This is a genomic window from Pseudomonas cyclaminis (genome assembly GCF_015163715.1).
Taxonomy (GTDB): Bacteria; Pseudomonadota; Gammaproteobacteria; order Pseudomonadales; family Pseudomonadaceae; genus Aquipseudomonas; species Aquipseudomonas cyclaminis.
Map to the genome: position 1 here is coordinate 1 of NZ_JADDUM010000186.1, position 47,344 is coordinate 47,344.

Annotated in this window: 44 protein-coding genes and 8 pseudogenes; 29 read left to right on the forward strand and 23 right to left on the reverse strand. The window is 61.9% G+C overall.

The features are described 5' to 3' along the window. Nucleotides 1-464: 464 nt before the first annotated feature. The 7 genes and pseudogenes from IQK56_RS31820 to IQK56_RS21580 all read left to right on the forward strand — a co-directional run. Nucleotides 465-707, forward strand: a pseudogene (locus IQK56_RS31820) (PAS domain-containing protein); the annotation flags it as partial. Nucleotides 708-746: 39 nt separating this feature from the next. Next, nucleotides 747-1,004: pseudogene (locus IQK56_RS31825) on the forward strand (methyl-accepting chemotaxis protein); the annotation flags it as partial. 252 nt (nucleotides 1,005-1,256) lie between these two features. Beyond that, a complete protein-coding gene (locus IQK56_RS21565; protein ID WP_193863640.1) occupies nucleotides 1,257-2,756 on the forward strand; it encodes an APC family permease in 1,500 nt (499 codons plus the stop codon). After that, the gene (locus tag IQK56_RS31915; protein ID WP_482827675.1) at nucleotides 2,701-2,907 is read left to right on the forward strand and encodes a hypothetical protein; all 207 of its coding nucleotides are present in this window, start codon (nucleotides 2,701-2,703) and stop codon (nucleotides 2,905-2,907) included. The genes IQK56_RS21565 and IQK56_RS31915 overlap by 56 nt, the downstream gene beginning before the upstream one ends. Beyond that, nucleotides 2,868-3,319: pseudogene (locus IQK56_RS21570) on the forward strand (DUF3156 family protein). Before IQK56_RS31915 ends, IQK56_RS21570 begins: the two are co-directional and overlap by 40 nt. Nucleotides 3,320-3,437: 118 nt before the next feature. Beyond that, on the forward strand, nucleotides 3,438-4,400 hold the full coding sequence (gene feaR, locus IQK56_RS21575; RefSeq protein WP_150761259.1) for a transcriptional regulator FeaR: 963 nt from the start codon (nucleotides 3,438-3,440) through the stop codon (nucleotides 4,398-4,400). Between the two features lie 15 nt (nucleotides 4,401-4,415). Then, on the forward strand, nucleotides 4,416-5,033 hold the full coding sequence (locus tag IQK56_RS21580; RefSeq protein ID WP_150676229.1) for a TetR/AcrR family transcriptional regulator: 618 nt from the start codon (nucleotides 4,416-4,418) through the stop codon (nucleotides 5,031-5,033). 50 nt (nucleotides 5,034-5,083) lie between these two features. Here the strand turns inward: IQK56_RS21580 and IQK56_RS21585 are convergent, their stop codons facing one another. The 6 genes and pseudogenes from IQK56_RS21585 to IQK56_RS21610 all read right to left on the reverse strand — a co-directional run bounded on the left by IQK56_RS21585 (nucleotide 5,084) and on the right by IQK56_RS21610 (nucleotide 9,958). After that, nucleotides 5,084-5,854: an SDR family oxidoreductase gene (locus IQK56_RS21585; protein WP_193863639.1), complete on the reverse strand. Its 771-nt coding sequence runs from the start codon at nucleotides 5,852-5,854 to the stop codon at nucleotides 5,084-5,086. Further along, complete coding sequence (locus IQK56_RS21590; RefSeq protein ID WP_193863638.1) at nucleotides 5,847-6,647, reverse strand: SDR family NAD(P)-dependent oxidoreductase; 801 nt, start codon at nucleotides 6,645-6,647, stop codon at nucleotides 5,847-5,849. Before IQK56_RS21590 ends, IQK56_RS21585 begins: the two co-directional genes overlap by 8 nt. Then, nucleotides 6,640-7,461 carry a molybdenum cofactor biosynthesis F family protein gene (locus IQK56_RS21595; protein WP_150761255.1) on the reverse strand — a complete coding sequence of 274 codons (822 nt, stop codon included), beginning with the start codon at nucleotides 7,459-7,461 and terminating at the stop codon, nucleotides 6,640-6,642. The genes IQK56_RS21590 and IQK56_RS21595 overlap by 8 nt, the downstream gene beginning before the upstream one ends. Nucleotides 7,462-7,545: 84 nt before the next feature. Continuing rightward, nucleotides 7,546-8,206 (reverse strand): annotated as a pseudogene (locus IQK56_RS21600) (response regulator transcription factor). A gap of 56 nt (nucleotides 8,207-8,262) precedes the next feature. Next, nucleotides 8,263-8,628, reverse strand: a complete 366-nt coding sequence (locus tag IQK56_RS21605; protein WP_150676224.1) for a cupin domain-containing protein — start codon at nucleotides 8,626-8,628, stop codon at nucleotides 8,263-8,265. A gap of 31 nt (nucleotides 8,629-8,659) precedes the next feature. Beyond that, nucleotides 8,660-9,958, reverse strand: a complete 1,299-nt coding sequence (locus IQK56_RS21610; protein ID WP_193863637.1) for an NAD(P)/FAD-dependent oxidoreductase — start codon at nucleotides 9,956-9,958, stop codon at nucleotides 8,660-8,662. A gap of 238 nt (nucleotides 9,959-10,196) precedes the next feature. Between IQK56_RS21610 and hpaR (IQK56_RS21615) the strand changes: the two genes are divergently transcribed. After that, complete coding sequence (hpaR, locus tag IQK56_RS21615) at nucleotides 10,197-10,619, forward strand: homoprotocatechuate degradation operon regulator HpaR (protein WP_099584498.1); 423 nt, start codon at nucleotides 10,197-10,199, stop codon at nucleotides 10,617-10,619. 203 nt (nucleotides 10,620-10,822) lie between these two features. Here hpaR (IQK56_RS21615) and hpaI read toward each other — a convergent pair whose 3' ends face one another. The 8 genes and pseudogenes from hpaI to IQK56_RS21655 form a co-directional block, all read right to left on the reverse strand. Further along, nucleotides 10,823-11,626: a 4-hydroxy-2-oxoheptanedioate aldolase gene (gene hpaI, locus IQK56_RS21620; RefSeq protein ID WP_150676222.1), complete on the reverse strand. Its 804-nt coding sequence runs from the start codon at nucleotides 11,624-11,626 to the stop codon at nucleotides 10,823-10,825. A gap of 14 nt (nucleotides 11,627-11,640) precedes the next feature. Continuing rightward, entirely contained in the window at nucleotides 11,641-12,444 is an 804-nt protein-coding gene (hpaH, locus tag IQK56_RS21625) for a 2-oxo-hept-4-ene-1,7-dioate hydratase (protein WP_112194652.1), read from the reverse strand. Nucleotides 12,445-12,456: 12 nt separating this feature from the next. Next, nucleotides 12,457-13,761 (reverse strand): MFS transporter, encoded by a 1,305-nt coding sequence (locus IQK56_RS21630; RefSeq protein WP_150761252.1) that lies wholly within the window; start codon nucleotides 13,759-13,761, stop codon nucleotides 12,457-12,459. A 52-nt stretch (nucleotides 13,762-13,813) separates the two neighbouring features. Further along, nucleotides 13,814-14,205 (reverse strand): annotated as a pseudogene (locus tag IQK56_RS21635) (tautomerase family protein). Between the two features lie 99 nt (nucleotides 14,206-14,304). After that, nucleotides 14,305-15,162 (reverse strand): 3,4-dihydroxyphenylacetate 2,3-dioxygenase, encoded by an 858-nt coding sequence (hpaD, locus tag IQK56_RS21640; RefSeq protein WP_150676221.1) that lies wholly within the window; start codon nucleotides 15,160-15,162, stop codon nucleotides 14,305-14,307. Nucleotides 15,163-15,209: 47 nt separating this feature from the next. Further along, complete coding sequence (hpaE, locus tag IQK56_RS21645) at nucleotides 15,210-16,670, reverse strand: 5-carboxymethyl-2-hydroxymuconate semialdehyde dehydrogenase (protein ID WP_122308259.1); 1,461 nt, start codon at nucleotides 16,668-16,670, stop codon at nucleotides 15,210-15,212. Nucleotides 16,671-16,675: 5 nt separating this feature from the next. Continuing rightward, nucleotides 16,676-17,446, reverse strand: a complete 771-nt coding sequence (locus tag IQK56_RS21650; protein ID WP_193863636.1) for a fumarylacetoacetate hydrolase family protein — start codon at nucleotides 17,444-17,446, stop codon at nucleotides 16,676-16,678. Between the two features lie 12 nt (nucleotides 17,447-17,458). Beyond that, nucleotides 17,459-18,118 (reverse strand): fumarylacetoacetate hydrolase family protein, encoded by a 660-nt coding sequence (locus IQK56_RS21655; RefSeq protein ID WP_193863635.1) that lies wholly within the window; start codon nucleotides 18,116-18,118, stop codon nucleotides 17,459-17,461. A gap of 178 nt (nucleotides 18,119-18,296) precedes the next feature. Between IQK56_RS21655 and hpaA the strand changes: the two genes are divergently transcribed. Together hpaA and hpaR (IQK56_RS21665) are read left to right on the forward strand one after the other, a co-directional pair. Continuing rightward, entirely contained in the window at nucleotides 18,297-19,202 is a 906-nt protein-coding gene (gene hpaA / locus IQK56_RS21660; protein ID WP_122308262.1) for a 4-hydroxyphenylacetate catabolism regulatory protein HpaA, read from the forward strand. A 172-nt stretch (nucleotides 19,203-19,374) separates the two neighbouring features. Beyond that, entirely contained in the window at nucleotides 19,375-19,797 is a 423-nt protein-coding gene (hpaR, locus tag IQK56_RS21665) for a homoprotocatechuate degradation operon regulator HpaR (protein ID WP_122308263.1), read from the forward strand. Here the strand turns inward: hpaR (IQK56_RS21665) and IQK56_RS21670 are convergent. Then, complete coding sequence (locus IQK56_RS21670; protein WP_122308274.1) at nucleotides 19,787-20,353, reverse strand: TetR/AcrR family transcriptional regulator; 567 nt, start codon at nucleotides 20,351-20,353, stop codon at nucleotides 19,787-19,789. The two genes, hpaR (IQK56_RS21665) and IQK56_RS21670, sit on opposite strands and share 11 nt — an antisense overlap. 145 nt (nucleotides 20,354-20,498) lie before the next feature. Between IQK56_RS21670 and IQK56_RS21675 the strand changes: the two genes are divergently transcribed. From IQK56_RS21675 to IQK56_RS21685, 3 genes are read left to right on the forward strand one after another with little or no spacing between them, the layout of a single operon-like run. After that, nucleotides 20,499-21,284, forward strand: a complete 786-nt coding sequence (locus IQK56_RS21675; protein ID WP_099584509.1) for an SDR family NAD(P)-dependent oxidoreductase — start codon at nucleotides 20,499-20,501, stop codon at nucleotides 21,282-21,284. A gap of 45 nt (nucleotides 21,285-21,329) precedes the next feature. Beyond that, nucleotides 21,330-22,331 (forward strand): NADP-dependent oxidoreductase, encoded by a 1,002-nt coding sequence (locus IQK56_RS21680; RefSeq protein WP_122308265.1) that lies wholly within the window; start codon nucleotides 21,330-21,332, stop codon nucleotides 22,329-22,331. A 36-nt stretch (nucleotides 22,332-22,367) separates the two neighbouring features. Then, complete coding sequence (locus tag IQK56_RS21685; protein ID WP_122308266.1) at nucleotides 22,368-23,147, forward strand: FadR/GntR family transcriptional regulator; 780 nt, start codon at nucleotides 22,368-22,370, stop codon at nucleotides 23,145-23,147. Here the strand turns inward: IQK56_RS21685 and IQK56_RS21690 are convergent. Then, nucleotides 23,087-23,920, reverse strand: a complete 834-nt coding sequence (locus IQK56_RS21690) for an NAD-dependent epimerase/dehydratase family protein (protein WP_193863634.1) — start codon at nucleotides 23,918-23,920, stop codon at nucleotides 23,087-23,089. The two genes, IQK56_RS21685 and IQK56_RS21690, sit on opposite strands and share 61 nt — an antisense overlap. 84 nt (nucleotides 23,921-24,004) lie before the next feature. Beyond that, nucleotides 24,005-24,730 carry an oligogalacturonate-specific porin KdgM family protein gene (locus IQK56_RS21695; RefSeq protein ID WP_122308267.1) on the reverse strand — a complete coding sequence of 242 codons (726 nt, stop codon included), beginning with the start codon at nucleotides 24,728-24,730 and terminating at the stop codon, nucleotides 24,005-24,007. 360 nt (nucleotides 24,731-25,090) lie between these two features. Here IQK56_RS21695 and IQK56_RS21700 point away from each other — a divergent pair, with 360 nt between their 5' ends. The 16 genes and pseudogenes from IQK56_RS21700 to IQK56_RS21775 all read left to right on the forward strand — a co-directional run bounded on the left by IQK56_RS21700 (nucleotide 25,091) and on the right by IQK56_RS21775 (nucleotide 41,991). Then, a complete protein-coding gene (locus IQK56_RS21700; protein WP_122308268.1) occupies nucleotides 25,091-26,245 on the forward strand; it encodes a mandelate racemase family protein in 1,155 nt (384 codons plus the stop codon). Between the two features lie 72 nt (nucleotides 26,246-26,317). Beyond that, nucleotides 26,318-27,928 carry an ABC transporter substrate-binding protein gene (locus IQK56_RS21705; protein ID WP_122308269.1) on the forward strand — a complete coding sequence of 537 codons (1,611 nt, stop codon included), beginning with the start codon at nucleotides 26,318-26,320 and terminating at the stop codon, nucleotides 27,926-27,928. A gap of 45 nt (nucleotides 27,929-27,973) precedes the next feature. Continuing rightward, a complete protein-coding gene (locus IQK56_RS21710; protein ID WP_371929521.1) occupies nucleotides 27,974-28,987 on the forward strand; it encodes an ABC transporter permease in 1,014 nt (337 codons plus the stop codon). A gap of 45 nt (nucleotides 28,988-29,032) precedes the next feature. Then, the gene (locus IQK56_RS21715) at nucleotides 29,033-30,637 is read left to right on the forward strand and encodes an ABC transporter substrate-binding protein (RefSeq protein WP_150761245.1); all 1,605 of its coding nucleotides are present in this window, start codon (nucleotides 29,033-29,035) and stop codon (nucleotides 30,635-30,637) included. A gap of 32 nt (nucleotides 30,638-30,669) precedes the next feature. Next, entirely contained in the window at nucleotides 30,670-31,587 is a 918-nt protein-coding gene (locus IQK56_RS21720) for an ABC transporter permease (RefSeq protein WP_191629752.1), read from the forward strand. A 15-nt stretch (nucleotides 31,588-31,602) separates the two neighbouring features. Beyond that, nucleotides 31,603-32,442 carry an ABC transporter ATP-binding protein gene (locus tag IQK56_RS21725; RefSeq protein WP_122308271.1) on the forward strand — a complete coding sequence of 280 codons (840 nt, stop codon included), beginning with the start codon at nucleotides 31,603-31,605 and terminating at the stop codon, nucleotides 32,440-32,442. Between the two features lie 11 nt (nucleotides 32,443-32,453). Further along, the gene (locus IQK56_RS21730) at nucleotides 32,454-33,230 is read left to right on the forward strand and encodes an ABC transporter ATP-binding protein (RefSeq protein ID WP_122308272.1); all 777 of its coding nucleotides are present in this window, start codon (nucleotides 32,454-32,456) and stop codon (nucleotides 33,228-33,230) included. A gap of 190 nt (nucleotides 33,231-33,420) precedes the next feature. Continuing rightward, on the forward strand, nucleotides 33,421-34,332 hold the full coding sequence (kdgD, locus tag IQK56_RS21735; protein WP_099584520.1) for a 5-dehydro-4-deoxyglucarate dehydratase: 912 nt from the start codon (nucleotides 33,421-33,423) through the stop codon (nucleotides 34,330-34,332). A gap of 124 nt (nucleotides 34,333-34,456) precedes the next feature. Then, a pseudogene (locus IQK56_RS21740) lies at nucleotides 34,457-36,243 on the forward strand (glycosyl hydrolase family 28 protein). A gap of 195 nt (nucleotides 36,244-36,438) precedes the next feature. Beyond that, the gene (locus IQK56_RS21745; protein ID WP_425274614.1) at nucleotides 36,439-36,726 is read left to right on the forward strand and encodes a YdcA family protein; all 288 of its coding nucleotides are present in this window, start codon (nucleotides 36,439-36,441) and stop codon (nucleotides 36,724-36,726) included. A gap of 124 nt (nucleotides 36,727-36,850) precedes the next feature. After that, nucleotides 36,851-37,879, forward strand: coding sequence for a phosphate ABC transporter substrate-binding protein PstS (pstS, locus tag IQK56_RS21750; RefSeq protein ID WP_122306785.1), 1,029 nt, complete (start codon nucleotides 36,851-36,853; stop codon nucleotides 37,877-37,879). A gap of 77 nt (nucleotides 37,880-37,956) precedes the next feature. After that, nucleotides 37,957-38,922: a phosphate ABC transporter permease subunit PstC gene (gene pstC, locus IQK56_RS21755; RefSeq protein ID WP_099584523.1), complete on the forward strand. Its 966-nt coding sequence runs from the start codon at nucleotides 37,957-37,959 to the stop codon at nucleotides 38,920-38,922. Then, nucleotides 38,922-39,833 carry a phosphate ABC transporter permease PstA gene (gene pstA / locus IQK56_RS21760; RefSeq protein WP_193864339.1) on the forward strand — a complete coding sequence of 304 codons (912 nt, stop codon included), beginning with the start codon at nucleotides 38,922-38,924 and terminating at the stop codon, nucleotides 39,831-39,833. The genes pstC and pstA overlap by 1 nt, the downstream gene beginning before the upstream one ends. Nucleotides 39,834-39,909: 76 nt before the next feature. Beyond that, complete coding sequence (gene pstB / locus IQK56_RS21765) at nucleotides 39,910-40,671, forward strand: phosphate ABC transporter ATP-binding protein PstB (RefSeq protein WP_217284518.1); 762 nt, start codon at nucleotides 39,910-39,912, stop codon at nucleotides 40,669-40,671. Continuing rightward, nucleotides 40,671-41,369, forward strand: a complete 699-nt coding sequence (locus IQK56_RS21770) for a hypothetical protein (protein ID WP_193864338.1) — start codon at nucleotides 40,671-40,673, stop codon at nucleotides 41,367-41,369. The genes pstB and IQK56_RS21770 overlap by 1 nt, the downstream gene beginning before the upstream one ends. After that, nucleotides 41,369-41,991: pseudogene (locus IQK56_RS21775) on the forward strand (hypothetical protein). The gene IQK56_RS21770 and the pseudogene IQK56_RS21775 overlap by 1 nt, the downstream one beginning before the upstream one ends. Before the next feature lie 40 nt (nucleotides 41,992-42,031). Here IQK56_RS21775 and IQK56_RS21780 read toward each other — a convergent pair. From IQK56_RS21780 to IQK56_RS30910, 6 genes and pseudogenes are all read right to left on the reverse strand, one after another. Next, the gene (locus IQK56_RS21780; RefSeq protein ID WP_099584528.1) at nucleotides 42,032-42,379 is read right to left on the reverse strand and encodes a BrnA antitoxin family protein; all 348 of its coding nucleotides are present in this window, start codon (nucleotides 42,377-42,379) and stop codon (nucleotides 42,032-42,034) included. A 3-nt stretch (nucleotides 42,380-42,382) separates the two neighbouring features. Further along, the gene (locus IQK56_RS21785; RefSeq protein ID WP_150761241.1) at nucleotides 42,383-42,664 is read right to left on the reverse strand and encodes a BrnT family toxin; all 282 of its coding nucleotides are present in this window, start codon (nucleotides 42,662-42,664) and stop codon (nucleotides 42,383-42,385) included. A 334-nt stretch (nucleotides 42,665-42,998) separates the two neighbouring features. Then, a complete protein-coding gene (locus IQK56_RS21790; RefSeq protein ID WP_193864335.1) occupies nucleotides 42,999-44,339 on the reverse strand; it encodes a cytochrome c in 1,341 nt (446 codons plus the stop codon). 16 nt (nucleotides 44,340-44,355) lie between these two features. Beyond that, nucleotides 44,356-46,580: pseudogene (locus tag IQK56_RS21795) on the reverse strand (xanthine dehydrogenase family protein molybdopterin-binding subunit). Beyond that, nucleotides 46,552-47,037: a (2Fe-2S)-binding protein gene (locus tag IQK56_RS21800; RefSeq protein ID WP_193864333.1), complete on the reverse strand. Its 486-nt coding sequence runs from the start codon at nucleotides 47,035-47,037 to the stop codon at nucleotides 46,552-46,554. The pseudogene IQK56_RS21795 and the gene IQK56_RS21800 overlap by 29 nt, the downstream one beginning before the upstream one ends. A gap of 126 nt (nucleotides 47,038-47,163) precedes the next feature. After that, a partial coding sequence (locus IQK56_RS30910) for a hypothetical protein (protein ID WP_206691921.1) occupies nucleotides 47,164-47,344 on the reverse strand: 181 nt, incomplete at its 5' end.

A 47,344-nucleotide genomic window follows, 5' to 3' on the forward strand; every position in this document is an offset into this window, starting at 1 on the left:
CCGCATCGTGTGTGGCAGCCAGGCGCAAGTCCCCTTGCAGGCTCGTACAAGCAATCACTGTCGGTTTGCGATCAGATCCAGGGTTTAGACTCGATGCGCAAAGGACAGACCGATGTTCTTCAAGAAAAAAAAAGCCGATGCAGGACCTGGCGGAGTCTCTCCGGCAACAGCTCGCTCAACAGCGTGCACAGGCAGACCACCAACGGCTGCTCGCCGAGGCCGCCGCCAGGGACCAGGCCGCCCGGCAGGCAATCAGCGAACAGGCCCTTCAAACCCTTCGACAACAACTGGAGCAGGCCCGCCAGCGTGAGGGGGCATTGGACGCCGAGGTGCAGCAATACCGGCGGCTTTGCGATCAGCATCAACAGGAAACGCAGATCTGGGAGCTGCTGCTCTCCACCATGACTGAAGGCTGCTGGGACATCACCGTGGTCAACGGTGACGTGCAGAACCCCGGCAGCCAGATGCGGATTTTCAGTCAGTTTCGCCTGCTGCTGGGCTATGCTCCCCATGAGCTGCCCGATGGCTGGGACGCTCAGGTGAGCGTCACCCATCCCGATGATTTACCCAAGATCATGGCGATCTTCGACCGGGAAATCCTCGCGTCCCATGGCAGCGGCGAGTATGTATTCGAATACCGGATGCGCCACAAGAGCCGTGGCTACATCTGGTGTCGCGAGCGCGGGCGGGCGGTGCGTGATGCCCAGGGACAGTTGACGCGGGTAATCGGCGCGGTGCGCGACATCAGTGATGAACAGTCGGCCAAGACCACCCATCAGCAGTTGCTGGAGCACAATCAGGCAACCTACGGCCAGATTGCCACCGTGGTGAGTGTGATCAAGGGCATCGCCGACCAGACCAACCTGCTGGCCTTGAACGCTGCCATTGAAGCGGCGCGGGCGGGTGAGGTCGGCCGTGGGTTTTCAGTGGTGGCCGATGAGGTGCGTAAGCTGGCGGAAAACACCCGCCAGGCGACCCATCAGATTCAGACGATGTTGCATCAGCACAAACACTAGAAAGCGGGCACGACCGTGAGGCTTTCCAGCAGGGTCGCCTTGAGGCAGCCCAGCCGCAGGCGCTGGCAGGCAGCAACAAAAGTGGCGGCAGACATGGGCAAGACGTTCGGCCCGTCCTGGGCGCACAGTGATTTTGCTCGATGCCGTTTCGATCAGGGACTGGCTGGGGAGGGCGTTATCGCCAGCTCCTTGTACGGCTCGATGCATCCACTGAGAAATCCGCTTTCGAGGATCCGCACCATGTCGATCAATGACCGGCTCACACAGCATTTGAAACGAGGCAGCGTCGGCTTTCCGACCGCGCTGGCCAGCACCATTGGCCTGATCATGGCCAGCCCGGTGATTCTTACCGCAACCATGGGTTTCGGGATCGGCGGCAGCGCCTTTGCGGTGGCGATGTTGATCGCGGTGGTGATGATGCTGGCCCAGGCGACCACCTTTGCCGAGGCCGCCTCGATCCTGCCGACCACCGGTTCGGTCTACGACTACATCAATTGCGGCATGGGGCGTTTCTTTGCGATCACCGGCACCTTGTCCGCGTACCTGATCGTGCATGTGTTCGCCGGCACCGCCGAGACCATTCTGTCCGGGGTCATGGCCCTGGTGAACTTCGAGCACCTCAATACCCTGGCGGAATCGGCCGGCGGCTCCTGGTTGCTGGGAGTCGGGTTCGTCGTGGTGTTCGGCATCCTCAATGCCTTCGGGGTCAGCGCCTTTGGCCGGGCCGAGATCATCCTGACCTTCGGCATGTGGACCACGCTGATGGTGTTTGGCGTGATGAGCCTGATTGCGGCACCGGCGGTGCAACTGGAGGGCTGGTTCGGCGTGTCGCTGGTGGGCACTGACCTGATCACTATTTTGTCGCTGGTGGGCATGGCGATGTTCATGTTTGTCGGCTGTGAGTTCGTCACACCGTTGGCCCCGGACCTGCGCAACTCGGCCAAGGTGATGCCCAAGGCGATGATTCTGGGCTTGCTGAGCGTGGCCACCTGCATGTTCATCTATGGTGCGGCGATGAAGCGCCAAGTCGAAAACGTGCTGCTGGACGCCGCCTCGGGCGTGCACCTGCTCGACACGCCGATGGCGATTCCCCGGTTTGCCGAGCAGGTCATGGGGCAGGTCGGGCCGCTGTGGCTGGGGATCGGTTTTCTGTTTGCCGGTGCCGCCACCATCAACACACTGATGGCCGGCGTGCCGCGGATTCTCTACGGCATGGCCGTGGACGGTGCATTGCCCAAGGTGTTCACCTACCTGCACCCGCGCTTCAAGACACCGTTGGTGTGCATCCTGGTGGCGATGCTGATCCCGTGCCTGTATGCGCTGTGGCTGGGCGGCAATACCGACAACATCATGCACCTGGTGCTGGCGGCGGTGTGTGCGTGGAGTTTCTCTTACCTGCTGGTGACGCTGTCGGTGGTGATCCTGCGCGTTCGTCGTCCTGATCTGCCTCGGGCCTATCGTTCGCCGTTCTTCCCGTTGCCGCAGATCCTGTCCAGCGTCGGCATCTTGCTGGGCATGTGGTTCATCACCCCACCGGGCATGAATCCCGCCGACATCTATGTGCCGTTTGGCGTGATGCTCGGGATCACCGCGACCTATGCGCTGTTCTGGACATTGGTGGTGCAGAAGGTCAATCCATTCAAGCCGGCGTCGGTAGAAGACGTGCTGGCCAAGGAGTTTTCCCATGAGCCTGGCAACCCTCACCACGGGTATATCGAGCATGCTGCAAAAGCTGTCTGAGCTGTTCAGTGCCAACGCGCCCCGGCCGGGTATCGGCCCGGCGTCACGCTTGAGTGCCTGCGACGCAACCTTGGCCTGGCGGGTTTCACCTCGACGGGACCCACTGGCGCGGTGTTCGGCCTGGGTGATAGCGACCTGCAAGTGGCGGTAGGCGAGCGCACTGAATCGCAGTTGCTGATGCACCTGGTCATGACTGAATTCGTGATCAAGGTGCCCGCCTCAGAGCAGGGCAATGCACGTTTTGAGTTGCACCACCGCGGGTCGATTCGGCGCACGGGGCTGGGGTTTCGGCAACGGGCGGGCGCGCGACCTTGCTGCCTAGGCTGGAAGTTGCGTTGATGCAGGATCAGGCACTGCATCACGCATTGATGGTGCTGGATTTCAAGCGCCTGCGCATCGAACTGGACGGTCTGCTGTGGCAGGTACGGCTTGAACACATGGGAGGCAGCGAGGTGGTCAATCGGATGCCTGCGTTTCGTCGCTACATCGCCTTGAGCGGCGCGCAGCGAGGGGCTTTGTTCGATGTTCTGACGGGATTGAAGCGGGCGCTGGGCGCGTTCTGATTTTTGGTTACTTGGCATCATTACTGCTTCTACAGACGGCATTACGTAGTTGTTGCGCCTATATAGATAACATGTTAACTATTGGCCGACAAAAACAAGAAGCCACTGTGGAGTTGCCATGAGCACCTATCAATCTGCGCACCCTGGATTGGACACCTGGACTCAGGATTTGCGAGCGGCCTGCGGCCATTTCGACACTGAACTGGCCTTCAACCGTTCGCTGTTCATCGGCGAGGTGTCGACGCTCTCTCGGGGCTGCCTGTCACTGGCCTCCCTGCGCACCAATGCCGGCCTGATCAAGCGCGTACGGGCCAACCCCGATCACGACAACGACCAGCATTGCTTCCTCGTCAGCCAGCGCAGCGGCTATTGCCAGATCACCCAGAACGACGAAGTGATCCAGTTGGCTCCAGGTGACATGCTGCTGATGGATTCCACCGGCTCAATCGAGATCAGCCCGTTTGGCCTGATCGAACACGCGTCGCTGTCCCTCTCGCGCAACGAAGTCTGCAAGCAACTGGGCAACGCCTCGAAAACCTTCGGCAAGATCTCGTCGAGCAAGGCCTGTGGGCGGATGCTCCATGTGCTGATGGACCAATTGTGCCGGGAAGGGCTGGAGGGTCAGGATTCGATGGAAGAGGCCCAGGCATTGCAGGCGGCGTTTGTGTCCTTGCTGGGTTCGGCGTTTGACGTGGATAACACCCAGGGTGACAGCGCCGCTTCATTGCAAGGCAGCAACCTGCGCAGTTATGTGCAGAAAGTCATCGAGGAGTCCCTGACCCAACCGGGCTTGAGCCCGGTGGGCCTGGCGAATCGGCTGAACATCTCGGTACGACACTTGTATCGCCTGTTTGAAGAGCAGGACGACAGCGTCTGCCGCTACATCCAGCGGGCGCGGCTCAAGCGCAGCGCGGACGACCTGACCAACCCATTTCTCAAGAGCGAGTCGATCACCTCGATTGCCTACAAGTGGGGCTTCACCGATTCGGCGCACTTCAGTCGCTCGTTCAAGAAGCAATTCGAGCTGTCGCCCAAAGACTTTCGTTCGACCCACCTGCAACAAGCGGTCGGCGCGGCTTAGGTTATCGGTCGATCAATGAAAGCGCTCAGCCTGTCGGCCAGTAAAATTTGTGCGGTGGCGGTCGAACACTTCGCCGACCACGGCTATGACGCCTCGTCGCTGAGTGAAATCGCGGCCGGGGCGGGCATGCGCAAGGCCTCGTTGTATGCGCATTTTGTGAGCAAGGACGTCCTGTTCCAGACGGTCTTCCAGATTGCCCTGGACCATGAGCATCAGCACATCGCAGGCTGTTTCAAGGAGGAGGCGGGACACTCGGGGATGCCGGGGCACGTGCACCTTGAACGCTTGATCGCACGCTACGAAGGCTCGGCGCACCTGCGCTTTCTGTTGCGCACGGCGTACTTTCCGCCGGCGCAGATTCGCAGCGTCATCACCGCAGGGTTTGAGGGTTACCTGGCCTGCATACGCCAAGACTTTCAGGCGGCGGCGCAAGGTCGATACAGCACGCTACAGCCCGAGGCGCTCGAGGTGTTTGGCGACGCCTACCTGGGCATCGTCGACAGCCTGCATGTGGAGTTGATCTATTCGACGGCCGAGGGCTACGTCAGACGGCTGGCGGCGTTGTCGCGGGTGTTCGGTGATTCACTGTCGATGCTGGAAAGGGCCGGGCGCTATTCCACGGACACACCATGATCAAAATGTAGGAGGGAGCAAGCCCTCTCCCACAGTTGATCCGGCAGAGGTTATTTCACCTCGGGCAACGTCGATCCGCCATCCACCACGATGGTCTGCCCGGTGATGTAAGCCGCCAGGTCGGACGCCAGGAACAGCATCGCCCCGGCAATATCCTCAGCGGCACCGAGCCGTCCGAGCGGCACGCGGCTGGCGATGTCGGCGTTGACTTGGCCATCGCCCAGGTTGCCCATGGCCGGTGTGGCAATCATCCCAGGTTCTACGCCGTTGACCCGCACCCCGTCGCCGGCCAGTTCCAGCGCCGCGCTGCGGATAAACCCGTTGACCCCAGCTTTTGACGCCGCGTAGTGACTGAGGCCCGGATAGGCTACCCGTGGCCCGGTGACCGATGAGGTGACCAGCACGCAGCCGCCGCCTTGGCGCTGGAACATCGGCAAGGCGGCCTGGGTCAGCCAGAACAGCGCCGAGAGGTTGACCGCGAGTGTGCGTTCCAGCACGGCGGGGGTGATCTGGGCGAAGGGGGTCAAGGGGAAATAGCCGGCGTTGTGCACCAGGATATCCAGGCGCCCCCAGTCCTGGTCTATGGCCTTGACGGCGTCGAACACGGCGGTGGTACTCGCCAGATCAAGTTCCATGGCTTCGACCCGGCAGCCCCGCACGCACAAGTCTTCGGCCAGTGCCTGGGCTTGCGCCAGGCGAAGGTCGGCGATCATCACCCGCGCGCCGCGCCAGGCGAATGCCTCGACGATAGCCTGGCCGATGCCTTGGGCGCCGCCGGTGACCAGCACGGTTTTGCTGCTGAAATTCAAGTCTTCAGGCATGGGCGGTCTCCAGATGGGCATAGGCCAGCGTCGGTACGTCGACGATGCTCGAACCGCCGTCCGCAACCACGCTTGCGCCGGTGATGATTGAGGCGTCGGGGCTGGCGAGGAAGCGGCACACCTTGGCGATTTCGTCGGCGCTGGCAGGGCGGCGCAGCGGCACGTCGGCGCAGACGCGGGCATAGGCTTGCGGCAAGGTGTCACCGTAAAAGTCCATCAACGGCTGCATCTCCTGATCGGCCATCGGCGTGGTCACCCAACCTGGGCACACCACGTTCACCCGCACACCGCGTGGCCCGTAGTCCCGTGCCAGCGAGCGGTTAAGCCCGAGCAGCGCATGCTTGGCGGTCGTGTAGCCGCAGACTTCAGGCCCGGCGGCCAGGGCGGCGATGGAACCGAGCAGCACGATATTGCCGGCGCTTTCGATCAGCAGCGGCAGGCAGGCGCGGGCGCTGTAGAACGCGCTGTCCAGGTTGCTGCGCAAGGCGGCTTCCCAGGTGGACGGGCTGGTTTGGCTGGCGCTGCCGACGCCGTGCCCACCGGCACATGCCAGCAGCACGTCGAGTCGGCCATAGCGCGTGCGAATGTGTGCGATAAACCCTTCCCAGGTGTCGGGGCAGGCCGCGTCGCCGACCAGGACCAGGCCACCGGTTTCCCCGGCCACCTGCTCCAACGGCTCGCGACGCCGGCCGATCAGGACCAGGTTGGCCCCCTCGGCGGCGTACAACCGGGCGCAGGCGGCGCCGATGCCGGTGCCTGCGCCGGTGATGACGACAGTGCGTGGATCAGGCATCGGGATACTCCGTGCGGTTGAGCACTTGGCAATAGGAACTGACCGGAAAGTTCGACAGCTCAGCGAAGGACCCATCGGCATAACCGAAGATCTTGCCGTCGCTGCGGTGCTGTTGCAGGTCGATCAAGACCAGGCCCAGGGTCGGGATGATTTTTTCGCGCCAGACAAACAGGTACAGCTCGTCGGCGATTTTGTAGTAGTGGCAGCGGTCGGTATCGCACAGGCCTTGCTCAACGCCCTTGATGCATTGCCAGGCGTAGAACTGATCGTTCAAGTAGATGTGCTCGTAGACTTCGCTGGGGCTGTAGCGATACAGATTGCGCACACCGGTCAGTTCCTGGGTTGGCGTGTGAGGGCAGATTCCGGGCTGCCAGGGTTGATCCAGGCTGCCGTGCAGGAAGTCCACCTCCACCGAGGTCAACGCCTTGCCGGCCAGGGCGCGGCTGTAGAGGCCTTCTTCAGTCTGCTCGCGGCGCGGCATGCGGCCGATCACGGCGGTGAACGACGCCGTGGCGGTGTCCAGCACCAGGCTGATCGACCACGCCTGGCCGGCTTCGTGCTTGATGAAGTCGACCAGGTACAGCCCCGGTCGCACCGACGTGGCGCGGTAGGCGGCCGAACCGCTGGAATGTCCATCGGCGGCATGCCAGTGCAGCGCTTCGGTCTCGAAGCGGTGCTCGATCTGCCAGCCATTGGCGAAGTGCAGGGTGAACGTCTTGCCGTTGAGGTCGGCGAGGTTGGGCAGGATGAACGCGTCAGGGGCGAAACCGTCGGCGAGGGCGCCTACGGTGATCCAGTCGGATGGGGTAGTCATTGCATGGCTCCGGTGGGTTGGATGGACAACCCGGAGCATGGGGGGGAGCAGCGCGCCCGCCTATCAACCGAATGGTTGAGCCCGCTACAGAAACAGCGCTGCCACCAGTTCGGTGCGGTTGCTCACGCCCGCCTTGCGGAACAGATGGATCAGGTGGGTCTTGATGGTGGGCAGGCCGATGTCCAGCTCCAGCGCCAGTTGCTTGTTGCTTGCGCCTTGACGCAATAACCACGCGATCTGCCGCTGCTTTGGGGGTGAAGGCGGCCAATGCATCGTCACAGGGCTGCATGTTGGCCACCGCCATTTGCAGCAAGGCCTGCAAGGCATTCAGTTGCGCCAATTGGTCGGGGGTAAAGGCGCCTTGTGCGGCGGTGCGCAGTAACGAGATGGCGGCCTGAGGCTGGTCGGCGCGATGGGCGACAATTTCCACCACGTCGACCACTCCGTAACGCGCCAGAAAGTCCCAATAGCGGCGGCTGTCGCGCAGGGGTTGCCGGGCCATGGCCAGACCCAGCGGGACCACGGCCAGCCCGGTGGACAGGCAATTGCGCGGTTGCAACGGGTCGAACTGCCGGTAGTTGTCCAGGTAGTCGCGGTGCATCTCGCCACTCATGCCGTGCAACCGGAAGTCGCGGGCTTGGAGCTGGCGGTCGACACAATAGAACGCCGCCTGGCTGGCGGGCACGAGCTGGGTGAACGCCTGCAGGCAATGGCCGGCGACTTCCTGAGCTGGGATGGCGTGCATGGTCGGTCACCTGCGCCGGAGAAAACGCTGCCGACCGAAGCCGGCAGCCAGAACCATCAGACAACTGCGAAATAATGCTTCACAAAACTCTCGCTCACAACCTCCCACAGCACTGGCGTGCCCTTGGTCACGAACCAGCTGTCGCCAGCCTTGTAGCGGGTGCTCTGGCCGGTGCTTTCATCGGTCAACACCACTTCGCCGGTGACCACGGTGGCCTGTTCCGCGAACGGATAGACCATGCGGAACTTGCCTTGTGTGGTGCCGAAATAGGCACTGCTGACCGGGTCGGTCGGTGCGCCAAAGGTCATTTTGCCGAAGGCGTTGACTTCACCTTCAAGGATTTCGGAGCCGAGGTCGGCAACAGTGCCCCAGGCATCGAGGTCGGATAATTGGATGTCTTTCTTGAGCGTGGTAATGGGCATGGCAGTTCTCCTGAGAATAAAACGGTGGGCATCAACGACGACCGTTGAAGTAACCCGACAGTTGATGAAGGCTTTTGCCGGCGGTCAGCAGCAGCGGGCGGATATGGTCCTTGCCCAGGATCTGCGCATGTTTGACCGAGCTGATCAGGTCGTAGCGCGATGAGCCCTCGCTCATGCCTTCGGCCAAGACCTTGCAGATGATGTGGCTGGGCGTGACGCCAAAGCCGGCGTAACCCTGCACGTAGAAGGCGTTCGGGCGGCCGCTGAGGGTGCCGATCTGCGGAAACAGATTGGCCCCGGTGGCCATGGGGCCGCCCCAGGCCAGGTCGATCTTCACGTCCTTGAGGTACGGGAAAATCTTCAGCATCAGGTTGCGGTTCCAGGCCTTGAGGTCCAGTGGGATATGCTCGACAAACGGCGTGGCGGCACCAAACAGCAGGCGGTTTTCGTTGGTGACGCGGTAGTAGTCGATGACCGGGCGAATGTCGCTGTAGGCGCCGCGTATCGGGCTGATGCGCTGGATCATTTCGTCCGACAGCGGTTCGGTCATCAACTGGAAGGCATAGGTGTTGACGGTGGTCTTGTGCAGCTCGGGTTCGAGTTTGTTGAGGAAACTGTCACAGGCCCACAGCAATTTGGACGCCTTGACCGAGCCTCGCCCGGTGCGCACGGTGATGCGCTCGCCATAACTCACTTCCAGCGCCGGGCTGTGCTCGTAGATGCGCACGCCATGGCCGGCCAGCGCCTTGGCTTCGCCCAGCAGCAGGTTGAGCGAGTGCACATGCCCGCCGCCCATGTGCAGCAACGCACTGGTATAGGCGTCGGAACCAATGATTTGCTTGACCTCGGAGCCGGCCATAAAGCGGATTTCATCCTTGGTGTTGATCGACTTGAAGTCTTTCTCCCAGGCGCGCAGGTTTTTTTCCTGGCGGGCGTTGAAACCCATGTAGCCGTAGCCGTGGCAGAAGTCGGCGTCGATCGAGTACTTGGCGATGCGGTCCTTGATGATGCCGGCGCCCAGCTCGCTGATTTCAAAGATCTGGCGCAGGCCTTCGTCGCCCACTTGTTGCTTGATCTTTTCCAGGTCATGGCCGATCCCCGCCATGATCTGCCCGCCGTTGCGGCCCGTGCCGCCAAAGCCCAGGTAGCGCGCTTCGAGCACCACAATGTTGGTGATGCCTTTTTCAGCGAGTTCCAGGGCGGTGTTGATGCCGGAGAAACCGCCACCAATCACTACCACGTCGGCTTCCACGTCCTGTTCAAGGGTCGGGAAGCTGAGGTTGTATTTCTTGGTTGCCGAGTAGTAGGTCGGCGTTTCGATATTGATCATGGCGCAGCCTGGAAAAGTGAAGGGGAACTCACTGCAGAGCCGACAAACAGCTCTGTGCCTGTTGGGGTGTATTAACTGCCTTCCGAGCGGTAGGTGTCTTGATTCTGTGTGCCGTCGGTCTTGACCGTGGCTGCCAATGTCACCCATGGATCCTGCCCGGCGGTAAAGCTGCACACGGGGACTAATGGCCAATGCTAGAATGTTGTTAATCTGTTAACTAGTTGTGACGCCAGTGCCCATGCCCAAACCGCGCCAGTCCTTGACCCTTACTTTGCTCCATGCGCGTGAAGCCGCCATGGGTTTTTTTCGTCCTTCCCTTAACCAGCACGGTTTGACCGAGCAGCAATGGCGGGTCATTCGCATCCTGAGCCAGCACGATGAGCTGGAGATCAATCGCCTGGCAGAGTTGGCGTGCATCCTCAAGCCAAGCATGACCGGGGTGCTGGTGCGCATGGAGGCCGCCGGGATGGTGGAGCGGCGCAAGGCGCAGCAGGATCAGCGGCGGGTGCTGGTGCGGTTGGCGGAGAAGGGACAGGCCTGTTTCGCTTCGATGAGCCAATGTATGGAGGCCAATTATCAGCGTTTGCAGGCCGGGTTCGGCGAGGAGAAGTTGCAGACGCTGCTGACGTTGCTCAATGAGCTCAAAACCCTGAAGCGCTGAGTGCAGCAGACCCTCACCAGGCAAGCGCCCGTTTCGCATCGTAGATACCGTCTTGACGCTCACCGGGCAACCCCCAAGCTTTGGGTCGTAGCATCTGCCGAGCGCAAGCGAGGCTGCGTTGGGGGCGCTGGGGTGTGGTGCTGGATAAGACGGTATCTACGCACGGGGCGCATGGGATTTTTTGATCTCTATCCCAATAATCCTCAGTAGATTGCACCGGCTGCGCTGCTGGGTGCTGCCGAACCCTTGAACGCCGCCGCCAGGCTTTGCAGCCCACGCATCAGCACCGTGGTGTCCACGCCTACCGCCACAAACGCGGCACCCAACTCGATATAACGTCGCGCCAACGCCTGATCAGCGCTCAGAATCCCGGCGGCCTTGCCTGCCTTGCGGATACGGGCGATGGCGTCTTCAATCGCTGCCTGCACCTCGGGGTGCCCAGGGTTGCCGCGATAGCCCATGGATGCGCTGAGGTCCGCCGGCCCGATAAACACGCCATCCACGCCCTCTACCGCCGCAATCGCATCCAGGTTGGCCAGGCCTTCACGGCTTTCGATCTGCACCAGCAGGCACATCTGCGCATCGGCCTGGTCGAGGTAACCGGGGATGCTGTTCCAGCGCGAAGCCCGTGCCAGCGCGCTGCCGACGCCGCGCACGCCGTTGGGCGGGTAGTGGATCGCTTTGACCAGCTCCCGGGCCTGCGCGGCGCTTTCCACCATGGGCACCAGCAACGTCTGTACGCCGATGTCGAGCACTTGCTTGATCAGTGCGGTATCGCCGATGACCGGGCGAATCACCGGATGGCTGGGGTAGGGCGCCACGGCCTGAAGCTGGCCGAGCATGCCGCGCAGGTCGTTGGGGGCGTGTTCGCCGTCGATCAACAGCCAGTCGAAGCCGGCGTTGGCGGCCAGTTCCGCGCAGTAGGCATCGGACAATCCCAGCCACAGGCCAATCTGCGTTTCGCCGCTGTGCAGGCGTTGCTTGAAGGTGTTGACAGGCATATCCATCGAGCGATCTCCGGTTAAACGAAACGGCAGGCAATCGAGCCCAGCATGTCGTAGTCGACATGGAAGGTATCGCCAGGGTTGGCCGCCACCGGGCGGGTGAAGGAGCCGCCGAGGATGATTTGCCCAGGTTGCAGGGTCACGTCATAGGCGGCGAGTTTATTGGCGAGCCAGGCCACGCCTTTGGCGGGGTGATTGAGCACAGCGGCCGACACGCCGGATTCTTCGATCACGCCATTGCGGTAGAGCACTGCGGGCACCTTGCGCAGGTCGATTTCGGTGGGGCGCACGGCGCGTCCGCCCATGACCACGCCAGCGTTGGCGGCGTTGTCGGAGATGGTGTCGAACACCTTGCGCGTGGCGTTGGTATGCGGGTCGATCTGCTGGATGCGGGCGTCGATGATTTCCAGCGCCGGGATCACCCACTCGGTGGCGTCCAGTACATCAAACACCGTCACGTTCGGCCCTTTGAGCGGTTTGCCCAGGATGAACGCCAACTCCACTTCGACCCGCGGCACGATAAAGCGCTCGAAGGGAATATCGGTGCCCTCATCGAAGAACATGTCGTCGAGCAGCGCGCCGTAATCCGGCTCGGTGATGTTGGACGACACCTGCATGGCGCGGGAAGTCAGGCCGATCTTGTGGCCGACCAGCTTGCGCCCGTCCTTGATCTTCTGGGCGACCCAGGCGCGCTGGATGGCATAGGCGTCTTCGATGGTGATCGCCGGGTGCTCCAGGGAAAACTGGCGCACCTGTTCCCGTGACCGTTCGGCCTGGTCGAGGCGGGCGGCGGCTTGCTGGATAAGCTGTTGATCAAGCATGACAAGGGTCTCTTAGTGAGGGTTGACGATGGCGGCCTGGGTGCGCAGCACCAGCAAACCGCCGAGTGCAATCAGCAGCGCCAGGGCGTAAAGGGCCAGGCTGGCGCTGTGGGTGGTGTCGCGCATCCAGCCGATCAGGTAGGGCGCGAAAAAGGACGCGATGCTGCCGAAGGAACTGATCAAGGCAATACCGGCGGCCTGGGTGGTGTTGGACAGGAACGCCGGCGGCAACTGCCAGAACATCGGCAACGCCGCGCTGGCACCCATGCCGGCGAGGATCAGGCCACCCAGCACCAGGACCGGATTGGCAGGGGCGAGCCCGGCAATGGCAATGCCGGCGGCCGCCATCAGCAAGGGCACGCACAGGTGCCAGCGGCGTTCACGCTGGCGATCCGACGAACGCCCGCAGCCGATCATGAAAAAGCACCCCGCCAGGTAGGGCACCGCGCTGAGCAGCCCGACCTTGCCGTCGCTGCCGACGCCGGCGCCGTGGATCAGCGTCGGCATCCAGAACGCCAGGGTGTTGACCGCCAGCATCACTGCGAAATACACCGCCACCAGCAGCCACACTTGCGGGTTACGCAGAATCGCGGAGAACGAGGTGATGGATTTGCGTTGTTCTTCCTTCGTCAGTTGTTCGTGCAGTTGCTGCTTTTGCGCAGGCGTCAGCCAGGTGACGGTTTCGAAACTGTCCGGCAGGCACTTGAGTACCACCAGCCCGAGCAGGATGACCGGCGCGCCCTCGATGACAAACATCCACTGCCAGCCGCGCAGGCCGCCCAGGTCATGGAAATGCTCAAGGATGCCGCCAGAAAGCGGCCCGCCAATCACCCCGGCCATGGGCACCGCAATTGCAAACAAAGCGGTGACTTGCGCACGTCGACCGGCGGGGTACCAGCGGTTCAAGAACACCAGAATGCCAGGGAAGAAACCCGCCTCGGCCACCCCGAGCAAGAAGCGCAGCACATAGAAGCCCGTGGCGCTGTCGACCATGAACATGCAGGTTGACAATGCGCCCCACACCACCATCAGTGTGGCGATCCAGCGCCTGGGACCGACACGGTCCAAGGCCATGTTGCTTGGCACGCCGAACAGCGCATAGGCGACGAAAAACAGACCGGCGCCGAAGCCGTAGACCGTGTCGCTGAAATTCAGGTCGGCGCTCATCTGCATCTTGGCGAAGCCGATATTGATGCGGTCGAGGTGGGCGAAGAGGTAGCAGATCAACAACAGCGGCATCAGCCGCCAGGTGATGGTGCCGTGGGTGCGGTCGCGGGCGACGCTGCCGAGGGTCTCGGCGGTATTGGCTGTGCTCATGGTTTTATACTTTTTGTCTGAGAAGGCCGATGAGGTGAACGGGCGGGGCGTGCTAACCCACCTGCGCCTTGAGGAAGGCGTGCACATTGTTTTGCTTGAAGTTGAGCTGCTCGTGCAGTTCGATCATTTCAAACGACAAGGCCAGCAGGCGTTGGGCCTGAAGCGCGGCAAAGTGTCCGGTGATCACCTCGAAGAGGTGTTCGGCGACCTTCTGCCGGGTTGCCAGGTCGCGACCATGGCGACCTTGAGCGTCATGTGCACGAAGGCGTAGTCGTGCTTGCCGTCGGCCATGCGCCAGGTGTCCAGGCGCACGCCACGGCTGCGGATGCCGCCCAGCGGGAACACGCCGCTGTCGCCGAGGGCGGCGTGGACTTTTTCAAACAGGCCGGGCAAGTCCGCCTGCTGTTCGATGTTGTCGGTGTATTCAGCGATGAAGTGGGGCATGGAACCTCCTGCGTCGGTAGCTTTTAGCGGCAAGCTTCAAGCGGCAAGTGAGCGTGATCGGCTTGTAGCTTGCGGCTTGAAGCTAGTGGCTGTTCTTGTTCAAACCGGGAAAACAGCGTTGATCTGCCCGGTGCCGGAGCTGCCGAACGGCGCGGTGATGATCTCTGCAGGTTTGTCATAATCCGGCCCGCCAAGCAGCCCGAGGAGCATCGCGGTGTCATGCATCTTGCCTTCGCCAAAGCAGTGCTCGGCATAGTCCGGCAGCATGGCGCAGAACTCTTTCCAGCGGCCCTGGCGCCACAGTTCCACCACATGCAGGTCGACCTGCTTGTCGAATTCCCGCGTCCAGTTATGGATATTGGCTTCGGCGTTGCGGTCGTCGGAGAACCGGTGCGACAGCGAGCCCGAAGCCAGCACCACGACTTTGCGGTCGCTTTTTTCGATGGCCCGGCGCACGGCGGCGCCAAAGGTGAAGCTGTCTTGCAGGCGATGCCAGGCGCACCAGGCGGCGATCGAGACGACGTTGAATTTCTGATCGTCCGGCACGCCCATGTGCATGTAGCGCATCGGCACCAGCGTGCCGTATTCCAGCTCCAGGCTGGGGATGTTGTGGGCCAGGGTGCGCACGTCGGCGGCGTTGGCTTCGGCGGCGATCAGCTCGCCCAGTTCCGGGCAGCCTGGGTATTCGTAGTCCATGTTTTTGATGAAGTGCGGCAGCTCGTTACTGGTGTAGGTGCCCTTGAAGTGCTCGCCGCTGTTGACGTGATAGGCGCTATTGACCAGCCAGTGCACATCGAACACCACGGCGGTATCGGCGCCCAGTTCGCGGGCGCGGCGCCCGATTTCCTTGTGGCCGGCAATCGCCGCTTCACGGCAGCCGTGGTGCTTGCCGGGCAGTTCCGACAAATACATCGAGGGAACGTGGCAGATTTTCGCAGCCAGGACGACTTCGCCCATGATGATTCTCCTGAAATTATTGTTGTATCAGGGCGCTCTGGTGTAGCTCAGACGCCCCAGCGTGGAATGTGATGGCTGCCCATCGAGATGCACACGTTCTTGATCTCGGCGAACACCTCGAAGCTGTATTGGCCGCCTTCACGGCCGGTGCCGGAGCCTTTCACGCCACCGAACGGCTGGCGCAGGTCGCGTACGTTCTGGCTGTTGATGAACACCATGCCGGCTTCGATGCCATAGGCCAGACGATGCGCCTTGCCGATGTCCTGGGTCCAGATGTACGACGCCAGGCCATACTCGGTTTCGTTGGCCAGCCTGAGGGCTTCGGCTTCGTCCTTGAAGGGGATCAGGCACACCACCGGGCCGAAGATTTCTTCCTGGGCAATGCGCATGGTGTTGTTCACGTCAGCGAACACCGTCGGCTGGATAAACTGGCCTTTGCTCACGTGCGCCGGCAAGTTGGCCGGGCGTTCCAGGCCGCCGGCGAGGAGGGTGGCGCCTTCTTCAAGGCCGATCTTGATGTAGCCGGTGACCTTGTCGTAGTGGGCTTGGGTGATCATCGAGCCGACCTGGGTTTTCGGGTCTTGCGGGTCGCCGACGATCAAGCGTTTGGCGCGGGCGGCAAACTCGGCGACGAACTGCGGGTACACGCTTTCCTGGATAAAGATCCGGCTGCCGGCGGTGCAGCGTTCGCCATTGAGCGAGAAGATCGTGAACAGTGCCGCGTCGAGTGCGCGTTCCAGGTCGGCGTCTTCAAAGATCAGCACCGGCGACTTGCCGCCCAGTTCCATGGAGTACTTTTTCAGGCCGGCGGTCTGCATGATTTTCTTGCCGGTGGCGGTGCCGCCCGTGAAGGAAATCGCACGCACATCCGGGTGACGCACCAACGCATCACCGGCCGTCGCGCCGTAGCCCTGGATCACGTTCAACACACCGTTGGGGATGCCGGCTTCGACAGCCAGGCGCCCCAGTTCGTTGGCGGTCAATGGCGACAGTTCGGACATTTTCAGCACGGCGGTATTGCCCAGCGCCAGGCACGGTGCGGTCTTCCAGGTGGCCGTCATGAACGGCACGTTCCACGGCGACACCAGCGCGCACACCCCCACCGGCTGGTACAGGGTGTAATTGAGCATCTGGTCGTCGACCGGGTAACTGTGCCCGTCCATGCGCGTGCAGACTTCGGCGAAGAAATCGAAGTTGTGCGACGCACGGGGGATCAACACGTTTTTGGTCTGGTGAATCGGCAGGCCGGTGTCGAGGGTTTCCAGCTCGGCCAGGTGCGGCACGTTCTGTTCGATCAGTTCACCCAGCTTGCGCATCAGCCGCGCGCGCTCCTTGGCCGGCGTGCCGGCCCACTTCGGGAAGGCTTCCTTGGCCGCCGCCACGGCCTGGGCCACTTCTTCGGCGCCGCCGCTGGCGACTTCACCGATGGCGTCGCCGGTGGCCGGGTTGTAGTTGACGAACACGTCTTTGCTTTCGACCTCACGGCCGTTGATCCAGTGTTTGATCATGCTGCTCAAGCCTCTTTACGGGCGCTGAAGAACGCCGTTTCGCTGACAATTCGATTGACCAGGCGGCCGACGCCTTCGACTTCCACCACCACTTCATCACCGGGCACCACGTCGGCCAGGCCTTCCGGCGTGCCGGTGGCGATCATGTCGCCGGGCTGCAAGGTCATGAAGCTGGACAGGTATTCGATCAGGTAAGGGATGTCGAAAATCATGTCCCTGGTGCTGCCTTCCTGGCGCAGCTCACCGTTGATCCAGGTGCGCAGGGTCAGGTTGCTCGGGTCCGGCACGTCGGCCACATCGACGATCCACGGACCGACGGGCGTGGTGGCGTCGCGGTTTTTCACCCGCAGGTTGGGGCGGTAGTAGTTTTCCAGGTAGTCGCGAATCGCGTAGTCGTTGCACACCGTGTAGCCCGCCACGTAGTCCAGGGCGTCTGCGCGCTTGACGTTGCGTGCCGGCTTGCCGATGACGGCCACCAGTTCGCACTCGTAGTGCATGTAGGCGACGTTGTCCGGGCGCCAGGTCACCTGGTTGTGGCCGGTGTAGGTGCCTGGCGACTTGATGAAGGCCAGCGGCTCGGTCGGTGGCTTGAACGCCAACTCGGCGGCGTGATCGGCGTAGTTCAAGCCCAGGGCAAACATACTGCCGGTGGCCGGTGGCAGCCATTGCACTTGATCTTCGGCCAGCAGGCGACCATCGGCCAGGCGCACAGCGTTGTGGTCTTCGACATGGGCGAGGTGGATCTGGCCTTCAAACTGGATACGGGCGTGTTTCATGGAAGCTCCTGTTTACTCGGCCACGACGTGGTTGACGAGGCGGCCCAAACCGCTGATTTCGACTTCGACGGTGTCACCCGGCTGCACATCGACGCGACCTTCAGGGGTGCCGGTGATCAGCACATCGCCGGCGTGCAGGGTCATGAACTCGCTGATTTCGGCGATCAGCAACGCAATGCCGCGCACGAAGGTGGCCGTGGTGTTGTGCTGGCGAATCTCGCCATTGACGTACAGCGTGATCGCCAGGCTATGCGGGTCGGCGACCTGGGCGGTGGGCACCAACTCTGGCCCGACGGCGCAGAAACCATCCCGGCATTTGGCTTTGACGGCGGGGCGGTAGTAGCTGTCTTCCGGCAGGCTGAATTCATTGATGATGGTGAATCCGGCGACGTAATCGAGGGCGTCGGCCTGGCTGACGCGGCTGGCACTCTTGCCCATCACCACGCCCAAGGCCGGGCCGGGTTGCAAGCGTTCGCCCTGGCCTGGGTGCACAACGTTGGCGCCGTGCTGGTTGCGCGTATTGGGCGTCTTGATAAACAGCACCGGCTTGACCGGAGGTTTCTGATACGGCGGTTGTTCGAATTCGGCGAGGTGCTGTTTCAGCAACCCCTGGTAGTTCAGCGCGACCCCGAAAAGGGTGCCCGTCGCGACGTCATGCAAGGCGCGGCTCATGCGTTCTCCTGGCAGAGCCGTGGGGCCCTGTATCTCGTTAATGTGTTAACAGTTATAATTAAGATGTTAACTATCGTCAAGCGTGGCACACTCTCGATGCGGTGGTTGTGCGGCCCGAATCGATGCAGGATGAGCGTGGCAGCACCCCGCCAATCAGAATAAAAACGAGTAGCGTGCGATGACCGACCGGCAACCTATCCCGAACATCAACATTGGCCAGGTGTACGACCAGCGCTACAGCGACGCGCAGGTCCATTACGACCGGCTGGCCAACCTGGCGGGATTTTTCGGGCGCAATATGCCGATTCACCGGCACGACCGGTTCTTCCAGGTGCACTACGTGAAAAGCGGCACGGTGCGCGTCTATCTGGATGACCAGCAGTACGTCGAGTCGGGGCCGATGTTCTTTCTCACGCCGCCCACCGTGCCGCACGCCTTTGTGACTGAGGCCGACAGCGACGGGCATGTGTTGACGGTGCGTCAGCAACTGGTCTGGCAACTGATCGATGCCGACCCCAGCCTGGCGCCGGCCGGTGCGCAACTGCCGGCCGCGTGCGTGGCGCTGGCGCAGTTGGGGCCGCATGACGCGCGTGAGATTCGCCGCCTGGATTTTTTGTTCGAGGAACTCAGCGAGGAGGTCGAGGCCCAGCGTCCAGGGCACAGTGCGGCCCTGGACAGCCTGACGCGCTTGATCATGATCAGCCTGTTGCGGCTGTGCTCGCACTCGCTCAAAGCCACGCCGGCGCGGCATGAAGACCTGAGGATTTTCCATCGCTTCAACGAGCTGATTGAAGCGCACTACCAGCAGCACTGGCCGTTGTCGCGGTATGCGCAAGGCATCGGCGTGACCGAAGCGCGGCTCAACGACGTGTGCCGGCGTATCGCCGACCTGCCGTCCAAGCGCCTGATCCTGGAGCGACTCATGCAGGAGGCCAAGCGGCTGCTGATGTTCACGGGCGGCTCCGCCAATGAAATCTGCTACCAGCTCGGCTTCAAGGACCCGGCCTATTTCAGTCGGTTTTTCCAGCGCTACGCACAGCTCACTCCGGGGGAGTACCGCCAGCGGCAATTGGGTTTGCGTTGAGCCAGGCATGGGAGAGTGCGCCTTGGTCTTGTTGATCTTGTACGGATCAGCATGACCAGCGCAGCGGTGCGACAGAATGGCTTTTACACGGAACCGATTGCACTTTTCACAGGCTTGCACCTGCTGGCCCGCGACACTAAGCTGCCGACTCGCCCCTCCAACTGGTGCCGATATGGCCAACCCCCGACCATCGCTGACCCTGACCCTGCTGCAAGCGCGTGAAGCCGCAATGGCTTTTTTCCGACCTGCGCTGAACCAGCACGAACTGACCGAACAACAGTGGCGCGTCATTCGCATACTGCACCAGCAGGGGGAACTCGAAAGCCATCAACTGGCCCAGCAGGCGTGCATTCTCAAGCCGAGCATGACCGGTGTGCTCAGCCGCCTGGAGCGTGATGGCCTGGTGCGTCGGCAGAAGTCCAGCCAGGACCAGCGCCGCGTGTTTGTCGACCTGACCGAACGCGGCCAGCAGTGCTTTGTCTCCATGAGTGCGGGCATGGAGAGCAACTACCAGAAAATCGAGGCGCAGTTTGGTCCGGAGAAAATGGAGCAACTGCTGGGCTTGCTCAATGAGTTGAAAAATATCAAGCCTTGAGGGCTGATTCGTCAGCGAGCAACGCCCTGCGGCAAACCTCCAGGATTTCATCCGCCAATGGCGAGTCGTCAGGGCAGGCGCGGGATAACACAATGGCGCCGATGGCATGGGCGAACCGGTTGATCATCTGTGCCCGAACGTCCTCATCCTGCCCGCCAGCGCCCTGTTGAAGGGCGGCCAGCGCGTTGTCGATGCCTTCGGCGAACGTCGCCTTTACCGTTTCTGACTGACGCGCGGCATCCCCGCACAGGGCCGACATGGTGCAACCCTGGCCGGGCGTATCACGGTGCTCCCTGGACACGTAACGATTGAAGAACTCATCGGCGCCAAGCCCCGCGCTGCTGGTCAGCGATTGGGACAGCCCGCTGGCGGCAGCTTCAGCCATCAAGTCAGCCTTTGACCCGAAGTGCTTGTAGAACCCGCCATGGGTGAATCCGGCTTCGGCCATCAGGTCGGCCACGCCGACGCCGTCATAACCGCGCTCGCGGAACAACCGGGAGGCCGTTTCGACGATGTGCGCCCGGTTTAACTGCACTTGTGCCTTGCTGACCCTCATACCCTGACCCTCGCTGCTGACCACTGTTTTCTGCGCCTTACTATACATTGATGTCGATCAGCATCAAAACCATTGACGAATAAGATTATGATCGACATCATAAGGGCCGTCCCACTCAATCATCGTTAACCTAGAGAGCACAGCCATGACGAACGCTTCTTCTATCCTGATCACCGGCGCGTCCAGCGGTATTGGCGCCACCTACGCCGAGCGCTTTGCCCAGCGCGGCCACGACCTGGTGCTGGTCGCCCGCGACAAGGCGCGGCTGGACACCCTGGCTGCGCGCTTGCGCCAGGAGCATGGCGTAGCGGTGGATGTGCTGCAGGCCGATCTCACTCAGCAAGCGGACCTGGCTGTGGTTGAAGCACGCTTGCGCGACGACACGCGCATCGGCGTGCTGATCAACAACGCAGGCGCTGCCCAAACGGGAGACTTCATGGCACAGACAGGCGAGAGCATCGAGCAATTGATCGCGCTGAACGTCACCTCGCTGACGCGGCTCGCCCGGGCAATTGCTCCGAGATTGGCAGAGGCCGGCGAAGGCGCCATCGTGAATATCGGTTCGGTGGTCGGCCTGGCACCGGAGTTGGGAATGACGCTGTATGGCGCGACCAAGGCGTTCGTGCAATTCCTGTCCCAGGGCATGAGCCTGGAGCTTTCCGGCAAGGGCGTTTATGTACAGGCGGTACTGCCGGCAGCCACCCGCACGGAAATCTGGGAACGCTCGGGCATCGACATCAACACGCTGCCGGAGGTCATGGAGGTGGGCGAACTGGTGGATGCCGCACTGATCGGCTTCGACCGCCGTGAACTCGTGACCATACCGCCGCTGCATGACGCCGCGCGCTGGGACAGCCTCCAGTCTGCGCGTCAGGGGTTGCTGTCGGAACTGCGCCAGGCCCACGCCGCCGAGCGTTATCGTCCTCAATAATGTGCAATCGCGTACCGCCGACTTACTCCGTACAGAGCTGATCCCATGAAGGCATTTTTCATCGAACGCTACAAAGACCCTGGTCGGATCGGCCAGTTGCCCGAGCCTGATGTGCGGGATAACGAGGTGTTGGTGCAGGTGCACGCCGCCAGCATCAACCTGTTGGATGCCAAGATCAGAAAGGGCGAGTTCAAGCTGATCCTGCCGTATCGGTTCCCGCTGGTGCTGGGCAATGACTTGGCGGGTGTGGTCGTGCGGACAGGGGCCAAGGTCAAGCGCTTCAAGCCGGGCGACGAGGTGTATGCGCGGCCTCATGACGAACGCATCGGCACGTTCGCCGAGCGGGTCTGCGTGAGGGAAGATGCCTTGGCGTTCAAGCCCGGCAACCTCGACATGACGCAGGCGGCGGCGCTGCCGCTGGTCAGCTTGACGGCGTGGCAGGTGCTGGTGGAAACCGCCCAGCTGAAAAAAGGCCAGAAGGTGCTGATTCATGCAGGCTCTGGTGGCGTGGGCACGATCGCGATTCAACTGGCCAAGCACTTGGGCGCGTTTGTGGCGACCACCACCAGTACGCGCAATGTCGAATGGGTCAAGGCCTTGGGCGCAGACCTGGTCATCGACTACCAGAAGCAGGCATTCGACAGCGTCCTGCAAGGCTATGACGTGGTCCTCAACAGCCTGGGCGCAGACGTACTGGCGAAATCGCTCAAAGTCCTCAAGCCCGGCGGACGGCTCATTTCCATCGCTGGCCCGCCGACACCGCAGTTTGCCCAGGAGCAAGGCTTGTCCTGGGGCTTGAAAGGCGTCATGGGTCTATTGAGCTACGGCATCCGACGCAAAGCGCGGCAATGCGGGGTCAGCTACTCATTCGTGTTCATGCGGGCCAATGGCGAGCAGCTGCGTGAGATCACGGCACTGGTGGAGTCGGGTGCGATCAAGCCGGTGGTGGACCGCACCTTCGCGTTTGAGTCGACGGCAGAGGCGTTGGCCTATGTGGAGACGGGTCGGGCTAAAGGGAAGGTTGTCGTACAACTGAATGCGCTATGATGGGCATTCATTCGCCAACCGAGATATCCGTTCTTGATGGACAACCCGAACGTCCAGCCCACCGTTCGCCGCCGGCACCGCAGCCTGGCTGAAGAACTGGTCACCGAGCTTTCCCGGCGCATCTGCACCGGGGAACTTGCGCGTGCAACCAAGCTGCCTACCGAATCCGAAGTGATGGCCGAACACGGCGTGAGTCGCACCGTGGTGCGTGAGGCCATCTCGCGTCTGCAAGCTTCTGGCCTGGTGGAAACCCGGCACGGCGTTGGCACGTTTGTCAGGGATATTCCCAGCCCCAGCGGGTTTCGGATCGACCCGGACACCATCGTCACCTTGCAGGACGTGCTGGCGGTGCTGGAGCTGCGCATCTGCCTGGAAGTGGAGGCGGCCGGCCTGGCCTGTGTGGGCCGCACCGACCAGCAATTGCAGGTGATGCGCGACTCACTGGATGCGCTGAATTCGCGGGCGGTGAGTGCCGATTACGCGGTGACGGCAGACTTTCAGTTTCACCAGCAGATCGCGTTGGCCACCGGCAATCGCTATTTCACCGACATCATGTTGCACCTGGGGGTCAACATCCTGCCGCGTACACGCTTGCACTCAAAGCGCTTGGCCAACGCCAATAAAGAGCCCTATCTGGAGCGCCTGAGCCGCGAGCACGAAGACATCTACAAAGCCATTTTGCGCCGTGACGCAGACGCCGCTCGCGCCGCTATGCGCCTGCATCTCTCAAACAGCCGCGAGCGTATGCGCCGGGCCTATGAAGCGGCCGCCGCCGAATTGTCGAACGGCCCCGCTGCGGTGAACGCGCCGCCCTGAAGCCCGGCGCCGGGCTCATCCACCGCCGGTTGCGCTTGCTGCTCGACCTTGGCGCGAAACTGCTCCGAGCTGTCCTGCGGCGCAAAGCCCAGGTGCTCGGCATGCCGATTGCTCCACCAGCGCTCCTTATTGTCTGAAACGCCATACACCACACTGTGCCCGACGTCCTTGGCCAGCAGGGCGCGGGCCACCAGGTGATCAAGGTCCGCATAGCTCAGCCAGGTGTGCAGCATCCGTCGGTTGCGCGGTTCGGGGAACGAGGAGCCGATGCGCAGGCTCACGGTTTCAATCCCGTAGCGATGAAAATAGAACGCCGCGAGGTCTTCGCCGTAAGCCTTGGAGAGCGCGTAGTAACCATCCGGGCGGCGCTGTGCGTGCACATCCAGTTCCACGTCCTGGGGGTAAAAACCGGTGACGTGATTGGAGCTGGCGAACACAATCCGCTTGACCCCTTGTTGCCGCGCCGCTTCGTAAATGTGGAAGGTGCCGCGGATATTGGCGTCGAGAATCTCCTCGAACGGCCGCTCCACTGAAATCCCGCCCAGGTGCACGATCGCGTCAACGCCGTCGACCAGCGCCGCCACGGCAGCCTTGTCGGCCAGGTTGCACGGGATCACTTCGTCGTGCGCACCCGCGCTGGGCGCCATGGCGCTGATGTCCGAGGCGCGCACGATGTCGGCATGGGCCTGCAAGGTTTCGCGCAGGATCTGCCCCAGGCCGCCGGCGGCGCCGGTGAGCAGGATGCGAGTGAAGGGTTTGGACTGTGTGGTCATGGTCAGGTCTTCCATTGAACGCTGAAGGCAGGGGGTTGCTGGCGAGCGATGCGCGTTCGCCAGGCAAGTCGCGGGGAGGGCGCGTTACATGAAGTTGTATTGGACGCCCAGGCGCCACCGCGCCTGACGGTCTTCTGTGGTGGAGTTGACCTTCACATCACCAATCTCCATGAACGGTGCCCATTCCTTGGTGAGCTTGTATTTGACGATCAGGTTCTGTTCGTAGTCGCTCTTCTTGTTGTCGTAGCGGATGTAGTCCGTCTTGAAATAGATGAACTGATATTCGTACGCCCACTTACTGGCCGGCGTGTAGCCGAGCCAACCCTCGAAACGGTGGGTGGTCTGGTCATCCTTGATGTGGTCGGGCAGGTCTTCATTGACCTGGTCGCGGTCCAGCTTTTTGGTGTCCAGGCGATAGCGCGTGGCGGCATAGAAGGCATCGTTGATCTTGTAGTTGTACTTGAGGCCCAGCTTGTAGGTGGTCGAGTCCTTCGAGCTGTCCATCTGGAACGCCGGGGTCAAGGTCGATTGCGGGCTGAGCTTGTAGTTGTAGCTGACGGTGAACTCATGCCCGTTGTTGACCATGTTGTCGTAGGCGACATCTTCACGGTCCCCGGCCGTGCGGTATTTCATTTCCGCTTCAAATCCCAGGCCACTGTCCAGGCGGTAGTTGAGCTTGATTCGGTCAGCGTGGGCGCTGTCTTCCTCAGTGAACTGGTGGCGGTAGTTGATGCTGGCAGAGTCAGCGCTGACATACAGCGGCAGGCCGAGGGTCAGGGCAGTAACGAGCGTGCGTAGGGTGGTGTTCATACGGTCTTCTTTTTTTGTTTTTGTTAGGGTCGTTTGACGGTTGCTACGGCGATACGTTGTTGCGTGTGGCTCTCATCTAAGGTGCCGATATACGTTATCGTACGACAAGATGACTCGTCTAGCGGTTATCGGTTGATTTGAAACACTTTGAAACATATGTGCCCTATGAATAGGGCTTTACAGCAACCGCTGTTATTCCTTGGTTGTCTTTAAAAATAGGGGTTTTACGGCGTTTGGCGGGAAATTCACGCTGAGGCAGGGCGGGTTATTGGGTCTTTTCAAGTGTTGTACGATGACCTATGATCGGTCGCAACAGACGACATTCCTGTCTCAAATCCAATAAGAAGGCTTAAGACGTCCATGAGAATCACAGCAGTCAACGTCCAGGTGTTTTCCTACCCGACCCGCCGCGCAGTCGACAGCGCCGGCCATGCTCACCCCGGTGATGTCGCCCAGGCGCAGATGGCTTTGCTGCGCATCCAGACTGAAGATGGCCAGGAAGGTTTTGCGTTCGGCGCCCCTGAATTGATCCGCCCGTATGTGTTGGATGGGTTCGTGCGCAAAGTGCTGGTGGGGCAGAACGCTTTTGATCGTGAAAAGATCTGGCAAGACCTCGCCCATTGGCAGCGTGGCAGTGCCAGCCAACTGACCGACCGCGCCTTGGCCCTGGTTGAGCAGGCGCTGTGGGATTGGGCGGGGCGCAAACTCGGCGTGCCGGTGCACAAGTTGATCGGTGGTTTCCGCGACAAGGTGCCGGCCTACGGCTCGACCATGTGTGGCGACGAGCTGCCCGGCGGCCTCGCTACCCCCGAAGATTACGGGCGCTTCGCCGAGACCTTGGTGCAGCGCGGCTACAAGGCCATCAAGCTGCACACCTGGATGCCGCCGGTGTCCTTCGCGCCGAGCCCGCGCATCGACGTCAAGGCCTGCGCGGCCGTGCGTGAAGCGGTTGGCCCGGACATCGCGCTGATGCTCGACGGTTACCACTGGTACAGCCGCACCGAAGCGCTGTACATCGGTCGCGAGCTGGAGAAACTCGACTTCGCCTGGTTCGAAGAACCGATGATGGAAGAGTCCGCCGAGTCCTATGCCTGGCTCGCAGGGCAGTTGGATATTCCGGTGCTCGGCCCGGAAACCCTGTCCGGCAAACACCTGGCCCGCGCCAGTTGGGTCAAGCACGATGTGTGCGATATCTTGCGTGCCGGTGTTGCGGGCGTCGGCGGCATTGCGCCGTGCCTGAAGGTCGCGCACCTGGCCGAATCGTTTGGCATGGATTGCGAAATTCACGGCAACGGTGCCGCCAACCTGGCGGTGGTCGGCGCGATCAAGAACTGCACCTGGTATGAGCGCGGCCTGTTGCACCCGTACCTGGATTACGACGAAGTGCCGGCCTACCTCAATCGCCTGGTGGACCCGATGGACAGCGATGGATTTGTGCACCTGTCCGACTCGCCGGGCCTGGGCGAAGACATCAATTTCAACTACATCGAGACCAATACGCTCAAGAGCTTCTGACGTGTAAACGGTCAGCTCGGCCTACGTTGAGCTGGCCGAGAGCCCTATAAATATAAAAAAGGCACTCTCGCTATGAACATATTCCCTTCGCTGTGGGCGCGGGTATTCGTCGCCGCCCTGGCCGTCACCGCCGTACCGGCAAGCTTTGCCAAGACGCCGGCCGATCAACTGATCGTCGGCATGAGCATGATCAACCTGCTGTCCCTCGACCCGGCGGCCGCCACCGGCCTGGACGTGTCGGAAATCAACGCCAACCTGTATGACATGTTGCTGGTGCAGGATGTCGCCCAGCCGGATCGCCTGGTACCGGCGCTGGCCGAGCGCTGGCAGGTCAGTGAGGACCGCAAGACCCTGACCTTCAACCTGCGCAGTGGGGTGAAGTTCCAGTCCGGCAATGACTTGAGCGCCGAAGACGTAGCCTGGTCGCTGCACCGGGTGCTCAAGCTCAACCTCGCGCTGGCCTCGACCTGGAAGGCCTATGGCTTCACCGCCGAAAACGTCGAGCGCTACATGCGCGCCACGGATGCCACGACTTTCGTGATCGAACTGCCACGGCCGACCGACCCGCTGCTGGTGCTCAACACCCTGGCCACCTCGCCGAGTGCGTTCATCCTCGACCGCAAAAAAGTCCTCGAACACCAGAAAGGCACTGACATGGGCGCCGCCTGGCTGGTGACCCACGCGGCCGGCAGCGGCGCATTCGCGCTCAACGACTGGCGCGCCAACGATGTGATCCTGATGACCCGTTTCGACGGTTACTGGGGCGGCCCGGCCAAGCTCAAGCGCATCGTGATGCGCAACATGACCGAGTCGCAGTCGTTGCGCCTGATGATCGAACGCGGAGACCTGGACATCGCCAAAGGCATGTCCGCGCCGGACATCGAAGCCCTGCAGAAAAGCGACAAGGTGCGCACCCAGACCCTGCAGCGCGGCACCCTGTATTACGTGGCCCTGAGTGTGAAGCAGCCGATGTTCGCTGATGCCCGCGTGCGCAAGGCCGTGCGTTCGCTGATCGACTACCAGGGCATCAACCAGACGGTCATGCCCCATTACGGCGTGATCAACCAACGCCCGATGCCGCTGGGTCTGGCAGCGCGCCTGCCGGATCCCGGCTACCAGCTCAATGTCGAACAGGCCAAGGCCTGGCTGGCTGAAGCGGGTTACCCGAACGGCTTCAAGACCACCATTCGCGTGCTGGCCGAGCCGCCCTTCATCAACATCGCCTCCAACCTGCAATCGACCCTGGCCCAGGCCGGTATCGAAGCCAGCATCATCACCGGCACCGGTAACCAGATCTACGGCGCGATGCGCGAGCGCACTTTCGACATCATCGTCGGCCGCGGTGGCGGCGGGGCGGAGCGTCATCCCCATTCCAGCCTGCGCACCCTGGTGTACAACCCGGATAACCGCGATGAGGCCAAGCTGACCAATTTCCAGGGCTGGCGCACCTCGTTCTACAGCCCTGAGTTGAACCAGTTGATCGAGAGCGCGGAAGTCGAGCCGGATGCCGACAAGCAACTGACGCAGTACCGCGAGATCCAGGAGCAGGTCGATCAGCAGGTCGGGGCCATCTTGCCGGTCTCGCAGATGACCGACACCGTGGTGGTGTACACCGACGTGGCCGATTTCCAGGGCCATACCGCTGCGACCACGCGCTACAAAGACGTCTACAAAAAGCGCTGATCGATTTACCAGGAGCTCACTATGTTTGTTATGACTGCCTCTGTCATGGGCGCTCGCGCTTCCAATACCCTGCGGCGCGCCAGCACCGTGCTGGTGACGTTGCTCGGCCTGTTGGCGCTGACCTTTATCATCGGCCGGGTCATGCCGCTTGACCCCGTGCTGGCGGTAGTCGGGCCGGACGCCGACAGTTCCACCTACGACCAGGTGTACCGGTCGATGGGCCTGGACAAGCCGATCTGGACCCAGTTCGGCCTTTACCTCAATGACCTGCTCCACGGTGATTTCGGCAACGCGCTGCTCACCGGTCACCCGGTGCTGGATGACATCCTGCGGGTGTTCCCGGCGACCATCGAACTGGCCACGTTGGCGATCCTGTTTGGCGTGCTGATCGGCTTGCCGCTGGGCGTGTGTGCGGCGAGCAATCAAGGTCGGCTCGGCGACCACGTGGCGCGGGTGATTACCCTGTTCGGCTATTCCACACCGATTTTCTGGCTGGGCATGATGGGCCTGCTGGTGTTCTACGCCTGGCTCGGCTGGGCCGGCGGTGCGGGGCGCATCGACCTGGCCTACGACGGCATGGTGCCGGAAGTTACTGGCCTGCTGCTGATCGACACCTCCCTTGCTCGTGACTGGGACGCCTTCGCCAGCGCCCTGCGGCATATCGTGTTGCCGGCGCTGATCCTGGGCCTGAACTCGGTCGCGTACATCAGCCGCATGACCCGCAGCTTCATGCTGGAGCAACTGTCCCAGGAGTACATCATCACCGCACGGGTCAAGGGGTTGTCCCGTCGTCAGGTGGTGTGGGGGCATGCGTTTCGCAACATCCTTGTGCAGTTGCTCACCGTGGTTGCGCTGGCCTATGGCTCGCTGCTCGAAGGTGCGGTGCTGATCGAAACCGTGTTCGCCTGGCCGGGATTCGGCCAGTACCTCACCAGCAGCCTGATGCTCGGTGACATGAATGCGGTGATGGGCTGCGTGCTGGTGATCGGCCTGATTTTCGTCGCGCTCAACCTGATCAGCGATGCCTTGTACAAGGTGTTTGATCCGCGCACCCGTTAATGCGCAACGCGGTACCGATAAAACTATAAGAAGAAGGAATTTTTCATGACATTTTCGAAACTGCACCTTGGCCTGCTTACCGCCGTCCTCGCCCTCGGCCCGATGACCCTGGCCAACGCCAAGACCCCGGCCGATCAACTGATCGTCGGCATGAGCATGGTCAACCTGTTCTCCATCGACCCGGCCAACGCGCCCGGCCTGGATGCGTCCGGCGTCAACGCCAACCTTTACGACACACTGATCAAGCGTGACCAGGGCAACCCGGAAAAGCACCTGCCGCAATTGGCCGAACGCTGGGACATCAGCGAGGACGGCAAGCAGGTGACGTTCCATCTGCGCCAGGACGTGAAATTCCATTCGGGCAACCCGCTGACCGCCGAGGACGTGGCGTGGTCGCTGTACCGCGTGATGAAGCTCAACTTCGGCCTGGCTACCACCTGGAAGGCCTACGGCTACAGCGTCGACAACATCCAGGCGCTGATCCGCGCCACCGACGCCCACACCTTGGTCGTCGACCTGCCACAGACCATGGACCCCTTGTTGTTGGTGGACTCCCTGGCTATCTCGCCCAGCGCCGTGATCGTGGACCGCAAGACCGCCCTGGCCCATGAAAAAAACGGTGACCTCGGCGCCGGTTGGCTGGTGACGAACGAGGCTGGCAGCGGCCCCTTCGTGCTGACCAAATGGAGCGCCAACGACTCGCTGCTGCTGACCCGTTTTGACGGCTACTGGGGCGGCGCAGCCAAGCTCAAGCGCGTGGTGGTGCGGCACATGACCGAGTCCCAGTCCCTGCGCCTGATGCTCGAACGCGGCGATCTGGACCTGGCCTACGGCATGGCTGCGCCGGACATTCGTGCCATCGACGGCTCGGACAAGATCCAGGTGCAGTCGCTGCCGCGCGGCACCATGTATTACGTGGCCATGAGCATGAAGCAGCCGGAATTCGCCAAGCCCAAGGTGCGCGAAGCGGTGCGCAACCTGATCGACTACAAAGGCCTGGACCAGCAAGTGATGCCGTATTACGGCAAGCTCAACCAGCAGCCGATGCAGTTGGGCCTGGAGGCGCGACTGCCGGATCCCGGCTATCACATGGACGTGGCCAAGGCGAAAGCCCTGCTGACTGAGGCCGGTTACCCCGAGGGCTTCAACACCACTATCCGAACGCTGTCGGAGCCGCCGTTCATTGATATCGCTGCGCGCCTGCAAGCCACACTGGCCGAAGGCGGGATCAAGGCCAGCATCGTCACCGGCACCGGCAACCAGGTGTACGGCGCGATGCGTGCGCGCAATTTCGAGATCATCGTGGCCCGGGGCGCCGAGCGTTACCCGCACCCGTATTTCAGCCTGCGCACCTTTGCCTACAACCCTAATAACAGTGATGACGCCGGCCTGCCGAACTTCCAGGGCTGGCGCGCTTCGTTTTTCAATCCGCAGATCAACAGTCTGATCGACCAGGCCGGCGTGACGCGTGATTCGGCGCAGCGGGTCAGCCTGTATCACCAGGCGCAGAACCTCTACGACCAGCAAGTGGGGCCGATCCTGATGATTTCGCAGATGACCGACACCGTGGTCAGTGCTGCCGACGTCAAGGGCTTCACCGGTGACGATGCCGAGGCCACCCGTTACCTGGGTGTCTACAAGCAGCGTTGAGTGCTTCCAGAATTCACACAGAGAAGATGCTTATGAATGCCAATCTGTCTTCCATCGAATCGACGACGAAGCGCCCGGTGGATCGCTCGCCAGGCTCCAGCTTCGACGCGTTCTGCAAGAGCGGCCTGCGGGTGTTGCGTCACCTGTTGCGCAACCCCATGACCCTGGCGGGCCTGCTGGTGGCCCTGCTGCTGGTGGTGGTCGCGGCCTTTGCGCCGTGGATCGCCACCCATGACCCGGTGGCGCAGAATCTTGCCAATGCCTTGCAGGCGCCAGGCTCGGCGCATTGGTTCGGCACCGATGAATATGGCCGGGACATCTTCAGCCGGCTGGTCTACGGTTCGCGAATCACGCTGTACATCATTGGCCTGGTGACGGTGATCGTGGGGCCGATCGGGCTGTTTATCGGCACCGTGTCGGGCTACTTCGGCGGCGCGGTCGACACCGTGTTCATGCGCCTGACCGACATCTTCATCTCCTTCCCCAGCCTGGTCCTGGCCCTGGCCTTTATCGCGGCCCTCGGCCCTGGCCTGGAGCACGCCGTGGTGGCGATTGCCTTGACCTCCTGGCCGCCGATTGCGCGGCTGGCGCGGGCTGAAACCCTGTCCTTGCGCAATGCCGATTTTGTCGTCGCGGTAGAGCTGCAAGGCGCCTCGCCGGCGCGGATTATCCTGCGTCATATCGTGCCGATGTGCCTGTCCTCGGTGATCATCCGCCTGACCATGAACATGGCGGGGATCATCCTCACCGCCGCGGCACTGGGCTTTCTCGGCCTGGGTGCCCAGGCGCCGTTGCCGGAGTGGGGCGCAATGATCTCCACCGGCCGCCGCTACATGCTCGAATGCTGGTGGCTGGTGGCGGTGCCAGGGGCGGCGATCATGCTGGTCAGCCTGGCTTTCAACCTGTTGGGCGATGGCCTGCGGGACATCCTTGATCCGCGCAGCGAATAATCGGAGGAATACCTGATGTCCGCCATTAAATTGAACGTCGAAGGGCTTAACGTGCGCTTCGTCAGTGGCCAGAAAGAAACCCACGCCGTGCGCGATGTGTCCTTCACCCTGGGTCGGGAAAAACTGGCGATTGTCGGTGAGTCCGGCTCGGGTAAATCCACCGTGGGCCGCAGCCTGCTCAAGCTGCATCCGCCCAGCGCCAAGATCACCGCCAAGGCCATGGCGTTTGGCGAGGTCGACCTGCTGTCGGCCAGTGAAAAAGCCATGCAGAAGATTCGCGGCCAGCGCATCTCGATGATCATGCAGGACCCAAAGTATTCGCTGAACCCGGTGGTCAAGGTCGGCGACCAGATCGCCGAAGCCTACCTGGCCCATCACAAGGCCAGCCGCAGCGATGCCCGCGAGCGGGTGCTGCAGATGCTGGAGCAGGTGCATATCCGCGACCCGCAGCGCGTCTATAACCTGTATCCCCACGAAGTCTCCGGCGGCATGGGGCAGCGCATCATGATCGCGATGATGGTGATCACCCGCCCTGAAGTGATCATCGCCGACGAGCCCACCTCGGCCCTGGATGTCTCGGTGCGCCAGCAAGTGCTCAACGTGCTGGAAGAGTTGGTGGACCAGCAGCAGATGGGGCTGATCTTCGTCAGCCATGACCTCAACCTGGTACGCAACTACTGCGACCGCGTACTGGTGATGTACGCCGGGCGCGTCGTCGAATCCCTGGCCGCCTGCGACCTGCACTACGCCGAGCACCCCTACACCCGTGGCCTGCTGGCCGCGTTGCCGAGCATGGATAACCGCCGTGCGCACCTGCCGGTGCTCAAGCGCGACCCCCTCTGGCTGACCCAATAAGGAACCTGACCATGCCCATGATCCAAGCGCACGCCTTGAACCTGAGCTTCGGCACCGGCGCGGCCATCAACCAAGTGCTGCACGATGTGAGCCTGAGTGTCGCCGACGGTGAATCGTTCGGCCTGGTGGGGGAGTCCGGTTCGGGCAAGACCACCGTGCTGCGCTGCCTGGCCGGGCAGTACCGGCACTGGAACGGCGAGCTGAGCATTGCCGGCGCGCCGTTGCAGCACAAGATTCCCAAGGAACACTTTCGCAAGGTGCAGATGGTCTTCCAGGACCCTTACGGCTCCCTGCACCCTCGACACACCATCGACACCGCGTTGCGCGAGCCGTTGATTATCCACGGGGTAGGGGACAAGGACGACCGTATTAACGAGATCTTGCTCAAGGTCGGCCTGAACGACAGTTTCCGCTTTCGCTACCCGCACCAGTTGTCCGGTGGCCAGCGCCAGCGCGTAGCGATTGCGCGCGCCTTGATCCTGGAACCCCGCGTGCTGCTGCTGGATGAGCCGACCTCGGCGCTGGATGTGTCGGTCCAGGCCGAGATTCTCAACCTGCTGGCGGACCTGCGTCAGCGCGAGAAACTCACCTACCTGCTGGTGACCCATGACCTGGGTGTGGTGACTCACTTATGCGACCGGGTGGCGGTGATGCAGCACGGCAAGATCGTCGAACTGCTCGACTGTCAGGCCCTGAGCCAGGACCAGGCGGCGCACGACTACACGCGCATGTTGGTGCAGGCCAGCCGTGACTTCAGTCAGGAGTCCGAGCGGCGACGTGTTGGCTAAAAACAGTAGTCATCGTATGACTTTGCTTTGGTTTATTTATTTATTGGTGTGAATAAACGCCTATTTCATTGGGTTTAGCTGCATTTTCACAATGAAAGGTGTTTAGAGGGTGGTATTAGTATTTTTGTAGTTGTACGATGACGTACCTCTTGAGGTATTCCATTCAAATTTCGAATAAAGGTTTGCGAACATGACGCCACAAGAACTAAAAACAGTCCTGTCTTCCGGCTTGCTCTCGTTCCCGGTTACCGACTTTGATGCCGCCGGCGACTTCCGCGCCGACACCTACGCTCGCCGCCTGGAATGGCTGGCGCCTTATGGCGCAAGTGCGTTGTTCGCCGCGGGCGGCACTGGGGAGTTCTTCTCCCTGGAGTCCAAGGAGTACACGCAGATCATCAAGACGGCCGTGGACACCTGCAAAGGCCAGGTGCCGATCCTCGCCGGTGCCGGTGGCCCAACGCGCCAAGCCATCGCTTATGCCCAGGAAGCCGAGCGCCTCGGCGCTGCGGGTATTCTGCTGATGCCCCATTACCTCACCGAAGCCAGCCAGAAGGGCTTGGTGGCCCACGTTGAGCAAGTGTGCAACTCGGTGGATTTCGGCGTGGTGGTGTACAACCGCAACCTCTGCCGCCTCAACGCCGACAGCCTGGAACAACTGGCCGAGCGCTGCCCGAACCTGATCGGCTTCAAGGACGGCATTGGTGAGGTCGAATCCATGGTCAGCATCCGCCGTCGCCTGGGCGATCGCCTGACCTACCTTGGCGGCCTGCCGACTGCCGAAGTCTATGCCGCCGCCTACAAGGCCCTCGGCGTGCCGGTGTACTCCTCGGCGGTGTTCAACTTCATCCCGAAAACCGCGATGGACTTCTACCGTGCCGTGGCTGCCGACGACCACGCGACCGTGGGCCGTTTGATCGATGATTTCTTCCTGCCGTACCTGGCGATTCGCAATCGCTGTGAAGGTTATGGCGTGAGTATCGTCAAGGCCGGCGCACGCTTGGTCGGCCACGATGCGGGCCCGGTGCGCGCACCATTGACCGACCTGCTGCCCGATGAAGTGGAGCAACTGGCGGTGCTGATCGAGGCCCTCGGGGCTCAATAAAACGTCGGTCGGCGGCGCCCTCATGGCGCCGCTGTCCGGTGAGCCTGCGAGGAGGCCGTTCGAACCCTCCACGCAACAGATGCAGCCCATCAACGTGAATACCGGCAAAAACAAGGAGAACAACATGCCGTATCAAGCCTCAGCGCGTTGCGCACTAGTCTTTATTACCCTCGGTTGCAGCCCGCTGTCCTGGGCGCTGCAAGCACCCTCAAAGCTGCAAGTACCGACCCTGGCCTATGACGATCAGCAGATCATCCTGGTCTGGGAGAAGCCTGCCGATCATGCCGGCATCCGGGATTACCACGTGTACGCCAACGGCGTGTTGTTGGGCAGCGCCAACGCCAACAACGATCAGGTCTCACCGGCCAAGCCCTACATCGACCAGTTCTACCGCCAGGACACGGCCAACTTCCACCATCGCATCGGCATTCACAGCTACACCGCCCAAGGCCTGAAACCCGACACGGCCTACCGTTTCACCGTGCGTGCAGTGGACGGCAACGGCAAGGAATCGGCCGACAGCGCCCCCGTGCAACAACGCACCACTAAGATCGCGGCGCTGTTCGACGTGAAAAAATACGGTGCCAAAGGCGACGGCAGCCACCTCGATACCCTGGCGATCCAGAACGCCATCGACGCCTGCACCCCTGGCTGCAAAGTCCTGCTGCCCAAGGGCACCTACAAAAGCGCGCGCTCTACCTCAAGAGCAACATGACCCTGGAAATCGCCGAAGGCGCGACCCTGCTTGGCTCCGAGCGCGCCGAAGATTATCCATTGGCCGGTTACATCCAATACCCGTATTCCACCACCGTGCGCCCGGCCTCGCTGATCAACGCATTGCCCCGCGATCCGCGCCAGCATCAAACGTTCGAAAACATCCGCATCGTCGGCAAGGGCACCCTCGACGGCAACGGCTGGAAGCGCAACGCCGACGTCATCGACGAGCGCGGCCAGGCCTTGCCGTTCTACCTGCCCAGCGACAACACCCGCTATGCCCAGGACGGCATCCTCGCCAAGGCCCAGGTGGAACAAGCCGTGGCGCGGGGCATGAACGTCAAGGACGCCTACGGGCAGATGCGCTCCTCGCTGATCACCCTGCGCAACGTCAAGAACGTGTTCTACGGCGGCTTCACCGTGCTCAACCCGGCGTTCCACGGCATCATGAACCTGGAGACCGAAAACGTGGTGCTGGCCAACACCACCCACAAGACCTACGACGCCAACAACGGCGACGGCATCGAATTCGCCAACAGCAAGGGGGCGATGGTCTTCAACAACTTCTTCGACACCGGCGACGACTGCGTCAACTTCGCCGCCGGCACCGGTGCGAATGCCGTGCACCAGCCGCCTCAGGAAGACGCGTGGATTTTCAACAACTACTTCCGCAAGGGCCACGGCATGGTGGTGGCCGGCAGTCATACCGGCGCGTGGATCCAGAACATCCTGGCTGAAGACAACGTCTCCGACGGCACCGACGCCGGGCTGCGCATGAAAAGCACCAACTTCATGGGCGGCGGTGCGCGCAACGTGACGTTCCGCGATTCGGCGATTCGCAACACGGTCAAGCAGGCGTTTATCTTCACCCTCGATTACAACGACCCAAACGCCAAACTGGACTACCAACGCTCCACGATTGCCGGGCAGTTCAAGGACATCCGCGTGAGCGACGTCAGCGTAGAAAACGCCCAGGGCGCGGCCATCGAGGTCAAGGGCGATGCTGCGCACAACGCCTACCATCAGGGGTTGGTGTTCGAGCGTGTGCGCTTTAGCGGCGCGGCCAAGGTGCGTATCGATGGGTTGAAAGACTCACGCTTCGAGCGCGTGGTGTTCAGCCAGACCGGCGGCGCCAATCCGTGGCAAGTGAGCGGTAGCCAAGGGCTGGTCTTCAAGGACGTGCAACCGACACCCTGAACCACTGCATTCTTGTGGTGGGCGGGCTTTTGTGGTGAGCGGGGCAAGCCCGCTCACCACAAAAGCCGCTCACTACAGGGTTGTGTGAGATTAGCCAGCAGTTACGTATAAAGATTGATAGCATTAGGCCACTCGTCTCGAGTATTCCTTATGCTTCCTGGCCACATCCGCGTATTTGTCCTGGGCCTCGTGTTGATGCTGTCGAGCCTGTCCGCCCTGGCGGCCAATACGCCTTGCTCCGGTCGCAAGGGGGGGATTGCCGGGTGTGATGGCGATGTCTTCCTGTGCAACGACGGCTCCATCAGCGCCTCGAAAAGAAGTTGCACCGCCTATACCGGCAACCGCTTGGCACGTCCCGCCGTGCAACCGCTGCAAGGTCGTTCAGAGCGCTGCAGCTGCGGCAGCGGTACGTACTGCACCGGGCCACGGGGCGGGGTGTTCTGCCTCACGCCCTCCGGACAGAAAAGTTACCGGCGCCACTGACCTCTAAATAGTTGGCTGTGGCGGAAATGAGGGACGAAATAGCGGTTTGCCATTCAATTTTCATAAAAGCGTAACAATGCTGCTGCAAAGTTCCGGGAGCCCGTAATCACAAGGATTTCCCTGAATGAAACGTCTGATGAAGTCTGCTGCACTCGCCGTTGCGGTTTCTCTCAGTGCCACCTCGGTATTTGCTGCCGAAAACGTCCGTCTGACAGGCTCTGGCGCCAGTTTCCCTGCGCCGATCTACCTCACCTGGTTCAAGGATTTCAGCAAGAAGACCGCTGGCGTCACGGTTGACTACCAATCCAAGGGGAGCGGGGCGGGTGTCCAGGACTTCCTGAACAAAACCGTGGACTTCGCCGCCAGTGACTCGGCCATGAAAGATGAAGACATCGCCAAGGTCGCCGAAGGCGTGCAGTTGCTGCCGATGACTGCGGGCGAGATCGTGCTGGCGTTCAACCTGCCGGGCAATCCCAAAGAGCTGAAGTTGCCCCGCGATGTGTACTCCAACATCTTCCTGGGCAAGATCACCAAGTGGAACGATCCGCAGATCGTCGCCGCCAACCCTGGCCTGAAGCTGCCGGATATGCCGATCACCGTGGTCGTGCGTGCAGACTCCAGCGGCACCACTGCGGTATTCACCAAGCACTTGGCGGCCATCAACCCACAGTTCCAGAAGGACTTGGGTGAAGGCAACACCGTCAACTGGCCCGCCAGCGACAAATTCATCAAATCGCCGAAGAACGACGGTGTGACCGCCACCGTACGCCAGACGCCAGGCGCGATTGGCTACATCGAATACGGCTTCGCCAAACTGGCCAAGGTTGACTTTGCCCAGCTGCAAAACAAGGCCGGCAAGTACGTGGTCCCTAACGCCGAAAGCGGCGCCGAAGCGCTGGCTGCGGTGAAGATGCCGGAAAGCCTGGTGGCCTGGCTGCCGGACCCGGACGGTGCCAAGTCCTACCCGATCACGTCCTACACCTGGATGATCTTCCGCAAGGACAACGGCAACCCGGCCAAGGCCAAGGCCATGCGTGACATGGTCGAATACAGCCTGACCGAAGGGCAGAAAATCGCCGACTCGATGGGCTATATCCCGCTGCCGCAATCGGTGGTTGATCAGGTTCGCAAAGCGTCCGCCAACATTCAGTAACGCTCGTGTGGCCTCTCTTGGCGGGCGCTGTTGTGAGCCCCGCCGGGTGAGTTACCCCCTTGTTCCGGAATCAGCCAATGAACACACCGTTTGTCGTACCGGGTAACCCGGACTCTGCCTGCCAGCCACCTTCGACGAAGGATTTCCTGGTTGATCGCACCTTCCGTGCGCTTGCGCGGATAGGCGTGGTACTGGTGCTGGCGTTGGTGTTTGCGCTGGTGTTTGAAGTGGGGCGCAAGGCCCTCCCAGGCATGGAGAAGCACGGTTTTGACGTGCTGTTCGGCAGCGTCTGGGATGTCAATCAAGGCAAGTACGGCATTCTGCCGGCCATCTGGGGCACGCTGTACAGTGCCTTTATCGCGTTGCTGATCGCCGGTGTTTTTGGCGTCAGCATGGCGATTTTTCTCACTCAGGATTTCTTGCCGGCGAAGCTGGCGGCGGTGTTTCGTACCATCGTCGAACTGCTCGCGGCCATCCCCAGCGTCGTTTACGGCCTATGGGGCATTTACGTGGTCATCCCGGCGATTCGGCCGTTGACCGCATGGTTGAACAGCGAACTCGGCTGGATCCCTTTTTTCGGCACCTCCTTGAGCGGGCCGGGGCTGCTCCCAGCCGCGCTGGTGCTGGCGATCATGATTCTGCCGACCATCGCGGCCGTGTCCCAGGACGCCCTCACCGCCGTGCCCATGAAAACCAAGCAGGCCGCCTACGGCATGGGCACCACCCACTGGGAAGCGATTCTCAAGGTGATGGTGCCGTCCGCCGCTACCGGCATCTTCGGTTCCCTGGTGCTGGGCCTGGGCCGCGCCCTCGGTGAAACCATGGCCCTGGCCATGCTGGTGGGCAACGCCAACAACATCTCGCTTTCGCTGTTCGCACCGGCCAACACCCTGGCGGCGTTGCTGGCGCTGAACTTCCCCGAAGCCGGGCCGAACGAGATCGAGGTGCTGATGTACGCCGCACTGGTGCTGATGTTGATCACGCTGATCGTCAACATCTTCGGCTCCATGATCATGATGTACGCCCAACGGGGTAATAAGTGATGACTGATCTTTCTGCTGCAACCGACCTGACGTCCCCCGCCGGTGCGCTGCCCAGCCTGCAACGCCGGTTCGAAGGCCGTGCCCTGCGCAGCCTGGTGTTGACGACCCTGGTGTGGAGCGGCGCGTTGCTGGCCAGCGTGCCGCTGATTTCCGTGCTCTACATGCTGATCATGCGCGGCGGGGCGCGCCTGAGCCTTGAAGTGTTCACAGAACTGCCGCCCACCGGTTTCGAGACCGGCGGCGGTTTCGGCAACGCCATGGCCGGTACCTTCGTGATGGTCGGCATCGCCGCAGCCATTGCGGTGCCGGTTGGCATCATGGCAGCGATCTTCCTCGCCGAACTGGGCCCGGAGAGCAAACTGGCGAACGCCGCGCGCTTTGCCGCGAAGATGCTCACCGGCCTGCCTTCCATCCTGGCCGGTGTCTTCGCCTACGCCTTGGTGGTGATGACCACCGGCACCTACTCGGCCCCGGCCGGTGGTGTGGCGCTGGCGGTGCTGATGCTGCCCATCGTGGTGCTGACCGCCGAAGAGTCGATGCGCATGGTGCCCAAGATCATGAAGGACGCCGCCTACGGCATGGGCTGCACCCGCTCCCAGGTGATCTGGAAAATCGTCCTGCCCACCGGCCTGCCGGCCATTCTCACCGGCGTGATGCTCGCCGTGGCCCGCGCCGCTGGCGAAACCGCGCCGCTGTTGTTTACCGCGCTGTTCAGCAACTACTGGATCTACCACGACGGCAGCCTGGCGGTGATGAACCCGACGGCTTCGCTGGCCGTGCTGATCTACAACTTCTCCGGCATGCCCTTCGACAACCAGCTTGAACTCGCCTGGGCGGCGTCGCTGGTACTGGTAATGATCGTGCTGGTCGTGAACATCGTGAGCCGTATTTTCGGCAAGCCAAAGTATTGAAAACGGGAGCACCTGAATCTTGAACGTATCAACTGCGCAAATAGCCGCTCCGTTTGTCACCCAGGCGCCTGTGGTCATGGACTGCAAGCTGGACAAGATCTTCTACGGCAACTTCATGGCCGTGCGTGACAGCCATGTGCCGATCGAAAAGAACAAGATCACCGGCTTCATCGGGCCGTCCGGCTGCGGTAAAAGTACCGTGTTGCGCAGCCTCAACCGCATGAACGACCTGGTCAAGGGCTTCCGCTTCGAGGGCCACGTGCACTTCCTCGGGCAGGACGTCTACGGCAAGGGCGTGGATCCGGTGGTGGTGCGCCGCTATATCGGCATGGTGTTCCAGCAGCCGAACCCGTTCTCCATGAGCATCTTCGATAACGTGGCCTTTGGCCTGCGCCTGAACCGCTACAAAGGCGACCTGGGCGACCGCGTCAAGCACGCCCTGCAAGGCGCCGCGCTGTGGGATGAGGTCAAGGACAAGCTCAAGGTCAGCGGCCTGTCGCTGTCCGGTGGTCAGCAGCAGCGCCTGTGCATCGCCCGCGCCATCGCCACCGAGCCGGAAGTGCTGTTGCTTGATGAGCCCTGCTCGGCGCTCGACCCGATCGCCACGCGGCGGGTCGAGGAGTTGATGGTCGAACTGAAGAAGGACTACACCATCGCCCTGGTGACCCACAACATGCAGCAGGCCATACGTGTGGCCGACACCACGGCGTTTTTCTCGGTGGATATTTCCCAGGGCACGCGCACTGGCTATCTGGTTGAAATGGGCCCTACGGCGCAGATTTTCGAGAACCCGCGCGAGCAAATGACCGGGGACTACATCACGGGTAAGTTCAGCTGATGCCTGCAACGCGACGCCTTGATTTGCCTGCGATTGAACGCGCACTGCGTGAGGTGCAGCAGCGCTTTGCCACGCTCAGCCAGGACTTCACCGAGCCACGCGATCCGTTGACCGACGAAGTGCTGCACAACGTGCTTGAAGGCTATGCGCTGATTGACGACTATGTGGCGCGGGGCGTCGACCTGTTTGACCTTCAGCAACTGAACCTGATGCTGGAGATCAACGCCACCGTACTCTGCGGCAGTGACCCGAGGCGCCGCCTGGAATACGCCCAGCACCTGGCGGCGACCGAAGAACACTTCTTCAACAACGTCGAGGGCGGCATCAAGGACTTGTACAACTGGTACTGCGCGTATCGCAGTGAATCCGTCTGGAAGCGGGCAGCCGGGGTGTATGTGCGCATCCTCAGCAAGCCGCAGTTGTTTATTGAAGGCAACCACCGCAGCGGCTCGCTGATCGTCAGCTATCTGCTGATGCGTGCAGGTTTGCCGCCGTTCGTGCTGTCGCTGGAGAACGCCGAGGGTTACTTCAACCCTTCGTCGGTCATCCGCAACTCAGCCAAACATGGGGTCAGGGCGTTGTACGAATTACCCAAGATCAAGAAAAAATACGCCGCCTTCCTGGAAGAACAGGCACCGGATCCGCTGAGGTTTTTTCTCCCGGCCACGCCCTTGCCTGTCTATCAAGGGGGCCTTTGATGAGCGGTTCTCGCCTGTTCGCGAGGGCAGGGCAGGCCATGCAGCGCCTCCTCCCGACGCAGTTGCTCAAGCGCCCGCGCATCCGTATTTCGTTCGACATAGACGACACCCTGGCCTGCCAGCTCCACCACTGCGACGTCGAGCCTAGCCGGCTGCGGCCTGCGTGCACCGTTGGCTGGGTGAGCCGCTGCGCATCGGCACGCGCTCCCTGACCCGCGAACTGCGGCGCCAGGGTTGCAGCATCTGGGTCTATACCTCGTCCGGGCGTACGCCGTCCTATATCCGGCGCTGGCTGATGCTGTACGGCATCCGCGTCGACGGCGTGGTCAACAGCGTGCTGCATAACCACGCCCTCACGGCGCATGGGCTGTCCAATGCACCGTCGAAATTCCCACCGGCGTTCGACATCGACCTGCACGTGGATGACTCCGAAGGTGTGCGCAGTGAAGGCCAGGACCACGGTTTTCGCGTGGTGGTGGTAGACCCCCAGGACGAGCAGTGGGCGCATCGGGTGTTGGATGCCGTCGCACAGCTTCAGGCACAGCTTGCTCGGCAGCAACCCCTTAGGCACGCACCAGCGGCACAGAGCGCACGCAGGTTTTTTCTGCCTGAGGCGCTTTGACCGCCTGGTATGCCCTGGTCGACTTCGGTAGAAACCTTGGTCAATCGACCGATCTGGATGTGCCCAGCACTCGATTCAGCTCGCCAGCGACAGCGATGAGTTGCTGTTCAAGCGCTTCAACCTCAGAGAGGCTGATGCCATTGTTGATAACGTGCAGAGTTTTAGCCCGCTTCTTGGGGGCGGGAGCCAGATTGTGTGCTTGTTGGGAAATCAACGCCTGACGCAACAGATTGTTGATCACGGTTTGATAGCCCGTACCGGCGCTTTCGGCGCGTTCACGGGCGGCTTCGATGACCGCGTCGTCAAGCATGATGGTGATCCGGGTCTTGCCCTTGTTGCTGGCGACAGCACCACGTTTGCCGTGGGTGAAATCGTATTCGTCTTTCATTGTTCAAGCCTCCAGATAACGACGCCGTTCATTTCTTGATGCGAGCCTGGCGCTGATAACGCGTACGAAATTTGGATCGCGATAAGTGTACGTCACTACCAGAATTCGTCCCCTCGCGTCGCTGCCCATGGTCACCCAGCGCTCTTCATCGTGATCGTAGTCTTGTAGGGTCAGGGCCATCTCATCGTTGAACACCGGTTCCGCGTCGGCCAGGGTTATGCCCTTGTGCTTTTGCTGGTTGGCGATGTTTTTTGCCTCATCGTATTGAATCCTGAATGTCTTCATTATGCATACTTTATATGTATTAAAAAGCAGTTGAAGAAACCGTCAGTCAGGAAGATGGCCAGCCATAAGTAGTGTGAATTTGCCATGTTCCGCTCGGTCAGTTGGGTCTCGATCTTGCTGAAGTTGCCAACATATTTGCGTGCGTAATGGCCAATCCGTTATGTAGAAGGATTCTGTTTTAATTGTCAGAAGAGGCGAACTTGAACCGGCGAGCAGTCAGATAGCTCAACGTGCACGGGGCCGGGTCAATACTGAGTTGGTGCACATTGCCCCTTTATTCCGCGGCATGCTCAGGTCACTGACCACGCCGGGGAAAGGGCCGCAAGAGCGATCTTCAACGCATATGCAAAATAATCGGACTGCTGCTCGCAGGGTCCGTATGCCCGCGTAGTTTGCCCACCGCCTTGGCGTCTACCGCGCCACCCTGGTTGCCCCACGTGCCGCGCACAAACGTCAGCACTTCGGCGATTTCCTGGTCGGACAATTGCTCGCGAAACGCCGGCATGCGGTAGGCATCCGGCACGCCAGCGGCGACCACGCGTTGTGCGCCATTGAGGGTGATGTTGATCGCTGACGCCGTCTCCTTGACCAAGGCCGAAGTGGCGCCAGCGAGAGGTGGCATCCACTCGGGCTGGCCTTTGCCGTCTGCGCCATGGCACGAGGCGCAGCGGGTGGCGTAGGTGTGGGCGCCGGGGACGTCCGGGCGCACGTCGGCGGTTACGTACTGCCAGGGCGTGCCGTCGCGCTGCGGGTCGCCGGGCAGCGACTTGAGGTAGCGGGCGATGGCCGCCAGGTCGTCGTCGGCCATGAACTGGGTGGAGTTGTTGAACGCTTCGGTCATCGAGCCGTAGACCACCGCGTGCTGGTTGCGGCCGGTCTTGAGGAACTGCACGATCTGCGGCTCGCTCCAGCGGCCCAGGCCGCTGTTGGGGTCCTGGCGCAGGCTGGGTGCGTACCAGCCATCGAGCAGGGCACCGGCGAGGTACGGCTTGCCGGAATCATCCAGGGCCTTTTCGTTAAAGGCCAGGCCCCGTGGCGTGTGACAACTGCCGCAATGGCCAGGGCCCTGGACGATATAGGCGCCGCGATTCCACAGTGCGTCCTGATTGGGGTTGGCGGCGTAGGTGGCGGTCGGTGCGAACACGCCGTTCCACAGGGCGATGGGCCAGCGCATGTTCAGCGGCCAGGGAATATCGCTGGGGATATTCGGCTGGTTGGCCGGTTGCACGCCTTTCATGAAAAACGCGTACATCGCCTGGATATCGTCGTCGCTGAGCTTGGCATACGACGGGTAGGGCATGGCCGGGTACAGCCGGCGGCCGCCCGGTGCCACGCCGTGACGCACTGCGCGATCAAAATCGGCCAGGCTGTAAGTACCGATCCCGTGGGTGCGGTCCGGGGTGATGTTGGTGGCGTGAATCGCTCCCAACGGCGTGGCCATTTCCAGGCCACCGGCGAACGGTGCCTTGCCGGGCAGGCTGTGGCAGGCCACGCAGTCGCTGAGGCGGGCGACGTACTCGCCGCGACTGACCAGGGCCGGGTCGGCACTGGCTGCATGTGGCGCTTCAAACGGTGTAGCGGGCTGGCGGGTGACATACCAGGCCAGCAGGCCGGCGGCGACGACGCAGGGCAGCGCGAGCCAGCCTACGGTTCTTGCGAATCGACGGTTGTTCATGGGCGGTCTCGCTCGGTTAGCTGAAAGTGTGTCGGCTTAATGGCAGGCTGCGCACACGCTGGCCGGTCAATTGCGCCACCGCGTTGACCACGGCCGGCGCCACAGCGGGGAGCGGAGGCTCACCGATGCCGCCCATCTTTTCACCACTCTCAATGATCTTTACGTGCACCCGCGCCATGCGGGACGGCGGCAGGATCGGGTAAAGGTCGTAATTGCGCGCCCGTGGCTTGCCGTCCACGTACACCGCTTCCTCCAGCAAGGTTTGCGACAGTCCCAGGGCGACCGCGCCGTTGACCTGCGCCTCGACAATCGCCGGGTTGACGATGCTGCCAGGGTCGATGGCTTCCCAGATGTGGTGCACTTTCACCTGGCCGTGTTCAATCGACACTTCGGCAATCACTGCCGCGTGGGAGCCGAACGGCGAGGCCATGGCCACGCCACGCGCCCGTCGTGTGCCGTCTTCGGCGGTGTAGGGGCCGCGTTTCCAGCCACCGGACAACTCGCCCACGGCCTTGAGCAAGGTGGTCAACCGGGGGTTGTCACGCAGCAGATGCAGGCGCAACTCATAGGGGTCGCGCTTGCCCTGGTCCGCCAGTTCATCGAGGAACGCTTCGTAGAAGAAGTCATTCAGCGAATTACCCACCGAGCGCCAGTAGCCGAGCATGGCCGGGCCTTTGACGTAAATCTGCGCGATGCGTTTGTTGGGGATGGCGTAGCTCTTGCCCGACAAACCTTCGAGGGCGGTGGGGTCGAGTTTTTCGCCCTGTTTGCCGGCGATGGCTTCGCTGGGGCCTTCGGTGGCGCTGACCGCTTCGATGGCGACGGGCAGGCCGTCGGCATCCAGCGCGGCGCGGAACTTGACCACCGCCACCGGGCGCAGCACATCGCGCAGGAACTCTTCTTCACGACTCCAGATCAGCTTGACCGGACGGCCCACCGCCTTGGCCAGCGCAATGGCCTGCGGGTAAGGGCTGGCCGAGTCATACAGGAAGTGCCGACCGAAAAAACCGCCCAGCAGCGGCGAATGAAGATTGATCTGCTCGGGCGCCAGGCCAGTGCGCTTGGCGATGTCGGCACGGAACATGTCCGGCGCCTGGTTGGGCAGCCAGATGTCCAGGGTGCCGTCGGGGTTGAAACGCGCCAGGGCTGAAGGCGGCTCCAACTGGGCGTGGTTGACGTACTGGTTGTGGTACGTGGCTTCGACCTGGGTCTTGGCGTTTTTCAGCGCGCCGGCCACATCGCCTTCGTTTTCATCGTCACGGGCCGGGCCTTGCTGGGCCGCGAGAAAGTCGCGAAAGCCATCGCTGGAAAAGTCAGCGGGCATGGCGCGGACTTTGGAGTCGGCGGTGGGTTCCAGCCAGTCGACCTGGATGGCTTCCACCGCACGCTTGGCATGCCACCAGCGTTCGGCGACGACCGCCACGGCGCCGGGCAGTTGATGCACCGAGTGCACGCCGGGCATGGCTTCGACCTGCGCCTGGTTGCGCAGGCTGCCCACGGTCATGCCCAGGCGCGGCGCGTGCTGCACGGCGGCGTGGAGCATGTCGTCGACTTTCAGGTCGATGCTGTACAGCGCTTTGCCGGTGGATTTGTCGTAGGCGTCTACACGCTTGACCGGTTTACCGATCCAGCGGAATTGGCTCGGGTCGCGCAGGGTGATGCTTGCGGCGTCAGGCACCGGCATGTCCAGGGCCCGACCGGCCAACTCGCCGTAACCCAGGGAACGGCCGGATGCAGCGTGAATCACGCGGCCGGGTTGGGTGGTCAGCTCACCCACGGGCACACCGAGTTGCTCGGCACGGCCTGCAGCAACATGGCGCGGGCGAGGGCGCCGAGGCGGCGCATGGTCGGGTAGCTCATGCGTACCGACATGCTGCCGCCGGTGATGCGCATGCCGTTGTCCATCACCACATAGGCTTCGCCGGGTGGCGCGGCTTCGACGATGAAGGTGGCCGGGTCGGCGTCGAGTTCTTCACCGACAATCTGCGCCATGGCGGTGTGGGTGCCTTGGCCGCCTTCCATAAAGGGGCTGAGCAAGCGAACAGTGCCGTCCGGGCGAATCTCCAGGAATGCCGGCACCTGCGTACCGCGTTCGGCCGCGGCGCCGGTGGCCGCCTGCACCCGGCCCGAGCCCAGTGGCAGGCCAAAACCGATGACCAGTGCGCCCACGGCGGTACTCGCCAGGAAGCGCCGACGCGACAGGTTGATAGGCTCACCCGGGATGAATGCTGGCGTATTCATCAGCAGTCTCCTTCCCGGTGGCCAAGTGATCCATGGCGGCATGGATGGCGTTGTAGGTGCCGCACCGGCACAGGTTGACCATCGCCGCGTCGATCTGCTCCTTGGTGGGTGCGGGCGTGTGCTTGAGCAGCGCGGTGGCCGCCATCACTTGCCCGGACTGGCAATAACCGCATTGCGCGACCTGGTGCTCGACCCAGGCGCTGACCACGCGCTTGCCCACGTCATCGGCTTCGATGGCCTCGATGGTAGTGATCTCGCGGCCAACGACCCCGGCCACCGGTGTGACGCACGAACGCACCACATTGCCGTCCACCAGCACCGAACAGGCGCCGCACTGGGCCAGGCCGCAGCCGTATTTGGTACCGGTCATGCCCAGATTGTCGCGGATCACCCACAGCAACGGCGTGTCGGCTTCGGCATCGACCTGATAGGCCTTTTGGTTGATACGTAATTCCATGGCTGGCTCACCTGCTGATCATCGGTTGGTGGTGCTGATTTCTTATAGGAGTGGTGCGACTGCAAGTCGCCCATCGTCGAACTCTAGACCACTGCGCGGGGGGGATCTATGCGATAGCCGTGATGTTCAGAGGATCAGGCAAGGATTCAACAGGATTGGGTGACTGCGGGCGGTGAACCCCGGCTTTCCTGTGGTGAACCGATTGTTTGTGGTCAACAGGCTTTCTGTGGTCGACAGGCTTTCTGTGGCCAACAGGCTTTCTATGGTCAACAGGCTTTCAGTAGTGAGCGGGCTTGTTGTGGTGAGC

What these genes read in the sequence shown, in the direction of transcription:
- IQK56_RS21565 (WP_193863640.1), top strand. Translation starts at nt 1,257, where the DNA reads ATGTCGATCAATGACCGGCTCACACAGCATTTGAAACGAGGCAGCGTC.
- IQK56_RS31915 (WP_482827675.1), top strand. Translation starts at nt 2,701, where the DNA reads ATGAGCCTGGCAACCCTCACCACGGGTATATCGAGCATGCTGCAAAAG.
- feaR (WP_150761259.1), top strand. Translation starts at nt 3,438, where the DNA reads ATGAGCACCTATCAATCTGCGCACCCTGGATTGGACACCTGGACTCAG.
- IQK56_RS21580 (WP_150676229.1), top strand. Translation starts at nt 4,416, where the DNA reads ATGAAAGCGCTCAGCCTGTCGGCCAGTAAAATTTGTGCGGTGGCGGTC.
- IQK56_RS21585 (WP_193863639.1), bottom strand. Translation starts at nt 5,854, where the DNA reads ATGCCTGAAGACTTGAATTTCAGCAGCAAAACCGTGCTGGTCACCGGC.
- IQK56_RS21590 (WP_193863638.1), bottom strand. Translation starts at nt 6,647, where the DNA reads ATGCCTGATCCACGCACTGTCGTCATCACCGGCGCAGGCACCGGCATC.
- IQK56_RS21595 (WP_150761255.1), bottom strand. Translation starts at nt 7,461, where the DNA reads ATGACTACCCCATCCGACTGGATCACCGTAGGCGCCCTCGCCGACGGT.
- IQK56_RS21605 (WP_150676224.1), bottom strand. Translation starts at nt 8,628, where the DNA reads ATGCCCATTACCACGCTCAAGAAAGACATCCAATTATCCGACCTCGAT.
- IQK56_RS21610 (WP_193863637.1), bottom strand. Translation starts at nt 9,958, where the DNA reads ATGATCAATATCGAAACGCCGACCTACTACTCGGCAACCAAGAAATAC.
- hpaR (WP_099584498.1), top strand. Translation starts at nt 10,197, where the DNA reads ATGCCCAAACCGCGCCAGTCCTTGACCCTTACTTTGCTCCATGCGCGT.
- hpaI (WP_150676222.1), bottom strand. Translation starts at nt 11,626, where the DNA reads ATGGATATGCCTGTCAACACCTTCAAGCAACGCCTGCACAGCGGCGAA.
- hpaH (WP_112194652.1), bottom strand. Translation starts at nt 12,444, where the DNA reads ATGCTTGATCAACAGCTTATCCAGCAAGCCGCCGCCCGCCTCGACCAG.
- IQK56_RS21630 (WP_150761252.1), bottom strand. Translation starts at nt 13,761, where the DNA reads ATGAGCACAGCCAATACCGCCGAGACCCTCGGCAGCGTCGCCCGCGAC.
- hpaD (WP_150676221.1), bottom strand. Translation starts at nt 15,162, where the DNA reads ATGGGCGAAGTCGTCCTGGCTGCGAAAATCTGCCACGTTCCCTCGATG.
- hpaE (WP_122308259.1), bottom strand. Translation starts at nt 16,670, where the DNA reads ATGATCAAACACTGGATCAACGGCCGTGAGGTCGAAAGCAAAGACGTG.
- IQK56_RS21650 (WP_193863636.1), bottom strand. Translation starts at nt 17,446, where the DNA reads ATGAAACACGCCCGTATCCAGTTTGAAGGCCAGATCCACCTCGCCCAT.
- IQK56_RS21655 (WP_193863635.1), bottom strand. Translation starts at nt 18,118, where the DNA reads ATGAGCCGCGCCTTGCATGACGTCGCGACGGGCACCCTTTTCGGGGTC.
- hpaA (WP_122308262.1), top strand. Translation starts at nt 18,297, where the DNA reads ATGACCGACCGGCAACCTATCCCGAACATCAACATTGGCCAGGTGTAC.
- hpaR (WP_122308263.1), top strand. Translation starts at nt 19,375, where the DNA reads ATGGCCAACCCCCGACCATCGCTGACCCTGACCCTGCTGCAAGCGCGT.
- IQK56_RS21670 (WP_122308274.1), bottom strand. Translation starts at nt 20,353, where the DNA reads ATGAGGGTCAGCAAGGCACAAGTGCAGTTAAACCGGGCGCACATCGTC.
- IQK56_RS21675 (WP_099584509.1), top strand. Translation starts at nt 20,499, where the DNA reads ATGACGAACGCTTCTTCTATCCTGATCACCGGCGCGTCCAGCGGTATT.
- IQK56_RS21680 (WP_122308265.1), top strand. Translation starts at nt 21,330, where the DNA reads ATGAAGGCATTTTTCATCGAACGCTACAAAGACCCTGGTCGGATCGGC.
- IQK56_RS21685 (WP_122308266.1), top strand. Translation starts at nt 22,368, where the DNA reads ATGGACAACCCGAACGTCCAGCCCACCGTTCGCCGCCGGCACCGCAGC.
- IQK56_RS21690 (WP_193863634.1), bottom strand. Translation starts at nt 23,920, where the DNA reads ATGACCACACAGTCCAAACCCTTCACTCGCATCCTGCTCACCGGCGCC.
- IQK56_RS21695 (WP_122308267.1), bottom strand. Translation starts at nt 24,730, where the DNA reads ATGAACACCACCCTACGCACGCTCGTTACTGCCCTGACCCTCGGCCTG.
- IQK56_RS21700 (WP_122308268.1), top strand. Translation starts at nt 25,091, where the DNA reads ATGAGAATCACAGCAGTCAACGTCCAGGTGTTTTCCTACCCGACCCGC.
- IQK56_RS21705 (WP_122308269.1), top strand. Translation starts at nt 26,318, where the DNA reads ATGAACATATTCCCTTCGCTGTGGGCGCGGGTATTCGTCGCCGCCCTG.
- IQK56_RS21710 (WP_371929521.1), top strand. Translation starts at nt 27,974, where the DNA reads ATGGGCGCTCGCGCTTCCAATACCCTGCGGCGCGCCAGCACCGTGCTG.
- IQK56_RS21715 (WP_150761245.1), top strand. Translation starts at nt 29,033, where the DNA reads ATGACATTTTCGAAACTGCACCTTGGCCTGCTTACCGCCGTCCTCGCC.
- IQK56_RS21720 (WP_191629752.1), top strand. Translation starts at nt 30,670, where the DNA reads ATGAATGCCAATCTGTCTTCCATCGAATCGACGACGAAGCGCCCGGTG.
- IQK56_RS21725 (WP_122308271.1), top strand. Translation starts at nt 31,603, where the DNA reads ATGTCCGCCATTAAATTGAACGTCGAAGGGCTTAACGTGCGCTTCGTC.
- IQK56_RS21730 (WP_122308272.1), top strand. Translation starts at nt 32,454, where the DNA reads ATGCCCATGATCCAAGCGCACGCCTTGAACCTGAGCTTCGGCACCGGC.
- kdgD (WP_099584520.1), top strand. Translation starts at nt 33,421, where the DNA reads ATGACGCCACAAGAACTAAAAACAGTCCTGTCTTCCGGCTTGCTCTCG.
- IQK56_RS21745 (WP_425274614.1), top strand. Translation starts at nt 36,439, where the DNA reads ATGCTGTCGAGCCTGTCCGCCCTGGCGGCCAATACGCCTTGCTCCGGT.
- pstS (WP_122306785.1), top strand. Translation starts at nt 36,851, where the DNA reads ATGAAACGTCTGATGAAGTCTGCTGCACTCGCCGTTGCGGTTTCTCTC.
- pstC (WP_099584523.1), top strand. Translation starts at nt 37,957, where the DNA reads ATGAACACACCGTTTGTCGTACCGGGTAACCCGGACTCTGCCTGCCAG.
- pstA (WP_193864339.1), top strand. Translation starts at nt 38,922, where the DNA reads ATGACTGATCTTTCTGCTGCAACCGACCTGACGTCCCCCGCCGGTGCG.
- pstB (WP_217284518.1), top strand. Translation starts at nt 39,910, where the DNA reads ATGGACTGCAAGCTGGACAAGATCTTCTACGGCAACTTCATGGCCGTG.
- IQK56_RS21770 (WP_193864338.1), top strand. Translation starts at nt 40,671, where the DNA reads ATGCCTGCAACGCGACGCCTTGATTTGCCTGCGATTGAACGCGCACTG.
- IQK56_RS21780 (WP_099584528.1), bottom strand. Translation starts at nt 42,379, where the DNA reads ATGAAAGACGAATACGATTTCACCCACGGCAAACGTGGTGCTGTCGCC.
- IQK56_RS21785 (WP_150761241.1), bottom strand. Translation starts at nt 42,664, where the DNA reads ATGAAGACATTCAGGATTCAATACGATGAGGCAAAAAACATCGCCAAC.
- IQK56_RS21790 (WP_193864335.1), bottom strand. Translation starts at nt 44,339, where the DNA reads ATGAACAACCGTCGATTCGCAAGAACCGTAGGCTGGCTCGCGCTGCCC.
- IQK56_RS21800 (WP_193864333.1), bottom strand. Translation starts at nt 47,037, where the DNA reads ATGGAATTACGTATCAACCAAAAGGCCTATCAGGTCGATGCCGAAGCC.